The organism is Aquabacterium commune (genome assembly GCF_004362855.1).
GTDB classification, from domain to species: domain Bacteria; phylum Pseudomonadota; class Gammaproteobacteria; order Burkholderiales; family Burkholderiaceae_C; genus Aquabacterium; species Aquabacterium commune.
The window spans coordinates 230,686-288,356 of sequence record NZ_SNXW01000004.1 but is presented as its reverse complement, the minus strand read 5'-3'; the positions used below and the strand labels follow the sequence as shown (position 1 = coordinate 288,356).

43 protein-coding genes and 1 tRNA gene (2 of these 44 only partly in view) are annotated in these 57,671 nt (G+C 67.0%); 30 read left to right on the top strand and 14 right to left on the bottom strand.

Translation table 11 applies throughout. The features are described from left to right. The 6 genes from ispE to EV672_RS09610 form a co-directional block, all read left to right on the top strand. Positions 1-386 carry the 3' portion of a 4-(cytidine 5'-diphospho)-2-C-methyl-D-erythritol kinase gene (gene ispE, locus EV672_RS09635; protein ID WP_133608652.1) on the top strand. The gene continues 577 nt to the left of window position 1, outside the view, so only the last 386 of its 963 coding nucleotides appear in the window; its start codon lies off the left edge, out of view; the stop codon is at positions 384-386. A 168-nt stretch (positions 387-554) separates the two neighbouring features. Then, positions 555-631, top strand: a tRNA-Gln gene (locus tag EV672_RS09630). Positions 632-851: 220 nt separating this feature from the next. Then, entirely contained in the window at positions 852-1,814 is a 963-nt protein-coding gene (locus EV672_RS09625; RefSeq protein ID WP_133608704.1) for a ribose-phosphate pyrophosphokinase, read from the top strand. Between the two features lie 82 nt (positions 1,815-1,896). Then, positions 1,897-2,520: a 50S ribosomal protein L25/general stress protein Ctc gene (locus EV672_RS09620; protein ID WP_133608650.1), complete on the top strand. Its 624-nt coding sequence runs from the start codon at positions 1,897-1,899 to the stop codon at positions 2,518-2,520. Between the two features lie 105 nt (positions 2,521-2,625). Next, on the top strand, positions 2,626-3,252 hold the full coding sequence (gene pth / locus EV672_RS09615) for an aminoacyl-tRNA hydrolase (protein ID WP_133608648.1): 627 nt from the start codon (positions 2,626-2,628) through the stop codon (positions 3,250-3,252). Between the two features lie 36 nt (positions 3,253-3,288). Further along, positions 3,289-3,789 carry a DUF4124 domain-containing protein gene (locus EV672_RS09610; protein WP_133608646.1) on the top strand — a complete coding sequence of 167 codons (501 nt, stop codon included), beginning with the start codon at positions 3,289-3,291 and terminating at the stop codon, positions 3,787-3,789. Here EV672_RS09610 and EV672_RS09605 read toward each other — a convergent pair. The 3 genes from EV672_RS09605 to rsmD are packed head-to-tail and all read right to left on the bottom strand — an operon-like array spanning position 3,786 to position 5,312. Continuing rightward, on the bottom strand, positions 3,786-4,073 hold the full coding sequence (locus EV672_RS09605) for a YfhL family 4Fe-4S dicluster ferredoxin (RefSeq protein WP_133608644.1): 288 nt from the start codon (positions 4,071-4,073) through the stop codon (positions 3,786-3,788). The genes EV672_RS09610 and EV672_RS09605 overlap by 4 nt on opposite strands. A 17-nt stretch (positions 4,074-4,090) precedes the next feature. Continuing rightward, the gene (gene coaD / locus EV672_RS09600) at positions 4,091-4,594 is read right to left on the bottom strand and encodes a pantetheine-phosphate adenylyltransferase (protein ID WP_279536179.1); all 504 of its coding nucleotides are present in this window, start codon (positions 4,592-4,594) and stop codon (positions 4,091-4,093) included. 37 nt (positions 4,595-4,631) lie between these two features. Then, complete coding sequence (rsmD, locus tag EV672_RS09595; RefSeq protein WP_133608643.1) at positions 4,632-5,312, bottom strand: 16S rRNA (guanine(966)-N(2))-methyltransferase RsmD; 681 nt, start codon at positions 5,310-5,312, stop codon at positions 4,632-4,634. Positions 5,313-5,370: 58 nt separating this feature from the next. Between rsmD and ftsY the strand changes: the two genes are divergently transcribed. Next, entirely contained in the window at positions 5,371-6,531 is a 1,161-nt protein-coding gene (gene ftsY, locus EV672_RS09590) for a signal recognition particle-docking protein FtsY (RefSeq protein ID WP_133608641.1), read from the top strand. A gap of 35 nt (positions 6,532-6,566) precedes the next feature. Here ftsY and EV672_RS09585 read toward each other — a convergent pair whose 3' ends face one another. Next, positions 6,567-7,448 carry a DUF2726 domain-containing protein gene (locus EV672_RS09585; protein ID WP_166643519.1) on the bottom strand — a complete coding sequence of 294 codons (882 nt, stop codon included), beginning with the start codon at positions 7,446-7,448 and terminating at the stop codon, positions 6,567-6,569. Between the two features lie 225 nt (positions 7,449-7,673). Continuing rightward, positions 7,674-9,053, bottom strand: a complete 1,380-nt coding sequence (gene ffh, locus EV672_RS09580; protein WP_133608637.1) for a signal recognition particle protein — start codon at positions 9,051-9,053, stop codon at positions 7,674-7,676. Positions 9,054-9,086: 33 nt separating this feature from the next. Here ffh and EV672_RS09575 point away from each other — a divergent pair, with 33 nt between their 5' ends. From EV672_RS09575 to EV672_RS09535, 9 genes are all read left to right on the top strand, one after another. Further along, positions 9,087-9,932, top strand: a complete 846-nt coding sequence (locus EV672_RS09575; RefSeq protein ID WP_133608635.1) for a cytochrome C assembly family protein — start codon at positions 9,087-9,089, stop codon at positions 9,930-9,932. A gap of 11 nt (positions 9,933-9,943) precedes the next feature. Continuing rightward, on the top strand, positions 9,944-10,207 hold the full coding sequence (locus EV672_RS09570) for a PP0621 family protein (protein ID WP_133608633.1): 264 nt from the start codon (positions 9,944-9,946) through the stop codon (positions 10,205-10,207). A 3-nt stretch (positions 10,208-10,210) separates the two neighbouring features. After that, on the top strand, positions 10,211-12,100 hold the full coding sequence (locus EV672_RS09565) for a sensor histidine kinase (RefSeq protein ID WP_133608631.1): 1,890 nt from the start codon (positions 10,211-10,213) through the stop codon (positions 12,098-12,100). Then, positions 12,097-13,647, top strand: coding sequence for a sigma-54-dependent transcriptional regulator (locus tag EV672_RS09560; RefSeq protein WP_133608629.1), 1,551 nt, complete (start codon positions 12,097-12,099; stop codon positions 13,645-13,647). The genes EV672_RS09565 and EV672_RS09560 overlap by 4 nt, the downstream gene beginning before the upstream one ends. Further along, on the top strand, positions 13,637-14,251 hold the full coding sequence (gene ampD / locus EV672_RS09555; RefSeq protein WP_133608627.1) for a 1,6-anhydro-N-acetylmuramyl-L-alanine amidase AmpD: 615 nt from the start codon (positions 13,637-13,639) through the stop codon (positions 14,249-14,251). Before EV672_RS09560 ends, ampD begins: the two co-directional genes overlap by 11 nt. A 276-nt stretch (positions 14,252-14,527) precedes the next feature. Further along, positions 14,528-17,452 carry a ribonucleoside-diphosphate reductase subunit alpha gene (locus tag EV672_RS09550; RefSeq protein ID WP_133608625.1) on the top strand — a complete coding sequence of 975 codons (2,925 nt, stop codon included), beginning with the start codon at positions 14,528-14,530 and terminating at the stop codon, positions 17,450-17,452. A 205-nt stretch (positions 17,453-17,657) separates the two neighbouring features. After that, positions 17,658-18,848 carry a ribonucleotide-diphosphate reductase subunit beta gene (locus tag EV672_RS09545; RefSeq protein WP_133608623.1) on the top strand — a complete coding sequence of 397 codons (1,191 nt, stop codon included), beginning with the start codon at positions 17,658-17,660 and terminating at the stop codon, positions 18,846-18,848. Between the two features lie 163 nt (positions 18,849-19,011). After that, positions 19,012-19,506: a histone gene (locus EV672_RS09540; RefSeq protein WP_133608621.1), complete on the top strand. Its 495-nt coding sequence runs from the start codon at positions 19,012-19,014 to the stop codon at positions 19,504-19,506. A 278-nt stretch (positions 19,507-19,784) separates the two neighbouring features. Further along, entirely contained in the window at positions 19,785-19,976 is a 192-nt protein-coding gene (locus EV672_RS09535) for a hypothetical protein (RefSeq protein ID WP_133608619.1), read from the top strand. Between the two features lie 49 nt (positions 19,977-20,025). Here the strand turns inward: EV672_RS09535 and EV672_RS09530 are convergent, their stop codons facing one another. Then, a complete protein-coding gene (locus EV672_RS09530) occupies positions 20,026-20,589 on the bottom strand; it encodes a cytochrome b (protein WP_133608617.1) in 564 nt (187 codons plus the stop codon). A gap of 85 nt (positions 20,590-20,674) precedes the next feature. Here EV672_RS09530 and EV672_RS09525 point away from each other — a divergent pair, with 85 nt between their 5' ends. The 7 genes from EV672_RS09525 to EV672_RS18825 all read left to right on the top strand — a co-directional run bounded on the left by EV672_RS09525 (position 20,675) and on the right by EV672_RS18825 (position 33,927). Further along, on the top strand, positions 20,675-22,171 hold the full coding sequence (locus EV672_RS09525) for a glycosyltransferase family 2 protein (protein WP_243738611.1): 1,497 nt from the start codon (positions 20,675-20,677) through the stop codon (positions 22,169-22,171). A 128-nt stretch (positions 22,172-22,299) separates the two neighbouring features. After that, positions 22,300-23,964, top strand: coding sequence for an energy-dependent translational throttle protein EttA (ettA, locus tag EV672_RS09520; RefSeq protein ID WP_133608615.1), 1,665 nt, complete (start codon positions 22,300-22,302; stop codon positions 23,962-23,964). Positions 23,965-24,214: 250 nt separating this feature from the next. Then, positions 24,215-25,228, top strand: coding sequence for a hypothetical protein (locus EV672_RS09515; protein WP_243738610.1), 1,014 nt, complete (start codon positions 24,215-24,217; stop codon positions 25,226-25,228). Positions 25,229-25,457: 229 nt separating this feature from the next. After that, entirely contained in the window at positions 25,458-26,510 is a 1,053-nt protein-coding gene (locus tag EV672_RS09510) for a putative solute-binding protein (RefSeq protein WP_133608611.1), read from the top strand. Positions 26,511-26,616: 106 nt separating this feature from the next. Beyond that, positions 26,617-28,770: a TRAP transporter large permease subunit gene (locus tag EV672_RS09505; protein ID WP_133608609.1), complete on the top strand. Its 2,154-nt coding sequence runs from the start codon at positions 26,617-26,619 to the stop codon at positions 28,768-28,770. 410 nt (positions 28,771-29,180) lie between these two features. After that, positions 29,181-31,679 carry a zinc-dependent metalloprotease gene (locus EV672_RS09500; protein ID WP_243738609.1) on the top strand — a complete coding sequence of 833 codons (2,499 nt, stop codon included), beginning with the start codon at positions 29,181-29,183 and terminating at the stop codon, positions 31,677-31,679. An 88-nt stretch (positions 31,680-31,767) separates the two neighbouring features. After that, entirely contained in the window at positions 31,768-33,927 is a 2,160-nt protein-coding gene (locus EV672_RS18825) for an ATP-dependent DNA helicase (protein WP_243738608.1), read from the top strand. Positions 33,928-33,942: 15 nt separating this feature from the next. Here EV672_RS18825 and panC read toward each other — a convergent pair whose 3' ends face one another. The 5 genes from panC to EV672_RS09470 form a co-directional block, all read right to left on the bottom strand. Continuing rightward, the gene (gene panC / locus EV672_RS09490; RefSeq protein ID WP_133608605.1) at positions 33,943-34,818 is read right to left on the bottom strand and encodes a pantoate--beta-alanine ligase; all 876 of its coding nucleotides are present in this window, start codon (positions 34,816-34,818) and stop codon (positions 33,943-33,945) included. A 29-nt stretch (positions 34,819-34,847) separates the two neighbouring features. Then, complete coding sequence (gene panB, locus EV672_RS09485; protein WP_133608604.1) at positions 34,848-35,675, bottom strand: 3-methyl-2-oxobutanoate hydroxymethyltransferase; 828 nt, start codon at positions 35,673-35,675, stop codon at positions 34,848-34,850. Between the two features lie 154 nt (positions 35,676-35,829). Then, a complete protein-coding gene (locus EV672_RS09480; protein WP_133608602.1) occupies positions 35,830-36,705 on the bottom strand; it encodes a lysine-specific demethylase in 876 nt (291 codons plus the stop codon). A gap of 153 nt (positions 36,706-36,858) precedes the next feature. Continuing rightward, positions 36,859-37,710 (bottom strand): segregation and condensation protein A, encoded by an 852-nt coding sequence (locus EV672_RS09475; protein ID WP_133608696.1) that lies wholly within the window; start codon positions 37,708-37,710, stop codon positions 36,859-36,861. 35 nt (positions 37,711-37,745) lie between these two features. Further along, the gene (locus tag EV672_RS09470; protein WP_133608600.1) at positions 37,746-37,946 is read right to left on the bottom strand and encodes a DUF3460 family protein; all 201 of its coding nucleotides are present in this window, start codon (positions 37,944-37,946) and stop codon (positions 37,746-37,748) included. 75 nt (positions 37,947-38,021) lie between these two features. On the opposite strand from EV672_RS09470, the gene EV672_RS09465 reads away from it, so the two are divergent. Continuing rightward, on the top strand, positions 38,022-39,725 hold the full coding sequence (locus EV672_RS09465) for a CYTH domain-containing protein (RefSeq protein ID WP_166643518.1): 1,704 nt from the start codon (positions 38,022-38,024) through the stop codon (positions 39,723-39,725). Positions 39,726-39,753: 28 nt separating this feature from the next. Here EV672_RS09465 and metG read toward each other — a convergent pair whose 3' ends face one another. Beyond that, entirely contained in the window at positions 39,754-41,829 is a 2,076-nt protein-coding gene (gene metG, locus EV672_RS09460; RefSeq protein WP_133608596.1) for a methionine--tRNA ligase, read from the bottom strand. 190 nt (positions 41,830-42,019) lie between these two features. Here metG and apbC point away from each other — a divergent pair, with 190 nt between their 5' ends. The 3 genes from apbC (at position 42,020) to EV672_RS09445 (ending at position 46,565) form a co-directional block, all read left to right on the top strand. After that, the gene (apbC, locus tag EV672_RS09455; RefSeq protein WP_133608594.1) at positions 42,020-43,150 is read left to right on the top strand and encodes an iron-sulfur cluster carrier protein ApbC; all 1,131 of its coding nucleotides are present in this window, start codon (positions 42,020-42,022) and stop codon (positions 43,148-43,150) included. 57 nt (positions 43,151-43,207) lie between these two features. Next, positions 43,208-45,829 carry a PAS domain-containing sensor histidine kinase gene (locus EV672_RS09450; protein ID WP_133608592.1) on the top strand — a complete coding sequence of 874 codons (2,622 nt, stop codon included), beginning with the start codon at positions 43,208-43,210 and terminating at the stop codon, positions 45,827-45,829. Positions 45,830-45,914: 85 nt separating this feature from the next. Continuing rightward, a complete protein-coding gene (locus tag EV672_RS09445) occupies positions 45,915-46,565 on the top strand; it encodes a response regulator (RefSeq protein WP_133608590.1) in 651 nt (216 codons plus the stop codon). Between the two features lie 32 nt (positions 46,566-46,597). Here EV672_RS09445 and EV672_RS09440 read toward each other — a convergent pair whose 3' ends face one another. Further along, positions 46,598-47,584 carry a sensor histidine kinase gene (locus EV672_RS09440; RefSeq protein ID WP_166643517.1) on the bottom strand — a complete coding sequence of 329 codons (987 nt, stop codon included), beginning with the start codon at positions 47,582-47,584 and terminating at the stop codon, positions 46,598-46,600. 278 nt (positions 47,585-47,862) lie between these two features. Between EV672_RS09440 and EV672_RS09435 the strand changes: the two genes are divergently transcribed. From EV672_RS09435 to EV672_RS09425, 3 genes are read left to right on the top strand one after another with little or no spacing between them, the layout of a single operon-like run. After that, the gene (locus EV672_RS09435) at positions 47,863-52,434 is read left to right on the top strand and encodes a response regulator (protein ID WP_133608586.1); all 4,572 of its coding nucleotides are present in this window, start codon (positions 47,863-47,865) and stop codon (positions 52,432-52,434) included. Next, complete coding sequence (locus EV672_RS09430; RefSeq protein ID WP_133608584.1) at positions 52,431-54,659, top strand: putative bifunctional diguanylate cyclase/phosphodiesterase; 2,229 nt, start codon at positions 52,431-52,433, stop codon at positions 54,657-54,659. The genes EV672_RS09435 and EV672_RS09430 overlap by 4 nt, the downstream gene beginning before the upstream one ends. A 3-nt stretch (positions 54,660-54,662) precedes the next feature. Next, entirely contained in the window at positions 54,663-56,366 is a 1,704-nt protein-coding gene (locus EV672_RS09425) for a GGDEF domain-containing protein (RefSeq protein ID WP_133608582.1), read from the top strand. A 20-nt stretch (positions 56,367-56,386) separates the two neighbouring features. Here the strand turns inward: EV672_RS09425 and EV672_RS09420 are convergent, their stop codons facing one another. Beyond that, on the bottom strand, positions 56,387-57,671 hold the 3' portion of the coding sequence (locus EV672_RS09420; protein ID WP_133608580.1) for an NAD(P)H-hydrate dehydratase. The gene runs 281 nt beyond the window's last position; only the last 1,285 of its 1,566 coding nucleotides appear in the window; the start codon falls outside the window, past its right edge; its stop codon occupies positions 56,387-56,389.

Genomic DNA, 57,671 nt, shown 5'->3' with positions numbered 1-57,671 from the left:
CACCCCGTGCTACAGTCGCAGCCTTTCTTGCAGCGCCCATGCGCTTTGGTCACAACGACTTGCAGGTGCCGGCCCAGGCCTGGCGAGCGCCAACTTCCTCTGACGAGGACGCGGCGACCCCAGACACCCAGGCCAGCGACGGCAGAGGTGTGACCCACGCTTTGGGTGTCATGCAGGCTCGCTTCGGCAACAGCCGCATGACGGGATCTGGCAGCACAGTGTTCGCTTGGGTGGATGGCAACACCCCCCTCGACAACACGCTGAGCGCCGACGACGTCACCGCACTGGCAGAGGCAGGCCCGCATGGAGTTCACTGGGTCGGTCGCGTGTGTCGCGTGCTGCCGCAGCATCCTCTGCTGGACTTGGCTCCCCGCACTGCGGCGTGATCAAGACAGCCGAAGATTTTGCGCAACAGCTTGGCAAACACTCAAAAAACTGGCTATACTGTGAGGCTCTGATCAAGAGCAGCTTACAAGGTAAGCGAAGTGCAGAAAATGGCGCTGAAGCAGCAAGTGCTGAAACAGCAACATCGGACGCGGTTCGAAGACCTGTGTAGGGGAGTCGCCAAGTTGGTAAAGGCATCGGATTTTGATTCCGACATGCGAGGGTTCGAGTCCTTCCTCCCCTGCCAAATTTCAGACGGTCCAGTCTGAGCGCAACGCTGAAAGTGCTGCGCAAGAACTGACCGCCGCCTGCCCCAAGTCGGCCGCCATGGGCGATGTCCGCTGGCAAGCTCTGGCATATGCCACCGTGGCCCTGGGCCGCACCGGCAACCAGAACTGCATGCCAGATTCGCTGAGGGGCACGGTGAAGGGCAGATGACTTTTTCAGCCATCACTGACACGCCCGCCATGCTTTCCGACACCGTCCTGTTCACTGGCAACGCCAACCCGGCCCTCAGCCAGGAAATCGCCACCCACCTCGGCATTTCCCTGGGTCAGGCGGCCGTCGGTCGATTCTCGGACGGTGAAACCACGGTCGAAATCCAGCAGAACGTGCGCGGTCGCGAAGTCTTCGTGGTGCAGTCCACCTGCGCCCCGACCAACGACAACCTGATGGAACTGCTGATCATGGTCGATGCGCTCAAGCGCGCGTCCGCCCAGCGCATCACGGCCGTCATCCCCTACTTCGGCTACGCCCGCCAGGACCGCCGCCCGCGCTCCACCCGCGTGCCCATCTCGGCCCGCGTCGTGGCAGACCTGATGGAAACCGTGGGCGTCAACCGCGTCCTGACCATGGACCTGCACGCCGACCAGATCCAGGGCTTCTTCAACATCCCCGTTGACAACATCTACGCCTCGCCGGTGCTGCTGTCCGACCTGCAGGCCAAGAAGTACGAAGACCTCGTGGTGGTCTCGCCAGACGTCGGCGGCGTGGTGCGCGCCCGCGCCCTGGCCAAACAGCTGGGCTGTGACCTGGCCATCATCGACAAGCGCCGCCCCAAGGCCAATGTGTCGGAGGTGATGAACATCATCGGCGAGATCGACGGCCGCAACTGCGTGATCATGGACGACATGATCGACACCGCCGGCACCCTGGTGAAAGCCGCCGAAGTGCTGAAGGACCGTGGCGCCAAGAGCGTGTACGCCTACTGCACGCACGCCGTGTTCTCCGGCCCGGCCATCGAGCGCATCAAGGCATCGCACCTCGACGAGGTCGTGATCACCAACACCATCCCGCTGAGCGAGACGGCCAAGGGCACGCCCAAGATCCGCCAGCTCAGCACCGCTTTCCTGTTCGCCGAAACCATCCGTCGCATCACCGACGGCGACTCGGTGACCTCCCTCTTCTCGGAACAGAACAACAACTTCTGATCCGGATGTCCTGGCCGGCCTCTTCAGGGGCTGGCTTTTCAAAGCGCCTGGTCGCGGGCGCTATACCCACTTGGAGCACTCCATGAAATTCACCGCTTTCGAGCGCAATCTGCAGGGGACCGGAGCGAGCCGCCGCCTGCGCATCTCTGGCAAGACGCCTGGCATCGTTTACGGCGCCGGCAAAGAGCCGAAGAACATCGAAGTTGACCACAACGCGCTGTACCACGCCATGCGCAAGGAAGCCTTCCACTCCTCCATCCTCGAGATGGAACTGGACGGCACGGTCGAGAAGGTCCTGCTGCGCGACTACCAGAAGCACCCGTTCAAGCAGATCGTGCTGCACGTGGACTTCCAGCGCGTGGACGCCACCACCCGCATCCACAAGAAGGTGCCCGTGCACTTCGTGGGCGAGGCCGATGCACCTGCTGTCAAGATCGACAAGTGCATCATCAACCACGTCACCACCGAACTGGAAATCGAGTGCCTGGCCGAGCAGCTGCCTGAGTTCCTGACGCTGGACCTGAGCAAGGCCGTCAAGGGCCAGAGCTTCGGCGTGGAAGACCTGGGCCTGGCTTCGCACATCAAGCTGGTGACGCACGGCCGCAAGGCCCCGACGCTGGCCACCGTGGTCGAGCCGGTGGAAGAGGTGATTGCCGCTCCCGTGGCCGCCGCCGAACCCGCCAAGGGCAAGAAGGGCAAGAAGTAATTCTTGTCAGATGGGTGCTGTGGCCATGCCGCAGTGCCCGCAGTCAAGCCCCGCTTTGGCGGGGCTTTTCTTTTGGTGCGTCCACTCCCGATAATCCACGCCATCATGATCAGACTGTTTGTTGGCCTGGGCAACCCAGGCGCCGAGTACGAAGACACGCGCCACAACGCCGGCTTCTGGTACGTCGATGGCCTGGCGCGTCGCCTGGGCGTCTTCCTGCAGCCTGACCGGGCTTACCACGGCCTGGTCGCGCGGGCCAACACGCCGCAGGGGCCGGTGTGGCTGCTGCAGCCCCAGACCTACATGAATCTGTCGGGCAAGTCGGTGTCGGCGCTGGCGCGCTTCTTCAAGGTCAACCCCGACGAGGTGCTGGTCGCCCACGACGAGCTCGACCTGCTGCCGGGCCAGGTGAAGCTGAAAAAAGGCGGTGGCCATGCGGGGCACAACGGCTTGCGCGACATCCATGCGCAACTGGGCAGCCCAGATTACTGGCGCTTGCGCCTGGGCATCGGCCACCCTGGCGTCAAGCACGAGGTCGCGGCCTTCGTGCTGCGCAAGCCGCCACAGGCCGAGCGCGAAGCCATCTTCAAATGCATCGATCAGTGCCTGGACGCCACCGAGGCCTTCCTGCAAGGCGACATGGCCAAGGCCACCGCCACGGTCCATGCAGGCCCGCAACGGCCCAAACCTCCGCGCAAGGCGCCTGACACCCCCACAGGCGAACCGGCCTGAGCCCAACCCCCGACAAACACACAGAGAGGCCACCCCATGCACTGCCGCGATTTGCGCACATCCGTTGTTCTGGCCGCTGCGCTGCTGCTCGGCCAAGCCCAAGGCGCGAGGCCTTTGTCCACGCCCAGCGCATCGGACGACCTGCCAACCCAGGCGCCGGCCAAGACGGCCTACCGCTGCACATCGGCCCAAGGCACGGTGAGCTACAGCCAGCAGCCCTGTGCCTCTGGCACCGACGGTCGCCTCGTGCGCGCGCAGGACGATCGCACCGAGGCGCAACGCCAGCAGGCCGAGGCCAACATGCACCGTGACCAGGCCATGGCCCAGGATCAGGCCAGACAAGCGCGCCGGCAAGCCGACCATGCTGCGCACCCAGAACCTGCCAACCTCAGTGGCAAGGTCAGGCAGGTGGCCGTGGGGCAGCGCGAGGTGGACCGCCGCGGCGCGCCCACAGAATCACTGAAGCACAACCCCAGGCAGTTCCGGGCCAAGGCACCGCGCAAGGCAGCACGCAGCCCCTCGTCGGCCTCTGGCTAGACGTCCAGGGCGTTGCGCTCGCGCACCTGGGCACGCGCCAGGGCCTGCAGGCCCTCGTATTTGATGAGCAACTGCTCGCGGGTCTCGGTGTGCAGCGGGTCCACCGGGATGCACTCCACGGGGCAGACCTGCACGCACTGCGGCTCGTCGAAGTGGCCCACGCATTCCGTGCATTTGGCAGGGTCGATCACGTAGATGGTCTCGCCCATCGAGATCGCCTGGTTGGGGCACTCGGGCTCGCACACATCGCAGTTGATGCATTCGTCGGTGATCTTCAGGGACATGGCTGGCCTTGTTGCGCTCAGACCGCGCGTCGCGCCACGCGGGCGCTCAGGCGTTCGAGCACGCTGGGGGCCACGAACTTGGACACATCGCCGCCCAGCGAGGCAATTTCGCGCACGAAGGTGCCTGAGACGAACTGGTATTGATCGGACGGTGTGAGGAACACGGTCTCGACATCGGGCATGAGCTGGCGGTTCATGCCGGCCATCTGGAACTCGTACTCGAAGTCGCTGACGGCGCGCAGGCCGCGCACCACCACCTTGCCACCATGGTTCACCACAAAATCGCGCAACAGGCCCGAGAACGCGATGACCTCGACGTTCGGGTACTCGCTGGCCAGTTCCTTGGCCATGTCCAGGCGCTCTTCCAGCGAGAACATGGTCTTCTTGTGGTACCCCGCGGCCACCGCCAGGATGAGCTTGCCGAACAACTGGCTGGCGCGCCGCATCAGATCGGCGTGGCCGAGGGTCATGGGGTCGAAGGTGCCGGGATAGACCGCGGTCAGCACGGGAGGCGTGTTCAAGCGAGGCTCCAAGGGAGGTGTGCACACAGTGTACGGCTCAGGCAACCGACGCAGGTGCGGCATCGGCGGCATCCACACGCTGGAACAGGTGAAAGTGCACCGCACCGGCGTGGCCATGGCGGTGACAGCGCAGGCCCAGGGTGGCATCGTCGCCCATGGCCTGGGGCGCCTCGACGTAGACCCAGCCACCCGGCGCCACGCAACGCACGGCCGCTGCCAACGCGGGCTGGAAGAGCGCTTCGTCGAACGGTGGGTCGAGTAAGACCAGGTCGAAGGGCTGGGCTGTGGCTGCAGCAGTGAGGTTCACGCCGCCAGACCGCGCCATCCAGGCCAGGGCATCGGCCTGCACCACCTGCACCTGGGACGCTTTCAAGCGTTGCACCACAGTGCGCAAGGAAGCAACCAAGGCCGCGTCGCGCTCCAGCAGCACGGCCGAAGCCCCACGCGATGCGGCTTCCAGACCGAGGGCGCCGCTGCCCGCAAAAGCGTCCAGCACGCGCCAATCGCTCAGGTCCTGGCCCAGCCAGTTGAACAAGGTTTCGCGCACCCGCGAAGACGTCGGGCGCAGGCCCGCCGCCACGGGCACCGGCAGCGGCGTGCGCTTCCACTGGCCGCCGATGATGCGGACTTCCTGCGCCGCGGTGCGCGCCACGGACTGGGCGGCACGGACCTGGCGGTCGCGAACGTCGTCGGAGGGCTTCGGGGTCGTGCGGCGCATGGGGGACATCTGGAGGGTGGGCGGGATTGTACGAAGCCCCACGCCTACAATCCCAGGCATGTTCAGTTTCATCAAGAAAAAGCTCGGTTGGGGCAGCGCAGCAGACGAGGGCCAGGCTCCTGCGGATCAGGCGCAGCCTGCAGCGGCGCAAGCGCCTGCGCTCGCACCTGCCGCCGCACCTGTGGCCAAGCCCGAAGCTGCCCCGGTCGCAGCCCCGTCCCTGGCCCCACCAGCGCCGGCCACCGCAGGGCCTGCCCCGGCAGCCGCCCCCGAAGCGAGCCCTGGAACCGCGGCGGGCGCCCCCGAGCGCCGCTCCTGGCTGGACAAACTGCGCGCTGGCCTGCGCAAGACCGGCTCCAGCATCGCGCAGGTGTTCACGGGCACGCAGATCGACGACGCGCTCTATGAAGAGCTGGAAGAAGCGCTGCTCATGGCAGATGCCGGCGTGGCCGCCACCGAATTCCTGCTCACCGACCTCAAGCGCCGCGTGAAAGAAGCCAAGTCCACCGACCCGGTCCAAGTCAAGGGCTTGTTGGTCGAGGCCATCACCGAGTTGCTGCAGCCCCTGGAGAAGGGCCTGGAGGTTGGCACGCACACGCCCACCGTCATCATGGTGGCCGGCGTCAACGGCGCAGGCAAGACCACGACCATCGGCAAGCTCACGCGTCACCTGGCCGATGCGGGTCAGCGCGTGCTGCTGGCCGCGGCCGACACCTTCCGGGCTGCGGCGCGCGAGCAGTTGCTGGTCTGGGCCGACCGCAACCGCGTGGACATCGTCAGCCAGGAGGGTGGCGACCCGGCAGCCGTGACCTTCGACGCGGTGCAAGCGGGCCGCGCACGCGGCTGTGACGTCGTCATCGCCGACACGGCGGGCCGCCTGGCCACGCAATTGCACCTCATGGAAGAGTTGCGCAAGGTCAAGCGCGTCATCGGCAAGGCCATGGACACGGCACCGCACGAGGTGCTGCTGGTGGTCGATGGCAACACGGGCCAGAACGCGCTGTCGCAGGTCAAGGCCTTTGACGAGGCCCTGGGCCTCACGGGTCTGGTCGTCACCAAGCTGGACGGCACGGCCAAGGGTGGCGTGCTGGCGGCCATCGCGCTGTGGTCACGCCAGCGCCACAGCCCGGTGCCGGTGTACTTCATCGGTGTGGGCGAAAAGCTGGAAGACCTGCAGACCTTCCAGGCCCGCGAGTTCGCCCAAGCGCTGTTGAGCTGAACCCAGCACTGCCTGCCGGCAGCGCGCCATCGCACTCAAACCCGCTCGGCGCTGCGTGTGCCCAACGGCATGCGGCCGGAGTCGCCAGCGTCCAGGTCGTCGAACCAGGTCGATGGCGGCGGCTCTTTGCGGTCGTGGTCGGCGCCGGTGGCTTGCCATTCGTTGACGGGGTCGTCCATGGGGTCGTCGAGCACCACATCGATCGCACGTTCGTTCACCGACAGACCGCGCAACTCGCCTGCGCCTTGCATGGACGCCACCACCGCAGCCGCTTCGGCATCGCGGCGCGCCAGGTGGGCATCGGCGGCACCCGTGTGTCCGGCGCCCTGCACCGCAGACCCCAGGATGGCTTCACGCGCCACCACCGGCCCGGGCAAGGCCCCTTCCAGCCACACGTGCACCGGGATGCGGGCCCCCTGGAGCACACGGTCCATGCGGGCATGCCGCCGCTGGGCGCGTTCGTTTTCACGGGACAGCGGCTGGCGCACCTCCACCACGGCGACCACCTGGGAGGAAGCATCGCAGACCACCAGGTCGGCGCACAACGACCCGACGCGGCGCAGCCATTCGCTGTAGGAGTTGCGCGTGGGCACCTTGATGAAGCGGGCCACGGGCACCTGGGCCAGCACCATGTGATCGGGCAAGGCCTTGCGCAGCACGTGGTAGGCGTCGCGCTCGGCCGTGGTCAGCACGCGGGTGGAGAGGGGCTCCCAGTCCATCAGCGTGTCGAGCTGCTCGTCGCTCATGGGCTTGCTGCGTGGTTTGCGGCGCTGCGCCTCGCGATCCTCACGGGCATCACGCGCTTCACGGCCCACGCCCGCCGGAGCACCGCCACGGCTGCCGCCTCGGGGCGCAGGCGCCTGCGACTGGCGGTTGCGAACCCACCACCACGCACCTGCCAGGCCGGCAGTGCTCATGCCCGCCAACAACACGGGCCAGTTTGACACCACATCCATCTTCGGGCCTCTTTGAAACGCTTCGACCACAGAACCATGCGGGTGCAGCCACCCGCTTGACGCTGTTTTCGGCGCTGGGAGGCCCCGCTGAAGCGCCTGCATCGAGGCGCTACAACAGTCACACACGCTAACAGGTGGCGTGCGGCCTGTGGGGCGGGAGTGTGTCCGGCTGTATCGACTGTGCGCTCAGCGGCCCATGCCGGGCATGCCTTTCATGCCGCCCATGCGCTTCATCATCTTCATCAGGCCGCCGCCGCGCATCTTCTTCATCATGGTCTGCATCTGCTCGAACTGGTTGAGCATGCGGTTGACCTCCTGGATCTGCACCCCCGCGCCCGCGGCGATGCGGCGCTTGCGGCTGGCCTTGCTCTTGCCGTCCATGAGCAGCGAGGGCTGGCGGCGCTCCTTGGCCGTCATCGCGCAGATGATGCCTTCCATGCGGCGCATGTCGCGCTCGGCCTTGCCCATGTCGGCCTGACCGGCCTTGGACGCCAGCTCGGTGGGCAGCTTGTCGATGAGGCCCGACAGGCCGCCCATCTTCTTCATCTGGCTGATCTGGGAGAGGAAGTCGTTGAAGTCGAAATCGACGCCGGACTTGACCTTCTCGGCCAGCTTCTGCGCGGCCTCGATGTCCACGCCCTTTTGCACTTCTTCGACCAGGGCCACGATGTCGCCCATGCCCAGCACGCGGCCGGCATGGCGTTCGGCGTCAAACACCTCCAGGCCGTCGATCTTTTCCGACACGCCGGCGAACTTGATGGGCACGCCCGTGATCTGGCGCACCGACAGCGCCGCACCGCCGCGCGAGTCACCGTCGAGCTTGGTCAGCACCACGCCGGTCAGGGGCAGCGCGTCCTTGAAGGCCTTGGCGGTGTTGACCGCGTCCTGGCCCTGCATGGCGTCCACCACGAACAGGGTTTCGACTGGCTTGAGCAGCGCGTGCAGCTCCTTGATCTCGGCCATCAGCACTTCGTCGATGGCGAGGCGGCCGGCCGTGTCGAACAGCAGCACGTCGAAGTAATGCTTCTTCGCGAAGTCGATGGCGGCCAGGGCGATGTCGCGCGGCTTCTGGTCCGGCGTGGAAGGGAACCATTCGGCGCCGGCCTGGGCCGTCACGGTCTTGAGCTGCTCGATGGCCGCGGGGCGATAGACGTCGGCCGAGACCGTCAGCACCTTTTTCTTGCGCTTTTCGATCAGGTGCTTGGCCAGCTTGGCCGTGGTCGTCGTTTTGCCGGCGCCCTGCAGACCGGCCATCAGGATGATGGCGGGGGGTTGCACGGCCAGGTCGATGTCGGCGATGCCCTCACCCATCGTGGCGGCCAACTCCTTCTGGACGATGCTGACGAGCACCTGGCCCGGGGTCAGCGAAGACACCACCTCGGCGCCCAGGGATTTCTCCTTGACGCGGGCGATGAAGTCGCGCACCACGGGCAAGGCCACATCGGCCTCCAGCAAGGCCATGCGGACCTCACGCAACATGTCTTGCACGTTGGATTCGGTGATGCGCGACTGGCCGCGCATGGTTTTGACCAGGCGACTGAGGCGTTCGGTGAGGTTGGAGGCCATGGATGAAGCGCGGAGCTCTCGTAAACTGATCGCATGATTTTATCGCCCACCTTCTGGCCCAGCGGTGTTGCCGTCGTGGCTTATGCGCTGGCCACCCTCTGGCCTGCACGTTCTGAGGACGCCGGCACCGTCGATCGGGCCATTCCCGGCGCCCTGCTGCTGGGCTGGCTGGCACAGGGTTTGGCCATCGCGCTGGACGTGCTGTCGCTGGACAGCCCCCTGCCGGGCGCACGTTTCGGCTTTGCACCGGCGCTGTCGGTGACCGCCTGGCTGGTGCTGGCCGTCTATGCCATCGAAAGCCGCCGCCTGGGCCTGCCCGGCCTGCGGCGCAGCCTGGCCCTGCTGTGCATCGGGGCGGTGGTGCTGGCCTGGCGTTTCCCTGGACAAGCCTATGCCAACGCAGGCAGCGCCTGGGCGCCCCTGCACTGGCTGACGGGGTTTGCGTCTTATGGGCTGATCGGTGCGGCGCTGCTGCATGCTGCGCTGCTGCAGCACGCCGAGCGGCGCCTGCGTGCAGGTTCGGGCACGGCGTCTGGCCAGATCCCGTCGGGTGTGCGGCCCAAAGGCCAGGCCCTGGGCATGCCTTTGCTGCGGCTGGAGTCGCTCACGCTGCGCTTCGTGGGTGCGGGCTTCGCCATGCTGAGCCTGACGCTGCTGCTCGGGGCTGCTTTCGCGCCCTGGCGCTGGGACCACAAAACTGTGTTCTCCGTGCTGTCGTGGGGGGTTTTCGCCACGCTGCTGGTGGGGCGTGCGCGCTTCGGTTGGCGCGGCCGACAGGCCATCCGATGGCTGGTGGCGGGCTCGACGCTGTTGCTGCTGGCCTACGTGGGCTCGCGTTTCGTGCTGGAGGTCATCCTGCACCGACCGGTGGTGGCGTGATGGGGGCGCTCTTGAAATACCTCCTGCTGGCCCTGGTGGTGCTCTGGTTGCTGTACTCCCCGGCGGTGCGGGGCCGCTTGCGCGGTCAGTCGCGCCACAAAGGCGACGGCGGCAAGCCGACCAAAGCCACCCAGCCCGCTAAGCCCGTCCAGGCAGACCGCATCGAGCCCTGCGCCCACTGTGGCGTCCACCTGCCGGTGTCGGAGGCGCTGCACGACATCGGCGGACGCGTGTACTGCAGCGAAGCGCACCGACTGGCCGGCCCGCGCGACTGAGCCATGCCCACTCGCACGCCTCCTGCCACCGCCCCGTCGCAGACACACCCTGGCACCGAGCCTCTCCCACCCGCTCCGAGTCTTGACGGCGCGAATTCGTGGTTTGGGAGTCCCAGGCTGGACGAACCCTCGGGCGCGGCCAGCCCGCCCCCGAACGCCGGATCTGGCTCCGGCTCCGGCTCCGGCTCCGGCGCCACCACGCCTTATTTCTTCCGCGTTTACCGCGCCTTCCTGACAGCACGGGCCACCCTGGCATTGATGCTGATTTTGTTGCTGGGCGCCCTGTGGACCATGGGCACGCGCTCGCCATCCTGGGTCTGGGGCATGGCGCTGGGCTACGCCACCCTGGCATGTGCGGTGTGGTGGCTGCCCAGCCAGCGCCAGCGGGCATCCGACCAGCAACTCAGCCTGCGCCCCCGCCAGGCCCTGGCCAGCGTCGGCGTGGACCTCGTCTTCTTCGCTGCCCTGCACTACCTGACTGGCAACAGCTTCAACACGCAGGCCCTGCTGGTGCTGCCCGTGCTGATGGCCGCGGTGCTGATGCCGCGCATCATGGCACTGGGCACGGCCGCAGCCGCCACCCTCAACCTGCTGGCCGCAGCCTGGGTGCAGGCGCTGGACGCCGGCGCCATGACCACGCTGATGACGCAAGCCGGCCTGACCGGCGTGGGCCTCTTCGTCATCGCCGTCCTGGCCAACGAGCTGGCCATCCGCCTGGCCCGCGAGGAGCGCAGCGCCCGCGGCAGCATGGAGCTGGCGCGCCAACAGGCCGAGCTCAACCGACTCGTCATCGAGGAAATGAGCGAGGGCGTGATGGTGGTGGACCGCCAGGGGCGGGTGCGCACCGCCAACCCGGCCGCGCGGCGCCTGCTGTCCGCCCGCAGCCAGACACCGGCCGCGCCTTTCCAGTTGCGCGGCGTGCCGGCCTGGGCGCCCTTGGTGCACGCCATCGAGCACGGCCTGAACCGCCCACTGAAGGCCGAAGGCGGCCAGGAAATCAGGCTGCGTTTCGACGACCAAAGCCTGCGCGACCTGCGCCTGCGCGTGCGCTTCACACGAGGCCACCCCGATCAGCCCGACCTTGCTCGCGAAGAAATGTGCGTGATGCTGCTCGAAGACCTGCGCACCGTGCGGGCCCGTCAGCGCCAGGACAAGCTCGCGGCCATGGGCCGCATGTCGGCCGGCATCGCGCACGAAATCCGCAACCCGCTGGCGGCCATCGCCCAGGCCAACGCCCTGATGGCCGAAGATGCCGCCCAGCCCGAGGCCCATCCTGCACAAGCGCGCCTGACCCAGATGGTCAGCGACAACGTCGCACGGCTCAAGCACATCGTCGATGACATCCTGGCCGTCGCGCCCGGCCTGCGCCCACCCGCGCCGGTCATCGACCCGGTGGAAACGGTCATGGCCATCTGCAACGAATGGCGCTCGGCCCAGGGCCTGCAGGCCGGCGAGGACAGCCTGCTGGACACCGACCTGGGCGGGGTGCCGCGCGCGCCGACCTCGCCCAAAGTGCGCTTCGAACCCGAGCACCTGCAGCGGGTGCTCGTCAACCTGCTGGACAACGCCTTGCGCTACCAGTCGGGCCAACCGGGCGCCCTCCTCGTCACGCTGCGCTGGTTGCCCGGCGGTGCCGCAGGCGGCGTGCTGATGCTGTCCGTGGCCAACGACGGCGAAGCCATGTCGGCCGACACCGAGCGCTCCCTGTTCGAGCCCTTCTTCTCCACCAGCAGCCGCGGCACCGGGCTGGGCCTGTATATTTGCCGAGAGCTGTGCGAGCGCCATGGCGCCAGCATCGACTACCGCCAGCACCCGCCCAGCGTGCGCCACCGCAACGAGTTCTTCCTGACGATGCCTGTGGAGCAGACCGGAGCTGCCGCCTACGCCCCATGACCTCCCCCACCGCCCACCGACTGCTGGTCGTTGACGACGAGCCCGACTTGCGCACGCTGTACGAGCTGACCCTGCTGCGCGAAGGCTACGACCTGGAAACCGCAGCCTGCGTCGAAGACGCCTGGGAGATGCTGCAGGAGCGCAGCTACAGCGTGCTCATCACCGACATGCGCATGCCCGACGGCACCGGCCTGGACCTGCTGCAGCGCCTGGAAGCCGCTGGCCGCACGGAAAAGACCATCGTCATCACCGCCTACGGCTCGGCCGAGAACGCCGTGAGCGCCCTCAAGGCTGGCGCCTACGACTACCTCACCAAGCCGGTGGACCTCAAACAGTTCCGCGCCGTCGTGGCCTCGGCCCTGCGCGACGCGCAGGCCCAGGCCCTGATGGTGCGCGAACCCGTTTCGGCACCCCTGGGCCTGCCAGTGCCGGCCACCGTGTTTGCCAGCCCCTCCGATGCCAAGGCCGCCGCACACACGCCGCCCAGTGCCCTGGCCAAGCTCGCAGGCCACAGCAACGCCATGCAGCAAGTCCGCGTGCTGATCGACAAGGTCGCGCGCAGCATGGCCCCGGTGCTGGTCTGGGGCGAGTCTGGCACCGGCAAGGAGTTGGTTGCGCGCGCCATCCACGACGTCAGCAGCCGTCACGCCCGCCCGTTCGTGGCCGTGAACTGCAGCGCCATCCCAGAGCAGCTGCTGGAAGCCGAGTTCTTCGGCTACCGCAAAGGCGCCTTCACCGGCGCCGCCGAAGACCGCGAAGGCTTCTTCCAGGCGGCCCACGGTGGCACCCTCTTCCTCGATGAAATCGGCGACCTGCCCCTGGCCATGCAGTCCAAGCTGCTGCGTGCCATCCAGGAGCGCAGCGTGCGTGCGGTCGGCGCCACGGCCGAAGTGCCCGTTGATGTGCGCATCGTCAGCGCCACCCACAAGGACCTGCAGGCCGAGGTCGCCGCCCAGCGCTTCCGCCAGGACTTGTACTACCGCCTCAACGTCATCCAGATCAGCCTGCCGCCGCTGCGTGAGCGCCTGGAGGACTTGCCCATCCTCTGCCAACGCATCCTGGCGCGCATCGCCACCGAGTCGGGCCTGCCCACCGCACCGGCCTTGAGCACCGATGCGCTGTCCGCCTTGATGCACCAGCGCTTTGCCGGCAACGTCCGCGAACTGGAGAACATGCTGCACCGCGCCGTGGCCCTGAGCGGTCACCCCACGCTGGAACCCATGGACCTGGGCGTCGGCGCCTGGGTGCCGGGCCTGCCAGAAGCACCCGAATCCCTCGCACCGGAGCCTGCGGCATCCGCCCCGTCCGACGCGCCCCCACCGATCACCCCGCTGCCCCGCGACCTCGTCTCCCACCTCGACGAAGTCGAGCGCGACATCCTCGTGCAGGCGCTGGAGAAGCACCGACTCAACCGCACGGCCGCGGGCGCCAGCCTCGGGCTGTCGCTGCGCCAGATGCGCTACCGCATGGCCCGCCTGGGCGTGCAGGTCACCGAGCAAGGCGTGCTGCTGGGCGAACGCTGCGAGCCCGACGCCGATGCCGACTGAGCCCCAGCCACCGTCGCACGGCGACGCCTGGCACGGCGGCTGGCACGCCCAAGCTATCCACATGCCCTCGCCCAATGTCGGGCCGCGCCAGGACGGCGTCGCCATCGACCTGGCCGTGGTGCACTCGATCAGCCTGCCGCCTGGCCAATACGGCGGCGACCACATCGAGCGGCTGTTCACCAACACGCTCGACTGGGACGCCCACCCCTACTTCGACCTCATCCGCGGAGCCGAAGTGTCGGCGCATTTCGTCATCCGGCGCGACGGCCAGCTGCTGCAGTTCGCCTCGGTGCTGGAGCGCGCCTGGCATGCGGGCCGCTCGCACTGGCAGGGCCGCGACAACTGCAACGATTTCAGCGTCGGCATCGAACTCGAAGGGCTGGAGCACACCCCCTTCGAGGCTGCTCAGTACGAGGTGCTGGCGCGCCTGCTGCGCGACCTCGCCGAAGCCTGGCCCATCGCGCAGGCCGTCGGTCACGAGCACATCGCGCCCGGCCGCAAGCAAGACCCCGGCAAGGCCTTCGACTGGCCCCTGCTGGCGCGCCTGACAGGGTGGCCTGCAGAGCGTTTCCCGCCCTCCGCGCTGTTGGATTCCAGCAGCTGAATCAGCGCTTTCCCGAGTTTTTGACGGGTCGCGCTTGCCACCCTGCAAAAGGACGCTATAGTCGCCTCCAGACACTACGGGTAGTGCTTAGCAGCCACCCAAACACCAGATATAGTGTTCTGAGTCATTGGCACCCGGTCACCCCGGGCGCCTTGCACAGCTCGAATCCAGACCGAATTCAGCCCAAACCCCAGCCCGCACCCAGGCAGCACCCCAGCCAATTTTCCGCCGGGTCAACACCCAGCGCGAAAGCTCGCTTCTCAGGAAGGCCATCCCATGCAAACGTCCACGCCCAGCACCCTGTCGTCCAACCCATCTGCGTTCACTGGCGCCGCTTCCGATGCGGCCCAGCAACCGCGCCAGTCGGCCTACGCCGCCTACCAGATCATCCGACGCAACGGTGCGGTCGTTTCGTTCGAACCCAGCAAGATCGCCGTTGCCCTGATGAAGGCCTTCCTGGCCGTGCACGGCACCCAAGGCGCGGCCTCGGCCAGCGTGCGCGAAACCGTGGACGGTCTGACCGAAGCCGTGGTGCGCGGCCTGCTGCGCTCGCGTCCGGGCGGTGGCACCTTCCACATCGAAGACATCCAGGACCAGGTCGAACTCGGCCTGATGCGTGGCGGTCACCACGAAATCGCCCGTGCCTACGTGCTCTACCGTGAGCGCCGCACGCAAGAGCGCGCCAAGCAGGCCACCGAGCAGCAAGTCGCAGCACCAGCGCTGACGGTCATCGACCGCGGCCAGCGCGTGCCCCTGGACACCGCCGCCCTCCGAGCCCTGATCGAAACCTCGTGCGAAGGCCTGGGCGCCGACGTGCAAGCCGGCCCGATCTTCGCCGAGACCCAACGCAACCTGTACGACGGCGTCGCCATCGACGAGGTCTACAAGGCCGCCATCCTGGCCGCCCGCACCCGCATCGAGCACGATCCGGCCTACACCCGCGCCACCGCCCGCTTGCTGATGCACACCATCCGCCGCGAAATCCTCGGCGAAGAGGTCACGCACGCCGAGATGGCCACGCGCTACGCCGACTACTTCCCCACCTTCATCAAGAAGGGCATCGAAGCCGAGCTGCTGGACGAAAAACTCGGCCAGTTCGACCTGGCCCGCCTGGGTGCCGCCCTGAAGCACGAACGCGACCTGAATTTCGACTACCTCGGCCTGCAGACCCTGTACGACCGCTACTTCCTGCACGTGCGTGACGCCCGCATCGAAATGCCCCAGGCGTTCTTCATGCGCGTCGCCATGGGCTTGTCGCTCAACGAAATCGACCGCGAAGCCCGCGCCATCGAGTTCTACGAACTGCTGTCCTCGTTCGACTTCATGTCGTCCACCCCGACGCTGTTCAACTCGGGCACCCGCCGCTCGCAGCTGTCGTCGTGCTACCTGACCACCGTCCCTGACGACCTCGACGGCATCTACGAAGCCATCAAGGAAAACGCCCTGCTGAGCAAGTTCGCTGGCGGCCTGGGCAACGACTGGACCCCGGTGCGCGCCCTCGGCTCGCACATCAAGGGCACCAATGGCAAGTCGCAAGGCGTCGTCCCCTTCCTGAAAGTCGTCAACGACACGGCCGTGGCGGTGAACCAGGGCGGCAAGCGCAAAGGCGCCGTCTGCGCCTACCTGGAATCGTGGCACCTGGACGTCGAAGAGTTCCTGGAGCTGCGCAAGAACACGGGTGACGACCGCCGACGCACCCACGACATGAACACGGCCAACTGGATCCCCGACCTGTTCATGAAGCGCGTCATGGAAGGCGGCGACTGGACCCTGTTCTCGCCCGCCTCCTGCCCTGACCTGCACGACAAGTTCGGCATCGAGTTCGCAGAAGCCTACGCCGCGTACGAAGCCAAGGCCGACCGTGGCGAGATCAAGCCCTTCAAGCGCGTGAAGGCCACCGACCTGTGGCGCCGCATGCTCTCGATGCTGTTCGAAACCGGTCACCCCTGGATCACCTTCAAAGACCCCTGCAACGTGCGCTCGCCCCAGCAGCACGTCGGCGTGGTGCACTCCTCGAACCTGTGCACCGAGATCACGCTGAACACCAACGGCGGTGAGATCGCGGTGTGCAACCTGGGCTCGGTCAACCTGGCTCAGCACATCAAGGACGGCGCCATCGACCAAGAGAAGGTCAAGAAGACGGTGAAGACGGCGATGCGCATGCTCGACAACGTCATCGACATCAACTACTACGCCGTCAAAAAGGCGCGTGACTCCAACCTGCGCCACCGCCCTGTCGGCCTGGGCATCATGGGCTTCCAGGACGCGCTCTACCAACTGCGCGTGCCTTACGCCAGCCAGGCCGCCGTCGAGTTCGCCGACCGCTCGATGGAAGCCATCTGCTACCACGCCTACTGGGCCTCGACCGTGCTGGCCGAAGAACGCGGCCGCTACAGCAGCTACCGCGGCTCGTTGTGGGACCGCGGCATCCTCCCGCTGGACTCCGTGAAGCTGCTGGCCGAGCAGCGCGGCGGCTACGTCGAAGTGGACGACAGCGCCACCCTGGACTGGGACGCCCTGCGCGCCCGCATCAGCCAGTTCGGCATGCGCAACTCCAACTGCGTGGCCATCGCCCCGACCGCGACCATCTCCAACATCATCGGTGTCGATGCCTCCATCGAGCCTTGCTTCGGCAACCTCTCGGTGAAGTCCAACCTCTCTGGCGAGTTCACCGTGGTCAACGAGTACCTGGTGCGCGACCTCAAGAAGATGGGCCTGTGGGACGACGTGATGGTCATGGACCTCAAGCACTTTGATGGCTCGCTGCGCCGCATCGACCGCGTGCCCGAAGAGCTCAAGGCCCTGTACGCCACGGCCTTCGAAGTCGAGCCCGTGTGGCTGGTCGAAGCCGCTTCGCGTCGCCAGAAGTGGATCGACCAGGCCCAGTCGCTGAACATCTACATGGCCGGCGCATCGGGCAAGAAGCTCGATGAAACCTACAAGCTCGCATGGGTGCGTGGCCTCAAGACCACCTACTACCTGCGCACCGTGGGCGCCACGCACGCCGAGAAATCCACCGTGTCGCGCGGTCAACTCAATGCGGTGTCGAACATGGCCGGTGGTGGCTTGAATGCCGCATCTGCAGCACCTGTTGAAGCTGCTCCCAGCATGTCTGCCGCTGACATCGAAGCCGCTGCACTGCCCGCGACCGACATGAAGTTCTGCTCCATCGACAACCCTGACTGCGAAGCCTGCCAGTGACGTCACGATGAGCTCGAAACCCGCATGCCATCGGCCTTTCAAGGCGATGGCATGTGGTGTGATGCGATGCACGAAGGCTGCGATCACACCGATGCGCAGCCTTCATTCGATGCAAGCCCGCAACAACCAAGGGCTCTCGATGTCAAGAAGTGCTTGGTGTTTTTAACAACACCCTTCCATAATCCGATCCAATAGGAAGTTCACCATGCTGGTCTGGGAAGACGAATCGTCCACCTCCTCTTCAATGCCTCCTGCTTCCGTGCCAAACGCCAACAGCGCAGCACGGAACACGCCGTCGTCACCGATCGCTGAGCAGATGCCCCAAGGCATGACGCAAGGCCTGCAGCCGAGCACCCTCGGCGCCGCACCTGCCGCAGCCCGCCGCGTCAACGCCGCCGACAAGCGCATCATCAATGGTCAGACCGACGTCAACCAGTTGGTGCCGTTCAAGTACAAGTGGGCTTGGGAAAAGTACCTCGCCACCTGCGCCAACCACTGGATGCCGCAAGAGGTCAACATGTCGCGAGACATCGCCCTCTGGAAAGATCCCAACGGCCTGACCGAAGACGAGCGTCGCATCATCAAGCGCAACCTCGGCTTCTTCGTCACCGCCGACTCGCTGGCCGCCAACAACATCGTGCTGGGCACCTACCGCCACATCACCGCGCCCGAGTGCCGCCAGTTCCTGTTGCGCCAGGCGTTTGAAGAAGCCATCCACACCCACGCCTACCAATACATCGTGGAGTCGCTGGGCCTGGACGAGTCCGAGATCTTCAACGCCTACAACGAAGTCCAATCCATCCGCGACAAGGACGAGTTCCTGATCCCCTTCATCGAAGCGATCATGGACCCGAACTTCAACACGGGCACCCCTGAGAACGACCAGACCTTGCTCAAGTCGCTCATCGTGTTTGCCTGCCTGATGGAAGGTCTGTTCTTCTACGTGGGCTTCACGCAGATCCTTGCCCTGGGCCGTCAGAACAAGATGACCGGTGCCGCCGAGCAGTACCAGTACATCCTGCGCGACGAGTCCATGCACTGCAACTTCGGCATCGACCTGATCAACCAGCTCAAGCTCGAGAACCCGCACCTGTGGACACCTGAGTTCAAGGCCGAGATCAAAGCCCTGTTCACCAAGGCCGTCGAGCTGGAATACCGCTACGCCGAAGACACCATGCCGCGCGGCGTGCTGGGCCTGAACGCCTCGATGTTCAAGGGCTACCTGCGCTACATCGCCAACCGCCGCGCCACCCAGATCGGCCTGGAGGAGCTCTTCCCCAACGAAGAGAACCCCTTCCCCTGGATGAGCGAAATGATTGACCTGAAGAAGGAACGCAACTTCTTCGAAACCCGCGTCATTGAATACCAGTCGGGCGGCGCCCTGTCTTGGGATTGATCCTTGATCGGCCACAAAGAGCAGACGGGATCCCTCAGGACATGCGCCTCCGGCCCACCCCATTCACCACACCGCGTCCAGATCCTAGGGGGCGTCGGGTGATGGATGCCTGTGTTGCATGCTGCAGCACAGCGCTCTTTGTAACTTGATCAAGGAGATACGTATGGCAACTGCGAAAAAAGTGGCGCCCAAGAAGGCAGCCCCGGCCAAGAAAGCCGCTGTGAAGAAAGCTGCACCCGCCGCCAAAAAGGCTGCAGTGAAGAAGGCCGCGCCCGCCAAGAAGGTCGCTGTGAAGAAGGTCGCCGTCAAGAAGGCCGCTCCTGCCAAAAAGGCTGCAGCCGTCAAGAAGGCAGCACCCGCCGCCAAGAAGGCCGCAGTGAAGAAGGCAGCCCCCGCCAAGAAGGCTGCTGCAGTCGTCAAGAAGGCCGCTCCTGCAGCCAAGAAGGCCGCAGTGAAGAAGGCAGCCCCCGCCAAGAAGGCTGCTGCGGTCAAGAAGCCGGCCGCCAAGCCAGCTGCCAAGCCCGCCGCCAAGAAAGCTGCTGCCAAGAAGCCCGCCGCTTCCAAGCCTGCCCCTGCGAAGAAGGCCTCGGCCCCTGCTGCCAAAACCACGCTGAGCCCGCAAGCCGCCTGGCCCTTCCCGACGGGCAACAAGCCCTGATGCAGCGCGTCCGCCTTGGTGGACGCTCGGCACCCCAACCCGGCCTCGGCCGGGTTTTTTCATGGCCTCGCCATGTGCGCGCAGGGCACGCAGCCCGCATCGCAAAAGCCCATGCCGGATCGCAACAAGGCGGCATGTCGGCAGCGTGTGCGACCACGCAGCACCCCTCAATCAGGCGCTAGCCCACCGGCGAGGCCATCGGTAAAGTCAGTCGCAGGTTGTCGATGCATCGCCCCGATGGCAACCGCATGCTGTCACCCGGGGCCCAGGAGACGACCATGTCCGCCGAACGCCAAGTTGAACCGACCGCCGCCCAGGTGGCCGAGATGCAGACGGCGCTGTTCAACCTGAGAGACGGTCTGATGCGCTTGAAGATGTCTTTGCTGGAACTCGCCAGCATGACAGACGAAGAAGGCCAGCGCCTGGCTGCCGCAGAAATGCAAGCCCTGATGGCACGCTTGCGCGCCTGAGGCTTGCGCGCTCGAACGGCAGAGCCCCTCGCAAGGACCTGCACACCGCTCAGAACCACATGCGCTGCAGCAGCTTCTGACGGTCCACGAACTGGTGCTTGAGTGCACCCAGCACGTGCAAGGCGAACAGCACGTAAAACCCATCGGCCAGCAACTCGTGCATGTCACCGAACAGGGCGTGCAGTTGCTCCTTCAGCGCAGGCTCCAGGTCCATGATGAAGCCGATGCGCGGCCAGGGCACCATGCCGAACAGGCTCATCGGGTGCGTGGCCGCGTCCTTCCAGGCGGAGTCGTGCAGCCAGCCCGACAGCGGCATGGCCAGCAGCAGCGCATACAGCCCGATGTGGCCCAGCTTCGCGGCGAGGCGCTCCCAGGGCGCCAACTCGTCGAGCGCTGGCGGGCGGTGACCCAGGCGCCACAGCAGGCGCAGGATGAACAAGCCCAACACCGTGATCCCGATCGACTTGTGGGTGTCAATGGCCAGGCGCACACGCTCGTCCGGCAGTTCATCGACAATCCAGATCAGGACGATGTTGCCCAGCATCAGCACCGCCATGACCCAATGCAAGGCGATGGCGATGCCGCTGTAACGGTTGTTTGGCTGAGATGACATCCTGACACGACCTTGTCTGATGCAAGCGCGATGATGCCTGCTTAGACTGCAAGCATACCCAATCTGCATGGCGGCAGTTCCTGCCATGCCCCCCAACTCTGAGACCATGAACGCCAGGCTGCCATCCACCCTCACCGAGGCCCTGCTGAGGAACTCGCCGCGGTTCAGCCGTCCCGGCACTCCCTGGCAGGCCGTCGCGGTGCATGGCAGCGTGCTGCTGCTGTGGGCCTTGCTGTTGTGGGCAGCCTTCCAGCAACACAGCGCATTGGCTTGGTCGGTGGGGGTGATCTATGCCGTGTACGACACGGCCTTGCTCATGTTCGTGGCTTGGCAGACCCGCGATCTCCGCCGGGCCATGGCGCCTGCGTCGGCGGACAGCCAATCCACAGCGCCCGCAGCAATGGCCAGCCTGGGCGTGATCGTGGCCGCACACAACGAGGCAGCTGTGCTGCCCGTCACCCTGCAAGCGCTTCTGACCCAGACCGATCGGCCCGATCAAATCATCATCGCGGACGATGGCTCCAGCGATGGCACGGCGGAGTTGCTCATCCGCCAGTACAGCCTGGTGGCGCCCCCACCAGGGTGCCTGAGCGGCGAAAGCGCCACCCACCCCGGTCTTTTCTGGCTGCGGCTGCCCCACGGAGGCAAGGCGCGCGCGCTCAATGCCGCTCTGCAGCTCGCGCACACCGACACGGTCATGACCGTGGACGCCGACACGCTGCTCGACGCCGGTGCTGTGGCCGCGGTCCGCCAGGCTTTCCAGCGCGAGACCGGGCTGGTGGCCGCCACAGGCGTCATCACCCCGGTGTGCGGTGACAGCTTGTCTGGCCGCATCATGGAAGGCTTCCAGACCTACGAGTACATCCGCAACTTCCTGTCTCGCTACGCTTGGTCGCGCTTCAACAGCCTGCTGCTCGTCTCAGGCGCCTTCGCGGCTTTCCGTCGGGAGGCCGTGGTGCAGGTCGGGGGTTTCGACCCTGACTGCCTGGTCGAAGACTACGAACTCATCCACCGCCTGCACCGCCATGCCCAAGCACATGGACTGCACTGGACGGTGCGCGTGCTGCCCCGGGCCCAGGCCCGCACGGAAGCCCCCAGCACACTGATGGCCTTCCTGCGCCAGCGCCGACGCTGGTTCGGCGGCTTCCTGCAGACGCAGTACTGGTACCGCGACATGGTCGGCAACCCGGCGCACGGCAAGCTGGGCACGCGCATGCTGCCGGTCAAGGCGGCCGACACCCTGCAGCCGCTGTACGGCATCACGGCCTTCCTGCTGCTGCTGGGCTTTCTGTGTGCGGGGCGCTTCAACGTGGTGCTGCCGGCGCTCAGCGTCATCGGCATCAAAACCTTCATCGACCTGATCTACCACCTCTGGTCGGTGCGCCTTTACCGGCAATGGGTGGGCGACACGCGGCGCGGCAGCTTGTTGCAAGCGCTGGCCGCGGCCCTGGCCGAACCTTTCACCTTCCAGCTGCTGCGCCACACCGCCGCGGCCTGGGGATGGTGGTCGGTGCTGAGCGGAAAGTCGCAGTGGGGGGTGCAGGCGAGGCACGGGCTGGCCTCCGCCTCGCGCATGCCTTAAGCTACAGGGTTGGGCGAAACCTTCGCCAGCACCCATTCAGCACCCCCCATGGCACAGCACGTTTTACCGAAACTCCTGCACGCTTGCAGCGTGTCCCGTTCACTTGGCTCACGGGAGGCCCTGTAACCATGGCCCAGTACGTTTTCACCATGAACCGCGTCGGGAAGATCGTCCCCCCGAAGCGGCAAATCCTCAAAGACATCACCCTGAGCTTCTTCCCCGGCGCCAAGATCGGCGTGCTGGGCGTGAACGGCTCGGGCAAGTCCACCTTCCTGAAGATCATGGCGGGCGTGGACAAGGACATCGAGGGCGAAGCCGTCCCGATGCCCGGCATCAAGATCGGCTACCTGCCCCAGGAGCCGCAGATGAACCCCGACCAGACGGTGCGCGAAGCCGTGGAAGAGGGCATCGGCGGCGTGCTGGCTGCCAAGAAGCGCCTGGACGAGGTCTATGCCGCTTACGCCGAAGAAGACGCTGACTTCGATGCCCTGGCCGCCGAGCAAGGCGAGCTGGAAGCCATCATCGCCGCCGGCGGCTCAGAAAACACCGACCTGCAGTTGGAACTGGCCGCAGACGCCCTGCGCTTGCCCGCCTGGGACGCCGTGATCGGCAACCTCTCCGGTGGTGAGAAGCGCCGCGTGGCCCTGTGCCGCCTGCTGCTGTCCAAGCCCGACATGCTGCTGCTGGATGAGCCCACCAACCACTTGGACGCCGAATCGGTGGACTGGCTGGAACAGTTCCTCAGCCGCTTCTCCGGCACCGTGGTGGCCATCACCCACGATCGCTACTTCCTGGACAACGCCGCCGAGTGGATCCTCGAACTCGACCGCGGCGCCGGCCACCCCTACAAGGGCAACTACTCCGACTGGCTCGACGCCAAGGGCAAGCGCCTGGAGCAGGAACAAAAGACCGAAGACGCCCGGGCCAAGGCCCTGAAGGTCGAACTGGAATGGGTGCGCAAGAACGCCAAGGGCCGCCAGGCCAAGAGCAAGGCCCGCCTGGCCCGCTTCGAGGAGCTGAGCGACGTCGAATACCAGAAGCGCAACGAGACGAACGAGATCTTCATCCCCGTGGCCGAGCGCCTGGGCAACGAAGTCATCGAGTTCAAGAACGTCACCAAGTCCTTCGGTGACCGCTGCCTGATCGACAACCTGAGCTTCAAGGTGCCCGCAGGCGCCATCGTCGGCATCATCGGCCCCAACGGCGCCGGCAAGTCCACGCTGTTCCGCATGATCCAGGGTGTCGAAACGCCGGACAGCGGTGAGGTCGTCATCGGAAAGACCGCCCAGCTCGCGTTCGTGGACCAGAGCCGCGAAGGCCTGGCCGCCGACAAGACCGTGTGGCAGGACGTCTCCGGCGGCCTGGACAACATCATCGTCGGCAAGTTCGTGATGCCCTCGCGCGCCTACATCGGGCGTTTCAACTTCAAGGGCAACGACCAGCAGAAACTGGTGGGCAACCTGTCGGGCGGTGAGCGCGGCCGCCTGCACCTGGCCAAAACCCTGGCCCAGGGCGGCAACGTGCTGATGCTTGACGAACCGTCGAACGACCTGGACGTCGAAACCCTGCGCGCCCTGGAAGACGCCCTGCTGGAGTTCGCCGGCAGCGCCATGATCATCTCCCACGACCGCTGGTTCCTCGACCGCATCTGCACGCACATCCTCGCGTGCGAGGGCGACTCGCAGTGGTTCTTCTTCGACGGCAACTACCAGGAGTACGAAGCCGACAAGAAGAAGCGCCTCGGCGAAGAAGGCGCGCGCCCGAAGCGCGTGCGCTTCAAACCCATCCGCTGATCACGCACAGGCCTCTCAGCCCGCCCACCCAAGCCCGCAGACTGCGGGCTTTTTTCTGCCAACCCCACCCCAAGGAGGGCTGCCCCCCGAAAAGGGCGGGCTCACAATCGGTCACTTCGGGGGCTATCCCTAATGGGGACGCTCGGGTGGCGCAGGTGGTCACAGATAGAATTTCCCGAGCACTTGGGTGCAAGCTGCACACCACACACACAAACACGATTCTTGCTGGAGACACTAGATGATCGCTCGGATGACACGCCTGCTCACCGCCACCGCACTGGCCGCTTCGGCCCTGGCCATGGGCGGCTGCGCCTTGATCGAATCGAACGTGAGCGGCACCACCCTCTCCATCCTGGAAGACGGCTTCACGCCGCCCACGCTGCAGATCGGTGACGTGGACATGGTGTGCGGCTTCGCCACCGTCAACACCCCGCTGGTGGGCGCGGCCCGCAACTTCTACGGCGACCCCTCCCTGATGGAAACCGTGCTGCTGTCCTCGGCCGGTGTGTGCTCCGAGAACCAGGCCCTGACCGAAGAAATGCGCTACCTGCGTGCCTCGCGCGAGAAGCGCTCTGACGAGGCCCTGGACGCCCGCATCGCCCAGAAGCGACTGCTGGCCCTGTCCGCCGACCGCCAGTACACCGCCTTCATGCGCATGAAGACCAAGCTGGAGCAGAAGTACTTCTTCAAGTACGGCAGCAACTGCCCGGCCTTCAAGCGTGACTTCGACGAGATGGTCTATCTGCTGGGCTCGGTCGCCGGCCTGCAAGCCATGCAAAACGACATCGCCGCCCAACAGACCGTGGGCGTGCCCACCGACACCGCGCCGCTGGTCGAGCGCGCCATGGGCTGCCTGGACAACGCCAAGTGGTGGGGCACCCCGCAAGCTGCGCGCGCGGTGGTCTGGAGCATCATCCCCGGCGGCGCCGAGGGCAAGGACGTCAAGGGCACCTTCGACGCCAACATGACCCTGGCCGAGTCCAAGGGCGTGCGCCTGCCCCACGTGATGGCCGCCGTGGCCGCCCAATCGGGCGACGACCAGCCGCGCCTGCGCGAAGTCATCAAGCGCTTCGGCACGGCCAAGGACTTCAAGGTCAACAAGGACTACCGCCTGATCGACGCCATCGCCCAGGCCCAGCTGCAGAACATCTCTGACCGCATGTGGACCCAGGCCACCGGCACCCGCACCCCCATCAATTCGCTGGGCAAATTCTGGGACGACAAGGCCGGCGCCGACATCGACGCAGACAGCTTCCTGAAATGATCCCCACGGGCGGGGGCAATGTCATCAGACATCCCCGCCATCCAGATTCGGGAATTCCCTTCCCCCGCTTGTGTGGTAGAGGGTTTACCTGAGGACACACGTATCCAGATATAGTTACAACAAGAAGTTCCAGACCGCTTTGGCGGTCATGAGAACCGCCACACCAGTTGGCACTGCCGAGGGCTCTTGCACGTCAAGGCCCTTGTGTTTTTTGCACCGAGGAGACTTCATGAAGTTGGTCAATACGATGGGCAAGATCGGCACCGCTGTGCTGATTTCGATGGGACTTGCTGCCACGGCGCAGGCAGGCCAAAAGGTGTGCGTGTATGACTTGCTGGGCACGTCCGGCGACCTGTTCAACATGGCCAAAGACTACGTGGTCGCCATGCAGAAGCACGGTGCCGCCGTCGAGCTCAAGGGCTACACCGACGAACGCGTTGCCTCGGAAGACTTCCGCACCGGCCAGTGCGACGGCCTGATCGCCACCGCCTTCCGCACCCGCCAGTTCAACGCCGTGGCCGGCTCCATCGACACCCTGGGCGCCACCACCATCGTCAAGGACGGCAAGATCGACATCGCCGACAGCTACGAAGTCGTGCGCAAGGTCATCCAGACCTACACCGCCCCGCAGGCCGCCAAGCTGATGGTCGAAGGCAACTACGAAGTCGGCGGCATCATCCCCCTGGGCGCGGCCTACCCCGTGGTCAATGACCGCAAGATCAACACCGTCGAAGCCCTGGCCGGCAAGCGCATCGCCTCGTTCGACTACGACAAGGCCCAGGCCGTGATGATCCAGCGCATCGGCGCGCAGCCGGTGTCGGCCGACATCACCAACTTCTCCACCAAGTTCAACAATGGCACGGTGGACATGATCGCTGCGCCGACCATGGCCTACAAGCCGCTGGAGTTGTACAAGGGCATCGGCAAGAACGGCGCGATCGCACGCTTCCCCATCCTGATCCTGACCTACCAGGTCATCCTCAACAAGACCAAGTTCCCCGATGGTTTTGGCGAGCATTCGCGCCAGTACTGGCTCAGCCAGTTCGACCGCGCGATGCAACTGATCCGCCAGGCCGACGCCAGCGTTCCGCCTGGCACCTGGATGGATCTGACACCGGAGAACTCCTACAAGTACACGCTGATGCTGCGCGAATCGCGCATCGACATCGCCCAGAAGGGCATGTACGACAAGCGTGGCCTGAAGGTCATCAAGAAGATCCGCTGCAGCGTGAACCCGGGCGACCCGGAATGCGCGACCAAGTCGGAAGAAGACTGGAAGTGATCTCTTGACGCCGCAGGGGTGCGGTTCGCCGCCCTCCTGCTCGGCCACCCCAAGGCCCCCTCTCCTGAAGGCTTGCCTGCCCAGGCATCCTGTTCCCTGACGCCCCATGAACACCCCTCCCTCCCGCCAGATCCTGGGCCGGACCTTCTCCGAATGGTTCTCCAGTCTCCCCGTCTTCGCCCTGCTGCTGCTGACCCTGATCATCGGCACCGGTGAAATGGTCCACGGCCAGCTGCTCAAGCTGGGTGAGTCCATGTTCGGTGACCCGCCGGCCCAAGTGCAGTACTTCATGCTGCGTGCCGAGCCGTCCAAGCCCGAGTGCAATCCCAACATCGACATCGACGCCGAGGTGGCGAAGCAGTCGGCGGCCGTACCGGCCAAGACCGACGGCGACGACATCGACGACCTCTTCGGCGACCAGAAGGCCGGTGACCCGGCCGTGGTGCGCAAGGCCGTCGAGCAGGCGCAGCAGATCTGCAAGTTCAAACACGACTTGTACGAGAAGGTCTTGCAGCACCAGACACCGCAGGTCAAGGCCTACCGCACGCTGGAAACCAGCTTCTTCGGCCTGTTCCAGATCGGCACGGACAACCGTTCGCTGATCCTGCTGCTGATGGTGGCCATCGCTGCCGTGACCACCACGCTGGGCTTCCACCACATCGGCATCCGCCCCGGCCACTACACCAAGGATTACCTGCTGCAGTCGGCCTCTCAGGTGGTGTCGTCCAGTCTGCTGCTGTACTCGACGGTGCGCTACTACCAGATCCTCAATGGCTCCGGCGTGCCGGTGGAGCACCCCGTGCTGCACTACATCTGGATGGCGCTGTTTGCCATCCTGCTGCTGATCAACCTCAAGCGTGTGATCGTGCCGGTGAAGTCCACCTTCGGTGAGGGCGACTGGACGGGCGCCTTCCTGTCGATCCCGCTGTATGCCCAGATGGCCACCGTGGCCGGTGTGTACTTCCTGATCAAGGGCCACGACGCCGGCTTGGCGATTTACATCAACCAGCTGATGGAGCTGCCCAGCATCTTCATGAACCTGGGCCTGTTCATCTGGTCGGGCATGCTGCTCAAGCAGAGCCGCATCGTGGACCTGTTCATGAACATCCTGCGCCCCTGGAGCCTGTCGCCCCAGATGCTCACCTACATCATCCTGATCGCAGCGGCCTGGGCCACGGCCTACACCGGCGCTTCGGGCGTGTTCGTGATCGCCGCTGGCGGCATCATTTACCACGAGGTGCGCGCCTCGGGTGGCTCACGCCAGTTCGCCCTGGCCGCCACCGCCATGTCCGGCTCGCTGGGCGTGGTGTTGCGCCCCTGCCTGCTGGTGGTGCTGATCGCCGCGCTGAACAAGCAGGTGACCACCTCCGGCCTGTACCACTGGGGCTTCTACGTCTTCCTGCTGACCTCGACGCTGTTCTTCCTGGCTTCGCAGATGCTGCGCACCCAGAAGGCCAACATCGAGTCGCCGAGCGTGGCCATCCCGGCCATGCTGCGACAGATCGTGCCGACCATCCCCTACCTGATCGTGGTGGCCGTGGTGGTGTGGTTGTACGAGTTCTTGCTGGAAACCAAGCTCAACGAGATCACCGCACCGACCATCATGCCGGTCATCCTGCTGATCATCCTCGTCTATGACAAGATGACCAACAAGGGCAAGGCCGAACTGACGCCGGACTACGCCAGCCACCGTCAGGACGGCGTGGAGAAATCGATCCGTTACGCGACCAACGAGACCATCGGCCACATTGGCGCCCTGTTGAGCCTGATGACGCTGTCTCTGGCCATGGGCGGCGTGATCGAGCGCTCCGAACTCATGGGCTTCTTCCCCAAGGTCTTCGAGAACCACTGGACCGCCATGACCTTCCTGGTCGTGACCAAGGTGCTGCTGGGCATGATCATGGACCCGTTCGGCGCCGTGGTGCTGGTGTCGGGCACGCTGGCCCCGATCGCCTATGCCAACAACATCGACCCGCTGCACTTCTGGATGATGGTGCTGGTGGCCTTCGAGCTGGGCTACCTGCTGCCCCCTGTGGCCATCAACCAGTTGCTGACCCGCCAGGTCATTGGCGAGGAGGAAGTGACGCTGGCAGACAGCGAGGTCAAGCACCTGGGCTTCTACCGTCGCTACGAGCGCTGGGTTCTGCCGCTGGTGGTGATGACCATCGGCCTGGCGGTGGTGTCGTACGCACCGCTCGCGGTGCACGACTTCCCCGAGCTCAAGGCCATCGCGGACTGGTTCCCCAAACCTCCGCAGTGACGCCGCAGGGCGGCCCCGAACCGGGGCTGGCCTCTGCCGCAACAGCCCGGCTGATGCACCACGTGTCAGCCGGGTTTTTTCATGGGCATGCCGCCCTCTGCGCGCTGGGCCGCGATGGTATGTTCCATGGCATGAGCCCGTTTTCCTTCCTGCGCTGGCGTGAACGCGCCGCACGCCGCACCTGCACGACGACCTTGGCCTGGGGTTGCACCTTGGCCCTTCAGGCGTGCAGCAGCCTGCCACCGCCAAACGCCACAACCACAACCACAACCACAACCACAGCCGCCAGCACGCCAGCAGGAGCAGGACAGGCAGGGCAGGCCCCACCCTTCGAGATCGTCATCAAGGGCGCAGAGCGACAGGCAGGTTTACTGCCAATCTGGAAGCGTCAAGACAAGCTCTGGATCGAGTTGTCGCCACAGGTATTGGGTAAACCGCTGTTCCTGTCGCCCAAACTGGCCACAGGCATCGGCGAGGCAGGGGTGCTGGGCGGCCTGATGCAAAGCCGCTACGCCCAGGTCGGCAGACCGCAGTGGGTGGAGTTCCGCAAGGTGCAGCAACAGGTGCAGTTGGTGGCGGTCAACTCGGCCTACACCGCGGCCCGTGGCACGCCCCAGGCCAAGGCCGTGCAGGCGGCGTTCTCGCCCAGCTTGCTGGCGGCGGTGCCGTTGGCCAGCGCGCCCGATGCCAAGACCGGTGCGGTGCTCATCGACGCCTCGGCGTTGTGGCTCAGCGATGTGTTGGGGCTGGCCTTGCACCTGCAGCGCAACTACCGGCAGAGCTACGGCTTCGACCCCAGGCAGTCCAGCATCAGCCAGACGCGCAGCAGCGAGCAGGCCGCGGTGTTCGAAGTGACCCAGCATTTCGCCACGGCGAGCATCGCGGTGCCCACACCCGGTGCCCCGCCCGGCACGCCCGTGTCCACGGTGCCCGCCGCGGTGCCCGACCCGCGCAGCCTCTTCGTGCAGGTGCACTACACCTTGACACCGCTGCCTGAGCAGCCCATGCCGCGCCGCAAGGCCGATCAGCGCGTGGGCTACTTCACCAGCACTGTGGCCGACTTCACCGACGACCTGGCCCGCACACCGCGCCAGCAGTTCATCAACCGATGGCGACTGGAGAAGAAAGACCCCAGCGCGCCGCTGTCCGAACCGGTGCAGCCCATCGTTTTCTGGCTGGACCCCACCCTGCCCGATGCCTACCGCGCGACCATCACCGAGGGCGTGCTGGCGTGGAACCAGGCCTTCGAAGCCATTGGTTTTCACAACGCCATCGAGGTGCGCACGCCGCCCACCGACACACCCTTCGACACCCTGCAAACGGGCCACGCCTCCATCCGCTGGATGACGAACGCGCAGCCGGCCTTTGGCGCCATCGGACCCAGCCATGTGGACCCGCGCTCGGGCGAAATCCTCGACGCCCACATCGCGCTCGAAAGCCTGTCGTCACGCGCCGTCCGGGCGGTGCGCAGCCAGTACCTGTCAAGCTCGTCGCTGCCACTGAACGGTGCAGCAGACGCGACACCCACGGTCACACACGCACATCCTGCAGACGACTTCTGCATGCATGCCTACACGGCCGCCGAGCAGCTCACCTTGGGTCTGGACATGCTGGCCGCACAAGGCGCGCTGGACCCCGACAGCCCCGAGGTGCGCGCCTTCGTGCTGGCCTATCTGAAAGACACCACCATGCACGAGGTCGGCCACACGCTGGGCCTGCGCCACAACTTCCGCGCCTCGCGCTGGCGCAGCGCCGCCGAGCTGGACGACCCGGTGCTGACCCGCGCCCACGGCAACAGCGCCTCGGTGATGGACTACGCGCCCATGAACCTGCCTGCGCCCGGCAAATCCATCGAACAGGGCGGCGCTCCGTTCCAGACGACCCTGGGCCCTTACGACTTCTGGGCCATCGCCTATGGCTACAGCGCCCTGCCCGCCGAAGCGCCGCAGGCCGAGCAGGCCTTGCTGGCCATTGCCGAACGCAGCGCCGCTCCCCAAGAGGCCGAGGCCCTGGCCTATGGCACCGACGAAGACAACCTGCTGGGCGTGGACCCGCAAGCGCTGACCTTCGACCTGGGCCGTGACCCCGTGGCCTTCGCAGACCGCCGCATCGCCATCGTGCAAGACCTCTTCCAGCGCCTGGACCGCCGCGTGCCCGCCCCGCGCGACGACGCCAACCTGCCGCGCCGTGCCGTGGGACATGGCCTGCGAGAACTGGCGCGCGTCGGCCAGGTACTGATGCGCCAGGTCGGCGGTGTGGTGACGCGCCGCGATGCCCCGGGCAGCCGCCGCGATGCCATCGACCCCTTGCCCGCCGCTGTGCAACGCGAGGCCCTGGGCCGGCTGATCGACCACTACCTGGCCCCGCAGGCCCTGCGCCTGCCACCTGGACTGCAGCGTCGCCTGGCGCCAGATTTCATGGCGCTGCAAGACGCCGTCAGCCTGGGTCGCCTGGACGCGTCCGTGGCCGAACTGCAGCTCAGCCTGCAACGCGGCGTGCTGGCCCCGCTGATGAGCGAGGGCCTGGCCGAGCGGCTGCTGGACAACCGCGACAAAACCTCCGACCGCGAGCCTCGCCCACTGCTGCCGCAAGAAGTGCACGCACGGCTGATGGCGGCCATCTGGAGGGCCTCGCCTTTGGCCCAGGCTGGCAGCGACGCACAAGCCGCCGAGCGCCTGCGCAACCTGCAACGCGAACACGTCACCCGGCTGGCGGCCATGTGGTTGCGCCCCACCAGCAACCGCGCCGATGTGCGTGCCCTGGTGTGGCAGCAAGCCCAGCAACTGCAGCGCTGGTTGAGCTCGGCCAGCAGCCGCGCGACCGATGCCACCACCAAGGCGCACCTGAAGGCCTGCCTGGAGACGCTGCAATCGGCCTTGCGCGCCAGCGTGGTCCGTGGCGGGGGCTGAAGCCGCACCATCATCCCCCCATTGGGGCGAAGCTGAGCGGCGCCATCAGGCCCCACAATGCGGGGCTTGAGTGAAGCCGCACGGCCCCATGGACCCGAACCCTCTGAACGAACTGTTCTCTGCCGCCGGCCCGCTGGCCCGCGCCTTCGATGGCTACTGCGAACGCCGCGAGCAAATCGAGATGGCGCAGGCCGTGCAGGCGGCCATCCGCGATGCCCGCACCGTGGTGCTGGAAGCCGGCACCGGCGTGGGCAAGACCGCTGCCTACCTCGTGCCCGCGCTGATCGAGGGCGGCAAGGTCATCGTGTCCACAGGCACCAAGGCCCTGCAAGACCAGCTCTTCCACCGCGACCTGCCCGCCGTGCGCGACGCCCTGGGCGTGCCCGTCAAGGTCGCGCTGCTCAAAGGCCGCAGCAACTACCTGTGCTGGCACCACCTCGACCGCACCAACCAGGACGCCACCCTGCTGGGCAGCAAGCAAGAGGTGCGCGACCTCAGCCTCATCAACCGGTTCGCCCCCTTGAGCGTCACCGGCGACAAGGCCGAGTGCCCCACCGTGCCCGAACACGCCGCCATCTGGGCGCGCGTGACGTCCACCCGCGAGAACTGCCTGGGCAGCGACTGTCCGCGCTTCGCCGACTGTTTCGTCGTCAAGGCCCGCCGCGAAGCGCAAGACGCCGATGTCGTCGTGGTCAACCACCACCTGTTCTTCGCCGACCTGATGCTGCGCGAAGAAGGCGTGCCCGAGCTGTTGCCCAACGCCCAGACCATCGTTTTCGACGAAGCCCACCAGCTGCCCGACACGGCCACGCTGTTCTTCGGGGAGTCGGTGTCCACCGCCCAGGTGCTGGACCTCGTGCGCGACACGCTCGCCATTGGTCAGGCCCAGGCCCGCGACGCTGCGCAGTGGAACGAGCTGCTGGCGCCGGTCGAGCGCGCCGCCCGCGACCTGCGCCTGTGCTTCGGACCGCAAACGCAGCGCACAGCCCTGCCCCAACTGGGCGAAGGCCACCTGCTGCGCCCCACGGTGGACCAACTGCAAGAAGCCCTGTACACCCTGCGCGAGGTGCTGGACCACCAGTCCGAACGCGGGCCCGACCTCGCCAACCTGCTGCGCCGCACCGAGCAGCTCATACAGCGCCTGGCCGCCTGGGGCGCGCCCGAGCGGGCCCATGAGCCTGAGCTGTGCTGGGTGGACGTCGGCAGCCACGGGGTTCAGTTGCACCGCACGCCGATCTCCGTGGCCGATGTGTTCCGCCGGCAACGGCTGGGCTTGGGTGCGCAAACCAACGCCCACACCACGGTCGAAGACGCCACCCACGAAGCCGAAATGGTGCAGGCCTTCGCCGCCACCGACGATGGCGATTCGGCAGACGATGGCAGCGATGACCTCCAGGCGCTCATGGCCGGTGGCGACGGTGCCGCGCACGCCGGACATGCCTCCGCGACAAACAACACCGATGCCGACGAGGACACCGACATCGCCCCGCCACCGCGCCGTGCCTGGGTGTTCACCTCGGCCACGCTGGCCGTCAAGAACGACTTCAGCCACTTCACCGAGGCCCTGGGCCTGGAAGATGCCGAATGCGCAGCCTGGTCCAGCCCTTACGACTACCCGGCCCAGGCCATGCTGTACGTGCCGCAGGGCCTGCCCCTGCCCTCGGACGCCGGCCACACCGAGGCCGTGGTCGATGCCGCCCTGCCCCTGATCCGAGCCAACCGCGGGCGCACCTTCGTGCTGTGCACCAGCCTGCGCGCCGTGGCCCGCGCGGCCGACCGCCTCAAGCAAATCTTCCAGGAAGCCGGAGACCCCTTCCCCGTGCTGCAGCAAGGCGATGCGCCCCGCCCCACCCTGCTCGACGACTTCCGCCGCGCCGGCAACGCCGTGCTGGTGGGCAGCCACAGCTTCTGGGAAGGCATCGACGTCAAGGGCGATGCGCTCACGCTGGTCGTCATCGACAAGCTGCCCTTCGCGCCGCCCGATGACCCGGTGCTGGCCAAGCGCCTGGAGCTGCTGGGCCAGTCCGGCGGCAATCCGTTCATGCAGCACCAGGTGCCGCAGGCCATCATCGCGCTCAAGCAGGGCGCGGGCCGACTCATCCGCTCGGAGACCGACCATGGCGTGCTCATGATCTGCGACACCCGCCTGATCGACAAGCCTTATGGCCGCCGCATCTGGCAGAGCCTGCCGCCCATGAAGCGCACGCGTTCGCAAGACGAGGTCGTGGCCTTCCTGGCCACGCTCTGACGCCGGCGCGCCGGCTCACACTTCCAGGTTGTCGATCAGGCGCGTGTTGCCGATCTTCGCGGCCACCAGCGTGACCAGCGGCGTGGCACTCAGGCCCGCGGCCAGCTCTTCGGGCGTGGCCGGGTGCAGGTCTTTCTGGCGGCGCACCATGACGTAGTCCGGCGCCCAGCCGCGCTGGCGCAGCTCGGCCATGGCGGCGTCCTCCCACTGCTGCAGCAAGGCCGGCGTCAGGACCTGGGCTGCACGCGCCTGGGTCTGGATGCCACGCAGCAGGCGGATCAGGGTCAGCGCTTCCTCGCGTTCGGCATCGCTCAGGTAGCCGTTGCGCGAGGACAGGGCCAGGCCCGCCTCGGAACGCGAGGTCTCACCCCCGACGATCTCGATGGGCAAAGCCATCTGCGCCACCATGCGGCGGATCACCATGAGCTGCTGGTAGTCCTTCTTGCCGAAGACGGCCACGCGCGGCTGCACGATGTTGAAGAGCTTGTGCACCACGGTGCAGACGCCCGTGAAGAAGCCCGGGCGGAAGGCGCCTTCGAGCAGGTTGGCCAACTCGTCGGGTGGCTGCACCTTGTAGCCCTGCGGCTCGGGGTAGAGCTCGGCTTCATCGGGCGCAAAGAGGATGTCGCAGCCCGCGCCGGCCAGCAGCTCGGCGTCGCGCGTCAGGGTGCGCGGGTAACGGTCGAAATCTTCGTGGGGCCCGAACTGCAATCGGTTGACGAAGATGCTGGTCACCACTGGGCTGCCACTGCCGGCCACCAGCGCGCGGGCCTGGCGGATCAGGGTCAGGTGACCTTCGTGGAGGTTGCCCATGGTGGGCACGAAGGCCGGACGCGATGGGGCCTGGGCCAGCTCGGCGCGCAGCTCGGCGAGGGTGTGGATGGTTTTCATGGTGATCTCGGCGCGTTCATTCGGCGCGTTCAGTAGCCGTGCAGCGCTTCGTCAGGGAAGCTGCCGTCCTTGACGGCGGCCACATAGCGGCGCACGGCGTCTTCGGCCGAGCCGCCTTCCGCGGTGAAGTTGCGCACGAAGCGGGGCAGTTTGCCGCGGGTGAAGTTGAGCATGTCGTGCAGCACCAGCACCTGGCCGGCCGTGGCCGCGCCCGCGCCAATGCCGATCGTCATCATGCCGGGGTTGTCGGCCTGCACCTGCGTGGCCACGGCCGAGGGCATGAGCTCCAGCACCATCATGGCGGCACCGGCTTCGGCCAGCTCGCGGGCGTGCTTGCGCAGGGTGTCGGCACCGGCGGCGTCGCGGCCCTGGATGCGGTAGCCGCCCAGCGCGTGCACGCTCTGCGGGGTCAGGCCCAGGTGGGCGCACACGGGGATGCCGCGCTCGGTCAGGAAGTGCACGGTCTCGGCCGTCCAGCCGCCGCCTTCGAGCTTGACCATGTGGGCACCGGCCCGCATCAGGGCCACGCTGCTGCGCAGGGCCTGCTCGCGGCCTTCCTGGTAGCTGCCAAAGGGCAGGTCGCCCACGACCCAGGCCGTGCGGTTGCCACGCACCACGCAGCGGGTGTGATAAACCATCTCGTCCAGGGTGACGGGCACCGTGCTGCTTTGGCCCTGCACGATCATGCCGAGTGAATCGCCCACGAGGATGCTGTCCACGCCGGCGTCATCGACCAGGCGGGCGAAGGTGGCGTCGTAGGCCGTCACCATGGCGATTTTCTCGCGCTGGGCGTGCATTTCGCGCAGGCGGTGCAGGGTGATGGATTTGCGGGCAGCGGGTGCGGTGGCGGCGGTCATGGGTGATCAGGGTCCTCAGCTTGGCGCTTGCGCATCCCGAGCCCAGGCACCGTGCCGGGGAGGATCAGAAGCCGCCAGAAGTCGCGCTGATTCTAGGGTGTCCCGCGCCAACAGGCACAGGCCCCGTCACCTCGCCCTGCAGATCACCCCGTCATCAATCGGCCTTGTTCAGCCCGCGCAACATCCAAGAGGCGGCGCGGTAGGTGTGCGACTTGAGCTGGTCGTGCATCGCGCTCTTGCCAACCGGGCGTGGCGCCAAGCCGACCTTGGCCATCCCAGGCCTCATCGCATGGTTGAACAGCAGCGCGCGCACGCGGTGCGCCGTCTCGCGGTGGTTGAAGAACACCGACAGCGAAACCGACACATCCTGCGGCCCGTTCTTGACATGGTGGCCCGCAACGAAGGGGATGTGCAAGGCATCGCCCGCTTCGAGCTGGAACGGTGTGCCAAGTGTCTGGCTGCCCGGCTTCCAGGCGGGGCCTTTTTCGTCGGCCATGCGGCGCTCGGCCTCGTGCGGCGCGACCACGCGCTCGTCCCAGGGCGGGAACACCGTGACGGTCTTGCTGCCGCTGACTTGCATCAGGAAGTTGGAGAAGCGGTCGATGTGGAAAGGCGTGACGCTGTTGGGCGACGACACGAACAGGTAGAGCTTGGGGTTGACGATCCGGTTGCCCCAGCCCCGACGCTGGACCAGCACCTGGAGGTCGTTGACCAGGTCCCGCTGGAAATCCGCGAAGGACGGGTCCACCTCGGGCTGGCGCACCATGATGTAGGAATCCACCGTGCGCATGTTCTCGATCGTCTGCGTGATCGACAAACCGTTGGGATGGTCCACAGGGGCCGAGTCGAAGTCGTCACCCGTCTGCAGCAACCCCTTGGAGTAGTGGACGTGGGCCTTGGGCAATGAAGGGATGAAGCGGCAGAGGTTGTCCAGAGACAGCGTGGGGTGCCCCTGGAACTGGTGCTTCAGCTTGAACGCGAGCTTGTCTTGCAGCTCAAAATGATCGCCATCTTCAAAACACTTCAACATCTGCTTGCTCCAGGGCGCGTGCCGTGGAGACTGGCCGACGCTTCGAGACAGATACTAAACCTTTATGTTTATTTGAAGCCCAGAAAACAGCATCAAACCGTGCTCAACACACAGCAAACACAACCTTAAATGGTCATGCGCCTGCGTGACTGCTCAAGCGGGGTGATATGCCAGGCGCACGTAGATCGGCGCGAAGGCCTCGGCCTGGGTGATCTCGATGAGCCGCTCTCGGGCCAATTCGAGCATGGCGATGAAGGTCACGACCAGCACCTGCGAGCCGCGGGTCACGTCGAACAGGCCTTCGAACTCGACGAAGCGCTGACCCTGCAAGGCGCGCAGGACGATGCCCATGTGCTCGCGCACCGAGAGCTCTTCGCGGCTGATGGTGTGGTGGGTGTGCAGGCGGGCGCGCTGCAGGATGTCCATCCAGGCTTCGCGCAAGTCGGCCACCGTGACCTCGGGGTGATGCACGACGATGGACGGGTCGCTGTGGGCCTCGACGCGCAGGAAGTCGCGGCCCAGCAAGGGCAGGCGGTCCAGGCCGGCCGCGGCCAGCTTCATCTGCTCGTACTCGATGAGGCGGCGCACCAGCTCGGCGCGCGGGTCTTCGGGCTCGGCGCCATCGTCCGTCTTCTTGGGCGGCAGCAGCATGCGAGATTTGATCTCGATGAGCATGGCCGCCATCAGCAGGTACTCGGAGGCCAGCTCCAGGTTGCTTTTGCGGATCTGATCGACGTAGGCCAGGTACTGGCGCGTGAGGTCGGCCAGCGGGATGTCGAGGATGTTGAAGTTCTGCTTGCGGATCAGGTAGAGCAGCAAGTCGAGCGGGCCCTGGAAGGCCTCCAGGAAGACCTCCAGCGCGTCCGGCGGGATGTAGAGGTCGGTGGGCAGGTTGAACAGCGGCTCACCGTAGAGCCGCGCCACCGCCACGTGGTCCACGACCTGGGGCAACGCGGGCGCACCCGCGACGGCCAGCGCCTGCAGCGCGGCATCACCGTCGCTCAGCACCTCGGGGTTCACCGCGCAGCCTCGGGCAGGACTCAGCCCTTGGTCTGATAGACGTAGGGCTTCTGGGGCACGCGGGCTTCGCTGAATTCCTGCTGGGCGGCGCGGTCTTGCGCGCGGTCCCACAGCAGGGAGCGACCTTCGCGCTGGCGGGCTTCCAGCTGGGGGTCACGCTGCTTGAGGCTGTCGATGAACTGCGTCGCGTCGGACTTGTACGGTTTCCAGAAGAGCGGCATGGTGCGTCCAGGGTCAAGGAAGAGTCAACCCGCCATTTTAGCCGGCACGCGCCGCCACGCGGGAGAATGTCGCCCATGCAAGAAATCGAGCTGAAATTCCAGATCCCGGCCGAAGCGCTGGAAACCGTGCGCGCCGAGCTGGCAAGGCTGGCGCCCGACCAGGCCTTGCCACCCCCGCTGATCCTGCAGGCGGCCTACTTCGACACGCCCGACCGCCGCCTGGCGCAGGCGCGCTCGGCCCTGCGCGTGCGCCGCGAGGGCGACGAATGGGTGCAGACGCTCAAGGCCGCGGGCAGCCACACCATGGTCCGCGTGGAAGACAACCGGGCGACCCAGCCACCACCTGCAGGCCAGCCCCTGTCGCCCCGCCTGAGCCTGCATGCGGGAGGCCCGGCCGAGGCCGCCTTGCGACTGTCCCTGGCCTGGCAGCCCGAGCAGGATGCGGACGGCGCGCAGTGCGGCCTGGTGCAGCTCTATGCCACCGACATGCGCCGCACCCGCGTGCAACTGGCGGTCGGCATCGGCACCCTGCACGAGGGCGTGGTCGAACTGGCCCTGGACGAGGGCGCCATCCTGGCTGGCACCGGCGCTGACCAACGCAGCGTGCCGGTGCGCGAACTGGAAATCGAGCTGATCAGCGGCCACCCGCAGGCCGTCATCGACGCGGGGCGCGACTGGGTGCAGCGCTTCGGCCTCTGGTTGGACACCCAGACCAAGGCCCACCGCGGCGACCGCCTGGCGCGCTGGGCCGTCGATGGCGATGCCCGCGCCGCGCTGCCCGAGTCCTTCTCGCCCCGCCCTGCCCGCCTGCCGGCCACTGGCCTGGCCTCTCTCAGTGCCGAAGCCGCCTGGCGCACCGGCGTGGAAGCCTGCCTGGCCCACATCACCGCGCACATCAGCGAGCTGGCCGGCCTGCCCGAGGGTGACCTGGCCGCAGCGGCGCCGGTGGCTTACCAGTGGCGCCGAGGCCTGCGCCGCCTGCGCGCGCTGGGCCGCTTCGTGGCGGACACCCAGGCCCACGGTGCGCCGCTGAACCTCTCGCCTGTGGCGCACCTGTCGCTGCAAGCCGCCTGCGCGCATGCCGCCGTGCTGGCGCGGCAGCTCGGCCATTGGCGCGACCAGGACGCGCTGGCCTGGATCCCGCGCAAGCTGCAGCAACTGGGCCTGCCCGCGCTGCCGGTGCCCACCCCGCCTGCGCCCGCCGACCTGTCCGCATCGCCGGTGGCAGCGGCGCGGAGCACACAAGCCACCGAGCTGTGCCTGCAGGTGCTGACGGCCTTGCTGGCCGGAGGGGGGGACCTGACCGAGGTGACCGAGGTGACCGAGGTGACCGATGTGGCCAAGGTGGCCCAGGGGCCTGAAGCCGCGCCACTCAGCGCACACGCCTGGCTGTCCGACGGATTGCGCCGCTGGCATGCCCACTGCGCACGCACGGCCCGCCGCTTCGACGACCTCGGGCCGCGCCGCGCCCACCGTCTGCGCCGGCGTGCACGCCAGTTGCGCGACGTGCTCGACCTGTTCGCCCCGCTGTGGCCACAGGCCGAGGGCAAGCATGCGCACGAGGCCAGGGCGCGCCACGCCCATGCCCTCGCCAAAGCCCTGGACGCCCTCGGGGCGCTGCAAGACGAAACCGTGGCCCTGGCACGCTACCGGGCTGTGCTCGCGCAGGACATCCGCGCGCAAGCGGCCTGCACCTGGCTGCAGGGACGGTGCAAGCCCTTGCGCAAGCAAGCGCAGCGCGCACTGCGCCGCTGGCTCACACACAGCGCGCCGTGGTGAGCTGAAACACACCCAGGCCCGCGCAATCTCAGCGGATGCGCATGCCTGGCTGGGCGCCGGCCAGCGGCTCCAGCACGTAGATGCCGGGCGTGCCCTTCTCATCGGCGTGCGAGGCGGCCAGCACCATGCCCTCGCTGACGCCGAACTTCATCTTGCGCGGCGCCAGGTTGGCCACCATGACGGTGTGCTTGCCGATCAGGTCTTCGGGCTGGTAGGCCTCTTTGATGCCGCTGAACACGTTGCGCGTGCGCCCCTCGCCCACGTCCAGCGTCAGGCGCAACAGCTTGGTGCTGCCTTCCACATGCTCGGCGTTGACGATCTTGGCCACGCGCAGATCGATCTTGGTGAAATCGTCGATGGTGATGGTGGGAGCGATGTCCTCGCCACCGGGCTTGGGGGCTTCGACGACCGGCGCAGGCGGCGCCTCGAACAGCGCGTCCAGCATCTTCGGGTCCACGCGCTGCATCAGGTGCTGGTAGCTGCCGATGGTGTGGGCGCCCAGCAGCACATCGGCATCGGCGAAGGTCAATGGCGCGGTCTGCAGGAAGGCCTCGACGTGGGCCACCAAGGCCGGCAACACGGGCTTGAGGTAGATGCTCAACAGGCGGAAGGCCTCGATGCCGACGGTGCAGACCTCCTGCAGGCGGGCGTCCTGGCCTTCGAGCTTGGCCAGCTCCCAGGGCTTGTTGGCATCGACATACTCGTTGACGCGGTCGGCCAGCAGCATGATCTCGCGCAGCACCTTGCCCAGTTCGCGCGCCTCGTACAGCTCGGTGATGCCGGTGCGGCCGGCCTGCAGTGTGCTCAGCAAGGTGCGGCCATCTTCGCCCAGGGTGGCGGTCAACTGGCCGCCAAAGCGCTTGGCGATGAAGCCCGCGGCGCGGCTGGCGATGTTGATGTACTTGCCCACCAGGTCGCTGTTGACGCGGGCGGTGAAGTCGTCGCGGTTGAAGTCCACGTCTTCCACGTTGGCGTTGAGCTTGGCCGCGATGTAGTAGCGCAGCCATTCGGGGTTCATGCCGATGCTCAGGTACTTCAGCGGGTCCAGGCCGGTGCCGCGGCTCTTGGACATCTTCTCGCCGTTGTTGACGGTCATGAAGCCGTGCACGTTGACTTGGGTTGGCAGCTTGCGGCCACTGAACTTCAGCATCGCGGGCCAGAACAGGGTGTGGAAGTAGGTGATGTCCTTGCCGATGAAGTGCACCTGCTCCACGGCTGGGTCGGCCATGAAGTCCTCGAAGCTGCGCGCTTCGCCGTACTTCTGCAGCGGGCCGCCGGCGGTGAAATAACTTTTGAGCGAGGCCAGGTAGCCGATGGGCGCGTCCAGCCACACATAAAAATACTTGCCCGGTGCGTCGGGGATCTCGATGCCGAAGTACGGTGCGTCGCGGCTGATGTCCCAGTCGCCCAAGCCGCCTTCGCCGTTCTCGTCCTTGGTGAACCACTCCTTGATCTTCTTGGCCACGCCCGCGTTCAGTTTGCCGTCCTGCGTCCAGCTTTCCAGAAACTCGAAGCAACGCGGGTCGGACAACTTGAAGAAATGGTGGTCGGAGGTCTTCAGCACCGGCGTGGCACCGCTGAGCGCCGAGTACGGGTTCTTCAGCTCCGTGGGCGCATAGACCGCGCCGCAGACCTCGCAGGAATCGCCGTACTGGTCTTTCGCGCCGCACTTCGGGCACTCGCCCTTCACGAAGCGGTCGGCGAGGAACATGCCTTTCTCTGGGTCGAACATCTGCTCGACCGGGCGCACGGTGATCAGGCCCTCGGCCTTGAGCGCGCGGTAGATGGACTGCGCCAGTTCGTGGTTTTCGGGGCTGTCGGTGCTGGACCAGTGGTCGAAGCTGATGTGGAAGCCGTCCAGGTAGGGCTTGCGGCCCGCGGCGATGTCGGCCACGAACTGCTGCGGCGTCTTGCCCACCTTCTGCGCCGCGATCATGATGGGCGCGCCATGGGCATCGTCCGCGCCCACGAAGTGCACCTGGTGGCCCTGCATGCGCTGGAACCGCACCCAGATGTCGGCCTGGATGTACTCCATGATGTGGCCGATGTGGAAGTGGCCATTGGCGTAAGGCAGCGCGGTGGTGACGAAAAGCTGGCGGGGCATGGTGTGGGGAGTCCGGGGTGGCCGCAGGGCAAACCGCGATTTTAGGCTGGCGGCGCCGGCGCCACACGCCTTTGGGGGGCATCGGGGCGGGCCCTGTCGTGCGCGGAGGCGTTCCCGGCTAGACTGAACGGTTACAAAGACGCACATCCAAGGCGCACCTTTCGATGCGCCCCACCTCCCGCCGTACCGCATGAACGCCGCCACTCCCGCCTCCATCGCAGCCCAACATGCCCAGAGCGCCCTCAGCGGGGTCCTCGACCCGCTCACCGGCAAAGACTGGGTGTCCACCCGCCAGCTCAAGCACCTCTCGGTGGCCAACGGCGTGGCGCAGGTGGACATCGCCTTGGGCTACCCCGCGCGCTCGCAATGGCCGGCCTACACCGCGCTGGTGCAAGCCGCCCTGCAAGGCCTGGACGGCATCGAGCGCGTCGAGGTGAACTGGTCCACCCAGGTCGTGGCCCACCAGGCCATGCGCGGCCAGGCCCTGCTGCCCGGCGCCAAAAACATCGTGGCCGTGGCCTCCGGCAAAGGCGGTGTGGGCAAAAGCACCACCGCCGTCAACCTGGCCCTGGCCCTGGCGGCCGAAGGCGCCACGGTGGGCATGCTCGACGCCGACATCTACGGCCCCAGCCAGCCGATGATGATGGGCGTGAGCGGCAAGCCTGACAGCCCGGATGGCAAGACCATCACCCCGCCGGTCAACCACGGCCTGCAGATGATGTCGATTGGCCTGCTGATCGACGGTGAGGCCCCCGCCATCTGGCGCGGTCCGATGGCCACCCAGGCCTTCGACCAGATGCTGCGCCTGAGCAACTGGGGCGCCCCCGGCGCGCCGCTCGACTACCTCATCGTGGACCTGCCGCCCGGCACCGGCGACGTGCACCTCAGCATCAGCCAGCGCGCACCGCTCACCGCTGCCATCATCGTCACCACGCCGCAAGACATCGCCCTGCTGGACGCCAAGAAGGGCCTGCAGATGTTCGAGAAGGTCAGCGTGCCCGTGCTGGGCATCGTCGAGAACATGGCCACCTACCACTGCCCGAACTGCGGCCACGAAGCTCACATCTTCGGCCAGCATGGCGGCGAGCGCCTGGCTGAAGCGTGTGGCGTGCCGCTGCTGGGCTCGATGCCGCTGGACCTGGGCATCCGCGAACAGGCCGACAGCGGCCGCCCCACGCTGGTGGCGGCACCCGACAGCAAAGTTGCGGGCCTCTACCGCGAGATGGCGCGCAAGCTGGGCGCCGGCCTGGCACTGCTGCCCAAGGACCACAGCGGCAAGATGCCGGGCGTGTCCGTGCAGCCCAAGCCCCAGGCCGACTGAGCCCCCTTCACGCCGCCATCGCCATCTGCCGTCCTCGCCTGCCGCCCTCGCAACCCCATGGCCCCCACTTCCCCGCTGCACACCGACGACGCCTGGTTCGACCTCGTGCCCATGGCCCTGATCGAGTTCAACGAGCACGGCCGCGTCCTGCGCAGCAACTCGGCCCTCAGCGCCTTGCTGGGCTATGCCACACCGGCCGGCAGCAGGCTGTCGGACTGCCCCCAGGCCCTGCAGCGCCTGTGCAGTTGGGACGCGCCCCTGACGCTGCTGGCCCTCGGTCCGGAAGACGGCCCCTTGCAAAGCCAGGTGCCCCAAGCCCGCCCAGGCCAGGCACCGGCCACGCTGCGCAGCCAGATCTGGACCCACGCCCAGGTCAACCCGGAGCAGGCCCGCCGCTTCCTGTGTGCCATCCGCGAAAGCCTGGACGCCCCTTCGGCCCTGGGCGCCCGCGGCATCACCTCGGACGCCGACGCCGCGCCCGTGCCCGACCAGGCCCAGCTGCTGCACGAGTTGTCCACCATCCTGGAAAGCACGCCCTCCGGCATCGCCTACCTGCGCGACGACGTGCTGGTGCGCTGCAACCGCCGCTTCGAGCGCATGCTGGGCTTGTCGTCGGGCAGCATGGTCGGGCAGAAGCTCTCCGAGCTGCTCGCCATGGACCCGCGCATCGACCGCGCCGTGACCGAATCGGCAGTGCAGGTGCAAAGGCACGGCCAGTTCGAGACCGAGCTGGAAATCGTCCTGCCCGGCCACGCCACGCGCTGGTACGCCCTGTCGGTGCGCCGCATCGGCACCTCGGTGGACCCGCTCGAAGTCATCGCCGTGCTCTCGGACATCACCCGCATCCGTGCCCAGCAGGTCGAGCTCGACGCCCTGGGCCGCGACCGCAACCTGATGTTCTCGCTGTCGGGCGTGGGCATCGCCTTCGTGCGCGACGGCCACATCCAGAGCGCCAACCCGGCCCTGTCCGACCTGATCGGCGAATCCGACGCCGACCTCACCGGTCGCGACCTCAGCACGCTGTATGCCAGCGAGGTGGACCTCAACACCGACGCCGACGTCAACAGCGTGCTGCGCAGCCTGGGCCACTGGCAAGGCGAGCGGGCCCTGCGCATCACCCGCACCGGCCTGCCGCTGTGGGCCGAAGTCGCCATGCGCCTGGTCAACCCATTGCGCCCGGAGGAAGGTTTCATCGCGTCTTTCGTGAACGTCGATGACCGCCACCGCGCCGAGTGGAACCTGACGATGCAGGCCGACCGCACCCGCGCCATCCTCGATTCGGTCTTCGTCGGCATCGTCACCATCGACGTGCACGGCATCGCCTGGATGAACCGCTCCGCGCGCCGCATGTTCGCCGGCGATCTGGCCGATTTCGTGGGCCAGCCGCTGAGCACCGTCGCCACGCCCGACCTCGACCACCCCTTCCGCCTGACCGACTACCTCGACGAGCTGCAAGACGGCCAGTCCCACACCTTCGAGTGCCAGGTCATGGGCCGCGACGGCCGCGTCTTCTGGGTGGTGGGCAATGCCGTGGTCACGCTGGACGAGCTCGGTCAGCGCCAGGCCACCTACGCCCTGCTGGACATCGACCGCCGCCGCCAGGCAGAGGCCGATTCCGCGGAAGCGCAAGCCACGCTGCAGCGCATCATCAAGATGGCGCCCATGGGCATTCAGCTCATCGACGCCCACGAACTCACCCTGCTGCAAGCCAACGAAGCCGCAGCTCCCTTCCTGGGCACGGACGTGCTCAAGGCGCTGAGCCAGCCGCCCGAGGGCATTTACCCTTCGGACCGCGCCCGCCTGATGCGCGCCGACATGCAAAGCGCCCTGGACAAGGGCAAGCCCCTGCACCGCGAGCACAGCGTGCCCGGCCGCAATGGCCTGCAGATCTGGGACATCAACTACCTGCCGCTGGCCGCCGAGGGCGAGGTGGCCGACCAGCTCTTGCTGGTGGCTTCCGACATCACCGAGCAACGCGCGGCCGAACAGGCGCGACTGGAAGCCGCCATCGCCCAGCGCGAGATGCTGGTGCGCGAGGTGCACCACCGCATCAAGAACAACCTCCAGGGCGTGGCCGGCCTGCTGCAGCAGATCGCCGCGCGCAAGCCCGAGGTGGCCTCGGCGATTTCGGAAGTGGTTGGGCAGGTGCAGGCCATCGCGCAGGTCTATGGCCTGCAGGTGGGCGCGGGCGGACCGCTGCGATTGAAATCCGTGGTCGAGGCCATTTCCCTGTCCGTGCAGCGCACCTTCGGGCGCGCCATCCAACTGGCCGTCGAAGGCAACCTGGCCGGCGACTGGCAGCTGCCCGAGGCCGAGTCCATCCCCATCGCGCTCAGCCTCAACGAGCTGCTGACCAACGCGCACAAGCACGGCGTCGGCATGCAGGCGCTGCGCTGCGTCATGGCGGCCAACGAGCAAGGCGTGCGCATCGACATCCTCAGCCCGGGGCGTTTGCCAGAAGGTTTCAGCCTGGACCGCGTGCCCGGCGGCGTCTCCGGGCTGGGCCTGGTGCGCGCGCTGTTGCCACGCCGCAGCGCCAAGCTGAGCATCCAGCAAGATGGCGACGACGTGCTCACCCGCATCGAGCTGATCCCGCCTGGCATCACCCTGCTGCCCCCCCCGGTGGCGCCCATGACCGGCGAACCCGCGGGCCACCAGATCACGCTGTGGCCCCAATGAGGGGGTTTTGCTGGTGAACGACTCGCAGTAAACTGCACCATTCGGCGGCACATTTGAACGTTCGCCGCAGCAACACAGGCCCCGCGTGAATCAAAAAGGCAAAATCCTGGTGGTGGACGACGACCGGCTGGTGCTGGCGACGTTGACGCACGGGCTGTCGCAGGCCGGCTTCGAGGTCATCGATGCCGACAATGGCGACGACGCCATCCTGCTGGCGCGCGAGCACCGGCCTGAACTGGCCTTGCTCGACATCCGCATGGAAGGCAAATCCGGCTTCGACGTGGCCGCTTACCTGCGCGAATACCTCCAGACGCCCTTCATGTTCCTGTCGGCCTTCGCCGACGAGGGCACCATCAAGCAGGTCAAAGAGCTCGGTGCCCTGACCTACCTGGTCAAGCCCCTGGACATCCAGCAAATCGTGCCGGCCGTGGAAGCCGCTTTTGCCAACCGGCCCAAGGCCCAGGCAGCGAAAGCCGCCGAAGCCGCCAAAGCATCTGTTGGCACACCTGCTGCCCACCCCTCCACCGAGGCCGTCGCACCAGCCACCAGCGCAGACCCCCTCACCGCCACCGTGGCCATCGCCATCGGCCTGGTGATGCACCGGCACTCGCTCACCCGCCGCCAGGCCCTGGACAAGCTCTCCCTGCAAGCTCGCCAGGAAAACCTCAGCGTGGCTGCGGTGTGCGAACGCCTCATCAACGCCCAGGAAGTGCTGGCCGGCCTCGGCTCACTCTGAACCTGCCCGCGCCAGCCTGACGCAAGGCCGACTCAGGCGGTCAGGGGACGCTGCGCCTCGACCGTGCCGATCAGGGTGAAGTAAAAACACGCGCCCTGACCTGGCTGGGCCTCGGCCCACACCCGGCCGCCATGGCGGCGGACGATGTTGCGCACCCCCGCCAAGCCAACGCCCGTGCCTGGGAAATCCTTGGCACTGTGCAGGCGCTGGAACATGCCGAACAGCTTGTCGGCGTGCTGCATGTCAAACCCTGCCCCGTTGTCACGCACGAAATACACGGGCGGGTTCGTGGCGGGCATGCAGCCAAGCTCCACGCGGGGCTCGTCCACCTTGGCGCTGTATTTCAAAGCGTTGCCCAAGAGGTTTTCCAACACGCGGCGCACCAATTGGGCGTCGGCTTGCGCGCGCAGCCCGTCGGCGATCTGCAGCTGCACGCTGGGTGCGTCGGCCTGCAAGGCCAGCAACTCCGCCCCCACCTCGCGGGCCAGGGCACTGAGGTCAACGTCTTCGCGGGCCAGGCAGACACCAGCCAATTGCGCCTGGGCCAGGACGGCGTCGATCATGCCGTTCATGCGGGCCGACGCCGCCAGGACGCGCTCCAGGTGATCCTGGCCCAGCCGGTCCAGGTGCCGGCCGTAATCTTCTTTGACGATGCGGGTGAAACCATCGATGACACGCAGCGGCGCGCGCAGGTCGTGCGACAGGGCATACCGCAACATGTCTTGCTCGACATCGCGTGCCGCTTCAGGTCCAGGCTCGGCAGGTGCGTCCAGGGCCATGTGTGTGCCTTGCGCCACAGGTGATTCGGGGAGATTCACCGCGGTTTCAGGGTCAGGGCTCACCACCGATGCCATCACGGCGCCAGCCACCGGGTCGCCCACCGATGCCTGCGCCTTCTCTGACGCTCGCTGCACCTGCTGCTGCCAGATGCGCGCCAGCCACACGCCCTGCACCCACACACCCGCGGCCAGCACATGGGCCCATGTGGGCGCCTCGGTCAGGACCAGCCCGAGCAGCACCAAGATACCCGCTGCCCACCAGAATCCGGTTCCGGCGTGAATCTGCCGCTTGGCGGCATCCAAACCGGATGGCAAATCGTGAGGGCTGTGCATTCAAAAGATTGTAAGGAGGGATGAAACGGGGTTTCTTCTGCTGGCTCCGCTTTTCACGATCACGTTAAAGTTCGTGAGATTTCTGACGATTGTCACCTTATTCCCGCACCATTTTCCGTCGGGAAGCATTGATTTGCCTGCAGCCGCCGGTGCATTTTTCCGGCCTTTGTCATACCAACGCATCCATGCGCACACCCTGGAAAGCCCTGACCCTGATGCTGGCCCTGGTCGCCTTGTCGGCCGCAGGCTTTGTCTGGGGCCCCGCTGGCGCCGGCCTGGCATTGGCGGTGCTGGCATCTTCGGGCATTGGCTACCTGGCCAGCCGGCGCCGCGGACCACGCGACGGCGTGCCCATGCGCACGGCGCCCGCACCGGCATCGCAATTCCCGCCGTTCCCGCCGTCATCCTCACCCTCGTCTGCGCCATCGTCCCTGCCCACGACCGTGCCGCAAGCACCGACCGGCGCCGCCCAGGCGGCAGCTGCACGCCGCGCGCCAACCCATGCGCACGCCACCACGCCCGTGGCCCAAGACACGCACGAGATGCGCGCTGACCACGACCGCGCACCCACCACCGTGCCGCAGCTGGACGCATCGGACAACATCGAAGCGCTTCAACGCGCCGAGCGTCAGGCCAGCCTGCTGGCGCTGGTGCGCCAGGTCGCCGAAGACGCACGCGGCGCCACCACGCTGGCGCAAGCCATGCACCTGGTGGGTGAAGCCCTGCATGCGCAACTGGGCTCCCGCTCCTGGATCGCCCTGCGCGTGGAAGGCTGGAACGGCGAGTCGGCGCTCCTGCGCCCCTGGACAGACGGCGGCCCGGACAGCGGCGACATCATCGACGTCAGCAGCATCGCCACCACCCACCGCGACGACCGCCCCTTGGGCCAGTGCCTCGTGAGCCTGCGCGCCGTGCTCTCTGACCTGACGACAGCCCTGGCACCACACGGCCCGACAGACGCGCCCAGCACTGCGGCGCCCACGCCCTGGCGCGACGCCGCCACACGGCGCGTGCTGGCCCTGCCGATCGCCATCGACGGCTGGCCGCTGGCCTTGCTGGAGTTCGACGACCCCCGCCACGCCCACCCCGACCTGGCGCCCGTGCTCGACGTCGCGGCCATCCAGCTGGGTTTCGTGGCGCAGCGCGAGGCCAACCTGGCGCGCATGGCCAGCCACGCGGAGCACTTGGGGCGTCTGGCCCTGGTGGCCTCGCGCATCAGTTCGGGCGTGGCCATCACCGACCGCCACGGCACCATCGAGTGGATCAACTCCGCCTTCGTGGCCCTGACCGGCTGGGACGAGGCCCGCGTCGTGGGACGCCGCCTGACCGAGTTGCTCGCACAGGAAGTGTCTGACGGCGAGGTCGTGACCGAGCTGGAAAGCCAGCTCGCGCGCGGCGTGCCCTTCCGCCTGTCCTACGAGGCTGGCCGCCCGGGCGCTGGCTCCACCACCCGCTACTGGGGCGAGATCGACGCCATCCAGATGCTCGACGAATCGGGCGGGCGCAGCCAGTACGTCTGCCTGTTCAACGACATCACCAAACGCAAGAGCCAGGAGCATGTGCGCGACCAGGAGCGCGAGTTCCTCGAAGCCCTGCTGGGCAACCTGCCCGTCAGCCTGTTCGTGCTGGACCCGGTCAACCTCAACGTGGTGGCCATCAACCGCTACACCGAGATCGAATTCAAGCTGCAGCGCGACCGCGTGGTCGGGCGCTCCATCGAGCAGGCGCTCGGCAAGTCGGTGCTGAGCCACGCCCAGCCGCACATGCAGGAAGCGGTCGAGACCGGGCAAACCGTGGAGCACGATTTCACCTGGGTGGGCGACGAAGGCGAGCGCTTTGTCAACGCACGGCACTTCGCCCTGCGCCACAGCAATGGCCGCCCTCGCCTGCTGATTTCGCTGGTGCGCGACATCACGGCCTCGCGCCAGGCCCGCGCCGACCTGGAAGAGTCCGAGCGCCGCTTCCGCGAGTTGGTCGAGTCCATGGACGACGCCGTCTATGTGTCCACCGCAGACCGCACCAACTTCATCTACCTGAGCCCGCGCACCCACGACCTGCTGGGCATGACGGGCGATGACATCGTGGCCAAGCCGGGCAGCGTGCGCGCCCTGATCGTGCCCGAGGACGCCGAGGCGCTGGCGCAGCAAGAGGCCCTGGAGCACGCCGGCCAGCCCACCGACACCCTGCTGCGCATGCAGGTGCCGGGCAAGGGCCTGCGCTGGGTGCGCCACCGCACCCGCACGCGCCGCCTGCCCGACGGCCAGGCTCGCATCTACGGCTTGGTGTCGGACGTCACCGACGACCACGGCCAGGCCCTGGAACTGCAGCGCGCCCGCGACCTCGCCGAGGCCGCCAGCCAGGCGAAAAGCCAGTTCATGGCCAACATGAGCCATGAAATCCGCACGCCCATGAACGGCATCCTGGGCATGACCGAGCTGCTGCTGGGCACGCCGCTCAACGACAAGCAGCGCCGCTTCGCGCAGGCGGTGTACCGCTCGGGTGAGAGCCTGCTGGAAATCATCAACGACATCCTGGACTTCGCCAAGATCGAGGCCGGCAAGCTGGAGCTGGCCAACAGCGACTTCGTGCTGCGCACCCTGGTCGAAGACACCCTGGAGCTGATGGCACCGCGCGCCCACGAAAAGGGCCTGGAGCTGAGCTTCCGCGAGCAACCCGGCCTGCCCAGCGTCATCCACGGCGACCCGCTGCGCCTGCGCCAGATCCTCACCAACCTGGTGGCCAACGCCATCAAGTTCACCGAGCATGGCGAGGTGGTGGTGGACATCCGCCGCGCCCTCGGCGGCAACGTCATCGCCAACGAGGCCGACCTGCATGCGCCGGTGGAGCTGGAGTTCATGGTGCGCGACACCGGCATCGGCATCCCCAGCGACGTCATCCCGCGCCTGTTCAGCGCCTTCGTACAGGCCAATGTGGGCATGGCGCGCCGCTACGGCGGCACCGGCCTGGGCCTGGCGATTTCCAAGCAGCTGGTCGAGCTGATGGGCGGGCGCATCGAAGCACACAGCGCTCCCGGCGTGGGCTCGGAGTTCGTGTTCCGTGTGCCCGTGCGCGTGGGCGACACCCAGATCGACATGGCCATGCTGGAAGAGCCCAAGATGCCTTCCTTCAACGTGTTGGTGGTCGATGACAACGACACGAACCGAACTGTCATCGAGAACATGCTCAATGCTTGGGGCATGAACGTGACACAAGCCGCCAACGGCCGCGAAGCCCTGGCCATCCTGATGGCCCACCCCAGCCAGGACGCCGACTTCGACCTCGCCCTGGTGGACATGAACATGCCCGAGCTGGACGGCCTGGGCCTGGCCGAAGCGCTGCGCAGCAGCGGGCGTTACCGCAACCTCAAGATGGTGCTGCTGTCGTCGGTGTCATCGCCGGACGACGTCAAGCGCGCACAGGACGTCGGCTTCCAGCGCTTCGTGCCCAAGCCGCTGCGCAAGGCCGAGTTGCGCCAGGCCATCCTCGGCATCTCGGCCGAGCTGGGCGGCGACCACCCCCAGGAAGTGCCCCGCATCAACAAAGCCGTGCTGGTGGTCGAGGACAACCCGGTCAACCAGGAGGTCTGCAGCCAGATGCTCAAGCGCCTGGGTTGCGAAGTGCGCGTGGCTTCGTCGGCCCTCGAAGGCCTGCGCCGCCTGGGCGAGCAACGCTTCGACCTGGTCCTCATGGACATCCAGATGCCCGGCATGGACGGCGTCGAGGCCCTGAGCTGGTTCCGCCGCGGCTCGAACAACCGCTTCACCTTCCTGACCCCGTCGGACACCCCGGTGATCGCCGTGACCGCCAACGCCCTGGAAGGCGACGAGCAGCGCTTCCTGAGCGTGGGTTTCGACGACTACCTCTCCAAGCCCTTCCGCCAGAGCCAGTTGCTCAAGGTGCTCGTTGAGCACACGCAAGCCGAAGGCCTGCCGGACGACTTCGTGGACACCGGAGCGCCCGCCGAGGTGGCCGCGGCCGATGTGGCGGTGAATGCCCCCCCCGTGCCCACGGTCGCGCCCGCCCTCCCCGCCCCGTCCAGCGACGTGAGCGAGCCGGACGAGCCCATCACCGTGCCCATGGGCCTGCTGGACGTGCCCCGCCCTTTGAACGAAGCGCCGATGTCGCCCGTGGGCGCTCCGGGGGCTCAGGCCGAGCCCGTCGCCACCTCCGCACCTGCGTCGGGCCTGACCGTCGCGCCCCTGCCACCGCCCTTCCTCGCGCCGCTGCCAACCGCCGCCTCTGTCAGTGCACAAGCACCGGCACCGGCACCGCCACCGACACACGCAGCGGCCCCCATTGCCCCCCCCATGGCCCCCCCCATGGCCAGCCCCTCGGCCGCACCGGCCGCCACGAACTTCGCCTTCGACGCCAAGGTGGCCGTTGCCAGCGCCCTCCACCCAGACGACATCTTCGACGCCGAGGCCCTGCGGCGCCTGCGCGAACTCGACCCGCGTGGCGACAACCGCCTCTTCGAGCGCGTGGGCAAGGCCTTCGAAACCTCCGTGGGCCGGCTCTTGCCCCAATTGGAGGATGCTTTCAACGTCAATGACACCGCCGCGATCGTGCACGTCGCGCATACACTCAAGTCTTCCTCGGCCAGCATCGGCGCACTCAAGTTGTCACAACTGTGTGCCGAAATCGAGACCATGATCAGGCGTCAGACCGGTGAAGACTTGAGCGATCGCATCCGCGACATCCCCGCTGAAACAGAGCGGGTGCTTGCGGGCCTGCGCCTGCTGCTGGAGTCCGAGCGATGAATCTGGGCTCGGCCATCGCGCCGCACGACCACGAAGAGCAACCCCGCGTGCTGCTGGTCGATGACGACGAGGTCAACCTGCTGTTGACATCGATCGCGCTGCGCGACCGCGGCTTTGCCATCACCGAAGCCAGCTCCGGCGAGCAGGCCCTGCAGATGATGGCCGACTGGTTGCCCGATGTCGTGGTGCTCGACGCCGTGATGCCCGGCCTCGATGGCTTTGCCACCTGCCAGGAGCTGCGCCAGATGCCGGGCTATGAATCGGTGCCCGTGCTGATGCTGACCGGCCTGGACGACGACGCCTCCATCACCCGCGCCTACGAGGCCGGCGCCACCGACTTCTTCGTCAAGTGCACGCAGTGGAGCCTGCTGTCGGGCCGATTGCGCTACCTGCTGCGTGCATCGCGCACCCGCCACGAGCTGGAACGCAGCAAATCCAAACTGGCGCGCGCGCAAGACCTCGCGCGCATGGGCAGCTTCGATTGGCGCAAGGGCCTGGGCGACATCGCCTTCTCGGTCGAAGGCCTGCGCGTGTTCGGCCTGGGTGCCACCGACCGCCTGGGCATGCGCGACTTCGTGCGCATGATGCCAGCCGAGGAGCGCCGCGGCTTCCTGCGCATCCTGCACGAGGTGCTGGACCACGGCACCATCCTGTGCAACGACATCCAGGTCAAGCTGACCGACAACCGCCTGCGCATCCTGCACATCGAGGCGGAGCCGGAATTCAACGAACTGGCCAACCTGATCGGCTACACCGGCATCGTCCAGGACGTCACCGACCGCCGCGTGGCCGAGGACAAGATCAAGCACCTCGCCAACTTCGACGTGCTCACCGGCCTGCCCAACCGCCGCCAGATCTTCTGGCGCAGCGAGCGCGCCATCGAACACGCCAAGCGCCTGAACCATTGTGTGGCCCTGCTGCAGGTCGGCCTGGACCGCTTCAAGGTCATCAACGAGAACCTGGGCCACCACGCGGGCGACGAATTGCTCATCGAGGTGTCTCGCCGGCTGCGCGGCTGCGTGCGCCACTGCGAGCAGATCCTCGAAGGCAGTGTGGACATGAACGGCCAGCGCGTGCACCGCACCCTGGAAGCCGTGGGCCGTCTGGGCGCCGACGAATTCGTCGTGCTGCTGCCCGAGGTGGCCAACGAGCGCGAAGCCATGGACACGGCCCACGTGCTGCTCAACGCGCTGCGCGAACCCATGATGGTGGCCGGCCAGGAATGCTTCATCACCGCCAGCGTGGGCGTGGCCTTGTTCCCGGCCCATGGCCTGAACGTGGCCGACCTGCTGCGCAATGCCGATGTGGCCATGGACCTGGCCAAGAGCCAGGGCCGCAACACCGCACAGCTGCACGACCCGCAACTGGCCAGCAAGGGCCGCGTGCGCCTGGACCTCGACACCGCCCTGCACAAGGCCCTGGAGCGCAACGAGCTGGTGCTGCACTACCAGCCCAAGATCGACGTGCGCACCAACCGCATGGTCGGCGCCGAAGCGCTGATGCGCTGGAACCGCAACGGCCAGCTCGTGCCCCCGGGTGACTTCATCCCGCTGGCCGAAGCCACCGGCCTGATCAACCAGATGAGCTTGTGGGCCATCGACGAGGCCGCGCGCCAGGCTGCCGAGTGGCAGAAGTCCTTCGGCTTCGACGCCTCGATCGCTGTCAACCTGCCTTCGCGCCTGTTCGAACAGAGCGACCTCGTAGAGAAGATCGAGGCCATCCTCGCGGCCCGGGGCGTGTCGCCGCGCTGCATCGAGCTGGAGATCACCGAAACCGGGCTGATGAAGGACCTGCAGGGCGTCGTGCCCTCGCTGCACCGCCTCAACCAGCTGGGCACCGAGATCTCCATCGACGACTTCGGCACCGGCTACTCGTCTCTGGCCTACCTGACCTCGCTGCCGATCAGCGAGCTCAAGATCGACCGCTCCTTCGTGCGCGACCTGGGCGACACGCCGCAAAGCTCGGCGGTGGTCTCGGCCATCATTGCGCTGGCACGGGCCCTGGGGCTGCGCGTGATCGCCGAAGGCGTGGAAAAAGCATCGCAGATGGAAGTGCTCTACAACCTGGGCTGCCACATCTGCCAGGGCTTCCTGTACGCTCGTCCCATGCCCGCATCTCAAGTCGAACAATGGCTGATCGACACCCAGTCCGGCCTGGCACAGCCCCTCGGGGGCGGTGCCGCAGTGCATGACCTGCTCCCCAAGATGATGGGTGCGCACCGCTGACCCATGAGCACGCCCCCGACGACGCCACCGGCCGCACCAGCCCAACTGGCCAAGGCCGCCCTGCGCCGCCTGGCCGAGCAAAGGCTGGAGCCCACCCCCGACAACTTCCGCAAGGCCTACGAGGCCGAGTCGGGCATCACCAGTGAGGCCGACAGTGCGCCCCCAGCGGCCGCTGCGCTCAGCCAAGCAGTCAACCAGGCGGAAGAAGGCGAGCGCTGGTCCAAGCTGATCGGCCGCATCCTGCGCGGTGCCGAGCGCGGAGGCCGCCAGTGGACCGCCGCCCGCAAGAAGGACAGCCTGCAGCGCGTGCTGGAAGGCAGCAAGAACTCCGGCCAGCGCCTGCACCAGCGCCTGAGCCAGCTCGTGCAAAGCTGGGACAGCGACACGCTCGACAACACCTTGATGGACGATGTGGCCAACTCGCCAGCGTCGCCAGAATCACCAGAGCCGCCCGCGTTGCCATCGACTGAAGCGCTGCCCGAGCCGGCCCACGCCAGCGCCGAGTGGCCCGCCAACGCCGCCCACGCGGCCGAGCAACTGAGCGACACCGTCCACGCAGCCTTGCCCCCCGCCACCGGCGCCGAAGCGGGCGAAGCCCTGCGCAACGCATTGGCCGCCACCCGCGAGGCAGCCCCCGTGCCCGAGGCCCTGGACGCCGCCCGACAGGAACTCGCGCAAGCCTGCGAACAGGCACGCCGCGTCATCGAGCACCGCCACAGCCTCATCGACCAGCTCACCGGGCTGTGCCAATCGCTGACCGACAGCCTGGTGGACCTGTCTGAGGACGACAGCTGGGCACAGGGCCAGGCCCAGGCCATGCGCCACCAGCTGGAGACCGGCCTGAACCACCGCGGCGTGCGCCACGTGCAGCAGTTGCTCAGCGATGCCCGCGAGCGCCAAAAGCAGCTCAAGGTGGAGCGCGCTGCCGCACGCGATGCGCTCAAGCACCTCATCCACCAGATGCTGCAGGAAATCGGCGAACTGGGCAGCACGACCGACCGCTTCCAGTCCAACCTGGGCCGCTACGCCGACACCATCGGCCAGGCCGACTCGCTGGAAAGCCTGACGGGTGTGGTGCGCGAGATGGTCGAGGAAAGCCGCGCCGTGCAGTCGGTCGTGGCGCAAACACAGGTGCGCCTGCACGACGAACACGCCAAGGCCAACGCCTTGACCGAGCGCGTGCGCACGCTGGAAGACGAAATCCGCAAGCTGTCCGACGAGGTCTCGACCGACCCGCTCACCCAGATCGCCAACCGCCGCGGCATGATGCGCGCGTTCGAGGCCGAACAGGCGCGCGTGGACCGCCATGGCGCGTCACTGGCCATCGGCCTGCTGGACGTGGACAACTTCAAGAAGCTCAACGACCAGATGGGCCACCAGACGGGCGACGAGGCCTTGAAGTTCCTCGCGCGGCGCGTGGGCGAGTGCCTGCGCCCGGTCGATGTGGTCGCGCGCTACGGCGGCGAAGAGTTCGTCGTGCTGCTGCCCGACACCCCGGCCGAGGAAGGCCAGCAGGTGCTGACCCGCCTGCAGCGCACGCTGAGTGCCGAGTTCTTCACGCACGAGGACAAGAAGGTTTTCATCACCTTCTCGGCCGGCGTGACGAGCTACCGCCTGGGCGAGGCCATCGAGGCCGCGCTGGAGCGCGCCGACGTGGGCCTGTATGAGGCCAAGCGCACGGGCAAGAACCGCACCTGCATCAACTGAGGCGCCTCAACGCAGGCGCATCAGCCCAGGCGCTTCAAAGCCTGCGGGATCAGCCCCGGCAGGTCATCGGCGATCAAGCCCGGCCCAAACGCCGCAGCCGCTTCCCCATGCAACCAGACGGCGGCACACGCCGCTTGCCAGGCCGGCATGCCTTGCGTCAGCAAACCCAGGATCATGCCCGCCAGCACATCGCCCGAACCCGCCGTGGCCAGGCAGGGCGGCGCGTGGCGGTTGATGGCCGCGCGGCCATCGGGCGTGGCCACCACGGTGTCGGCGCCTTTGAGCAGCACCACGGCGCCACTCAGCCTCGCGGCTGCCCGCGTCCGCGAGAGCTTGTCTTGCGTCAGGCCGACGCTCGGATCGCGGAACAGGCGGGCGAATTCGCCCTCGTGCGGCGTCAGCACCACCGGCCGGCTGTGACCGGCAATGGCCGCGAACAACAAGGCCGGGTCGTCGGCAAAGACGGTCAGGGCATCGGCGTCCAGCACCACGGGCCGGCCACTGGCCAGCACCGTCAACACGAGCCCCTTGAGGCCGCTGGGCTGCGTGCCACCCAAGGCGCCCGGGCCGATGAGGACGGCGCTCAGGCGGTGGTCCTCCAGCAGGCTCTCCAGGCCGGACTGCCATTGCGTGGCGCCCTCGCCTGCCACCGGGTGCACCATCACGCAGGTCAGGGCGGCAGCGTGGATGGCCCAGGCCTGCTGCGGCACGCAGACCGTGGTCAGGCCCGCACCGGCGCGCGCCGCCGCCAGCGCGGACAAGCGCGCGGCCCCCGTCATCAAAGGGCCGCTCCACACCAGGGCATGGCCACGGTGGTACTTGTGGCCGGCGGCGTCCACCTGCGGCCACTGGCTGCGCCACAGCGCAGGCTGGTTGTCCCAGGTCTGGACGCCCAACTCGGGCAGCACACTGTCGGGGATGCCGATGTCGGCCACCACCACCTCGCCGCACAAGGCACGCGCCGGCATCAGCGCATGGGCCGGCTTGAGCCGGAAGAAGGTGACGGTCAAGGCGCAGGCCACGGCGCCGTCGGCCTGGCCGTCATCGCCCCAGACGCCGCTGGGTACGTCCACCGCGACGATGGGCAGGCCACGCACATGGGCCAGGTCCAGCACCTCGCGTGCCACGCCGTCCAGCGCGCGGCTGAGGCCGGCACCGAACAAGGCATCGACGACCAGCGCCGCGCCCTGCAAGGCCTGTGGCGCCAGCGTCTGCCAGCCGGGCTGACCATCGCACAGACCACCGGACAGATCACCGGACGGCCCATCGCCCACGTCAGGCCATGCCGCCAGACAAGCCTGTGCC

Bases quoted from the DNA above. Each gene is read 5' to 3' on its own strand.
- metG (WP_133608596.1), bottom strand. From the start codon at position 41,829: ATGCCCCGCCAGCTTTTCGTCACCACCGCGCTGCCTTACGCCAATGGC.
- EV672_RS09585 (WP_166643519.1), bottom strand. From the start codon at position 7,448: ATGAGCACTGCCGGCCTGGCAGGTGCGTGGTGGTGGGTTCGCAACCGC.
- panC (WP_133608605.1), bottom strand. From the start codon at position 34,818: ATGAAAACCATCCACACCCTCGCCGAGCTGCGCGCCGAGCTGGCCCAG.
- EV672_RS09625 (WP_133608704.1), top strand. From the start codon at position 852: ATGCTTTCCGACACCGTCCTGTTCACTGGCAACGCCAACCCGGCCCTC.
- EV672_RS18825 (WP_243738608.1), top strand. From the start codon at position 31,768: ATGGACCCGAACCCTCTGAACGAACTGTTCTCTGCCGCCGGCCCGCTG.
- EV672_RS09535 (WP_133608619.1), top strand. From the start codon at position 19,785: ATGTCCGCCGAACGCCAAGTTGAACCGACCGCCGCCCAGGTGGCCGAG.
- pth (WP_133608648.1), top strand. From the start codon at position 2,626: ATGATCAGACTGTTTGTTGGCCTGGGCAACCCAGGCGCCGAGTACGAA.
- EV672_RS09610 (WP_133608646.1), top strand. From the start codon at position 3,289: ATGCACTGCCGCGATTTGCGCACATCCGTTGTTCTGGCCGCTGCGCTG.
- EV672_RS09550 (WP_133608625.1), top strand. From the start codon at position 14,528: ATGCAAACGTCCACGCCCAGCACCCTGTCGTCCAACCCATCTGCGTTC.
- EV672_RS09435 (WP_133608586.1), top strand. From the start codon at position 47,863: ATGCGCACACCCTGGAAAGCCCTGACCCTGATGCTGGCCCTGGTCGCC.
- EV672_RS09470 (WP_133608600.1), bottom strand. From the start codon at position 37,946: ATGCCGCTCTTCTGGAAACCGTACAAGTCCGACGCGACGCAGTTCATC.
- EV672_RS09620 (WP_133608650.1), top strand. From the start codon at position 1,897: ATGAAATTCACCGCTTTCGAGCGCAATCTGCAGGGGACCGGAGCGAGC.
- EV672_RS09540 (WP_133608621.1), top strand. From the start codon at position 19,012: ATGGCAACTGCGAAAAAAGTGGCGCCCAAGAAGGCAGCCCCGGCCAAG.
- EV672_RS09560 (WP_133608629.1), top strand. From the start codon at position 12,097: ATGACCTCCCCCACCGCCCACCGACTGCTGGTCGTTGACGACGAGCCC.
- panB (WP_133608604.1), bottom strand. From the start codon at position 35,675: ATGACCGCCGCCACCGCACCCGCTGCCCGCAAATCCATCACCCTGCAC.
- EV672_RS09510 (WP_133608611.1), top strand. From the start codon at position 25,458: ATGAAGTTGGTCAATACGATGGGCAAGATCGGCACCGCTGTGCTGATT.
- ettA (WP_133608615.1), top strand. From the start codon at position 22,300: ATGGCCCAGTACGTTTTCACCATGAACCGCGTCGGGAAGATCGTCCCC.
- EV672_RS09450 (WP_133608592.1), top strand. From the start codon at position 43,208: ATGGCCCCCACTTCCCCGCTGCACACCGACGACGCCTGGTTCGACCTC.
- EV672_RS09530 (WP_133608617.1), bottom strand. From the start codon at position 20,589: ATGTCATCTCAGCCAAACAACCGTTACAGCGGCATCGCCATCGCCTTG.
- EV672_RS09575 (WP_133608635.1), top strand. From the start codon at position 9,087: ATGATTTTATCGCCCACCTTCTGGCCCAGCGGTGTTGCCGTCGTGGCT.
- EV672_RS09525 (WP_243738611.1), top strand. From the start codon at position 20,675: ATGCCCCCCAACTCTGAGACCATGAACGCCAGGCTGCCATCCACCCTC.
- EV672_RS09465 (WP_166643518.1), top strand. From the start codon at position 38,022: ATGCAAGAAATCGAGCTGAAATTCCAGATCCCGGCCGAAGCGCTGGAA.
- ftsY (WP_133608641.1), top strand. From the start codon at position 5,371: ATGTTCAGTTTCATCAAGAAAAAGCTCGGTTGGGGCAGCGCAGCAGAC.
- ffh (WP_133608637.1), bottom strand. From the start codon at position 9,053: ATGGCCTCCAACCTCACCGAACGCCTCAGTCGCCTGGTCAAAACCATG.
- EV672_RS09515 (WP_243738610.1), top strand. From the start codon at position 24,215: ATGACACGCCTGCTCACCGCCACCGCACTGGCCGCTTCGGCCCTGGCC.
- ampD (WP_133608627.1), top strand. From the start codon at position 13,637: ATGCCGACTGAGCCCCAGCCACCGTCGCACGGCGACGCCTGGCACGGC.
- rsmD (WP_133608643.1), bottom strand. From the start codon at position 5,312: ATGCGCCGCACGACCCCGAAGCCCTCCGACGACGTTCGCGACCGCCAG.
- EV672_RS09605 (WP_133608644.1), bottom strand. From the start codon at position 4,073: ATGTCCCTGAAGATCACCGACGAATGCATCAACTGCGATGTGTGCGAG.
- EV672_RS09480 (WP_133608602.1), bottom strand. From the start codon at position 36,705: ATGTTGAAGTGTTTTGAAGATGGCGATCATTTTGAGCTGCAAGACAAG.
- EV672_RS09505 (WP_133608609.1), top strand. From the start codon at position 26,617: ATGAACACCCCTCCCTCCCGCCAGATCCTGGGCCGGACCTTCTCCGAA.
- apbC (WP_133608594.1), top strand. From the start codon at position 42,020: ATGAACGCCGCCACTCCCGCCTCCATCGCAGCCCAACATGCCCAGAGC.
- EV672_RS09565 (WP_133608631.1), top strand. From the start codon at position 10,211: ATGCCCACTCGCACGCCTCCTGCCACCGCCCCGTCGCAGACACACCCT.
- EV672_RS09430 (WP_133608584.1), top strand. From the start codon at position 52,431: ATGAATCTGGGCTCGGCCATCGCGCCGCACGACCACGAAGAGCAACCC.
- EV672_RS09545 (WP_133608623.1), top strand. From the start codon at position 17,658: ATGCTGGTCTGGGAAGACGAATCGTCCACCTCCTCTTCAATGCCTCCT.
- EV672_RS09425 (WP_133608582.1), top strand. From the start codon at position 54,663: ATGAGCACGCCCCCGACGACGCCACCGGCCGCACCAGCCCAACTGGCC.